The organism is Paraburkholderia sp. MM5477-R1, assembly GCF_050436385.1.
Lineage (GTDB): Bacteria > Pseudomonadota > Gammaproteobacteria > Burkholderiales > Burkholderiaceae > Paraburkholderia > Paraburkholderia tuberum.
The window spans coordinates 459912-517582 of record NZ_JBNDMC010000001.1 but is presented as its reverse complement, the minus strand read 5'-3'; the positions used below and the strand labels follow the sequence as shown (position 1 = coordinate 517582).

Below are 57671 nucleotides of genomic sequence, written 5' to 3'. Positions count from 1 at the left end.
GGAAGTGCCCCCTCAGCGTTTCCGGAAGCGGCGGCCCCGTCACGGTGCCGGTCGGCTCGGCCTCCAATCCGCGAGCGCAGGCCGACAAACTGTAGGTCCCCCGCCGCTGCGAACGGCAGGTGGTCGGTGGTGAACGGACACTCACGAACCGGCCGCGAACGGCCGGTTGTGGCCGAAGTGGTCGCTTGGAATCGTTACAATGGTCCAGATTCACCCCCACCTTAACAGCATCGAGTGCGAGACATGCTGACTTCCTTTTTCTGGAGTGGCGACATCATCCGCAGTCGACGCGTGAGTGACATCGTGCTATCAGGCTCGGTTGACGTGCCCGTGCCCCCTGCGCGCCTGCTCGCAGATTGGGAAAGAGAGACATCGTCGCGCCTGGTCCTGGAGCCCGGGGACGTCGAGGCAATGCCTTTGGCGCGAGCGCAGGCGCGCTGGCCGGACTACACGCGCTGTGTGCAGGCAGTGTCCGATTGGACGTGCGCGCTTGGACTTCCTAAGGTGCTCGCCTCCAGTGACGTAGCCCTCATGGCCTGCCGCGGCGCGAAGTACCACCATGACGGTGCGCAATATGGCGGTGCGGCCTTTTGCAATCTCTTCCTGAGCGAGGACAGGGGTCTGGACTTGCATTTTCCCTCTACGGGCCATCGCATTCCCCTAACCCGGGGAACGGCTGTGATATTCGATACTGGTCAGCCTCATGGCGTCATTCAACGCAGCAGCAGCGGTTTTAACGTGGCCGACTTCGCGCCGGACCAGGATTGCATCCAAATATTTCTGACCTGGGAGCTTCCCATCGAAGATGCCCATGTTGGGCACGCCCTCAAGGTTGCCTTCGACATCGCGCCTTCAACCTCGTTGCAACTGGACGCAGAGGAAGTCTGGCTGAACGGCGCACGGGCCATTGTGTGCCCAGATTCTGGTCGTTGGTGCCAGGTTGACTAATCGTCTGCGTGACACCGCGGTGTTGCCATGACAGGCTCAGGTTCAGCGCGATAGCCGCGTGCAGCGTGCGCCGTTTGCGCTAGGGTCAACGATTTCAGGCTTCGCTATCAGACCCGTCACGCAGCGGCACAAAGCCGCAAAGTCAGGCTCCATCTTAAAAGCTTGGCACAATGACCGCTGTTGGCAGCCTGGCGCCTATGCTTGATCGGCGGCGCACGACCCAGATGGAATGGAACACCGCCCTCCCTTCGGGGAGGTGGGCATGATTGAGGGCCTCGGCACACGCTACCGTTCCTGACTTGGTGGTGAGGCAATTTTGCGCCCGTACAAGTCTTCGCCAATCAATCTGTTCGCTTCTCTCAGCAGCTTTTCAAGAGCGTCATACTCGGGACCGACGTCCATCTTCCGTGCCGCAAGGTCCATGCAATTTGACCTTAGCTGCGTGGTCAAATCGCGTAGCGCAGCAATCACTTCGTCGTCACACGCAGACTCTTCCAACGCCTTGCGGCCGATCAAATATGCCTCGCGATACGCCGCAGCACGAACCATCTCTCGTACGCGCTGTGACTTTAAGCTCATGGGTAATCTCTCCTCTGTCGGTTCAAGTCAGCAATTTTCAGCAATTTCGACGGCGACGTCGACCGACCGCACATGGCCGACTCTTGCCGAACTGCTATCCGGCAGAGCGCGACCCACAGCAGTCGACCGGATTTCTCCAAAGCAGCCGTTCGAACCGGGACCAACGATCTGGCTCGGTCCCGATCCGCGGGTCCTGCTGTGACTGCTAGCGAGTCCGAGCGTTGCATTGCATCGCCGCAAGGTGTTGCTGTTAACCGTTTCTGCTAATAGTTCACCGTTTGTGGCGAGAACGGGTGTCCCGTGCGAGGTAAGGCCAGGAGGCCAGATTGACAATTCTGTCACCACTAGCGTTGCAGTTAGGAATGAGCGACAGGATGTCCGTATGCGGTCCACGAACGACGCCACTCAGAGGTGCTCTGAAGCGTAAATTGTGTGGCAGGGAGAAGGGTCAGCGGAGATTGGCGGGCATCTTCCACGGCAACAGCGCGTCGTAGTCGTCGACGGTCTTCGCCAGTGGCAGACGTTGGAACAGCCAGGTGAGGTAGCAGTACGGGTCGATGCCGTTGGCTTTTGCCGACTCGATCAGCGAATAAAGATTCGCACTCGCATGTGCGCCAGCAACTGTATCGGCAAACAGGAAGCTTTTGCGTGCGACGACAAACGGGCGAATGGAATTTTCGCAGGGATTGTTCGATATGGGCCAGTTGCCGTTCTCGACGTAACGGATCAGCTTGGGCCACTGCCCATGCAGATAGGTCAGCGCCTTGCCGAGTAAACTTTGCGGCACGACGCCGGGCGACTGTTCGAGCATCAGCTTTTCGATGGTATCGAGTACGCGCGCACTGTATCGTCGTCGCAATTGCTGTCGTCGTTCAGCCGGCCACGTTTCACTGCGCGCCTCCGCTGCGAACAGCTTGCCGATCAGTTTGATGAAGCGTGTGGCGAGCAGATCGGGGGAGCGGGCCGCCTTGGGCACGTTATCTTCGGCCTTGACCAGATACCGTCTCGCATGAGCCCAGCATCCGAGATGCACGAGCTGATACTGTTGCGCGATGCCGTTGTAGGGCTCGTATCCGTCGGTCATCAGAACCGCACCCTTGCGAATGCCGGCGAACAGTTTGTCGGCCAGCTTCGCGCCGCGACCAGCCGTATAGGCGAAACAGCGGATAGGCGTTCCCGATCCGGTCATTTGCGCCCAGAGATAGCTTTTCGTTTGCGGCTTGCGCCCTTCTTCCTTCAGGACCTGGAACGTCGTCTCGTCGCAGTAGATCACGTCAGCATCGAGCAACGCGTCGCGCATCAGATTGATAACGGGCTGCGTCGCGTGACCGACGCGGACCATGCTCGCGGCGAGCGTGTTCGACGAGATGTCGCCACCGAAGCGTCGCAGCAGACCAGCCTGGCGATAGATCGGCATGCCGAACTGATACTTGCCGGTGGCGACCCACGCGAGTGCCGATTCCGTCAGCAGCCCACGCGGGATGATGCGCGCCGGCGCCGGCGTAACCTTGATGCCGAGGTCGCAGCACGGACAGGCATATTTGACGCGCTGGTGCTGGATGACTCGAACCTGCTCGGGGATCACGTCGAGCTGCTCGCTCGTTTCGACGCCGATCTCGACGAGCGCGTGTCCGTCGTGGTTGCAGAAGCGTTCGGCTTCGGGAAGTTCGTGCCGAACGACTTCGCGCGGCAGACTGGGATCGAGCGGTTTGCGATGACCGCGCTTCTTGCGCGTGTGCGCTGCGATCGTGGTTTCGCGAGTATCTTCCTGCGCGGGTGTTGCGTTCGTGCCGAGCACTTCGGCTTCATTGAACAGACCGGGCTGATCCGATGCGCGGGCTTCGCTCTTCGCGCCGAACAGCTCGCGCCGGTAAGCGCGCAGTCGTTCCTCGGCCAGGTCGCGCTCCGCAGTCACGAGACGCAGTGCGCTGCGTAACCCGTCACGCTCTGACTGAAGGGCGTCGTGCTCCTCACGTATCGCGAGGAGCGCCCTGAGTTCGTCAGCGTCGATGGTCACGTTGATCGGCATGCCACTTAGACCGGCACGCCGATGCCGTGTTCAACTCACGCGAGCATAGTGGCGTTTCGGATGCCGCTGAAGAGCAGCAATGTCGGCACCTTCGAGAAGCCAGTGCAGCAGATCGACGGTCAACGTCACGACTTCGGTTTTGCTGTCAGGCCAGACGAAGCGATCATTGGCCTCGAGTCTCTTGAGCATCAGCCAGAAACCGTTGTGCTGCCAACCCAGGATCTTGACGCGATCGCATCGCCGGTTGGTAAAAACGTAGAGCGAGGAATCCATCGGATTCAGGCGCATCGCCTGTTCGACGAGAATCGACAGACTGTTCATTCCGTACCGGAAGTCGACGGGATCGCGGTGCAGGTATACCGTCAGCTTTTCGTCGAACCGGAACACGGCATCCTCCCGAACATCTGGACCACGGTGCTCAGCTCGTCGATGCTCGCTGCACTGAGATCGAGCTCCACGCCGTTCGACAGACATACATGCAGTGAGAGCGTCATCGGCGGTGCCGGAGATACGGGTGGTGGCGGCAGTGCCGGTGGTAGTGGCACGACAGGAATAAATGCAGAGGAGGATTCTGCCGGCGCGGGCCGCTTACGTGAATCCGGCATATCGATGGCTTTGCCATCCATTACTTCGACTGCGGGTGGTGATGGGGCGCGCTCGTCGGCGTCGTCCTTCAGCGATGCCAATGAGATGCCTTTCTCACGCTCCATCAGGTACTTCGTAGTCCATTTGCGCAGCAGGTTGGCGTTGATCCCATGCTCCTGTGCCAGACGGGCTACCGACACGCCCGGGCGCAATGCAGCCTCGACCAGCGCGCGCTTACCGTTTTCGTCATAGCGACGGCGCCCGTCGCGGCTTAGACGAACTACTCTTAACTCTGAGTCATTGCCAGCCATTGGTGTCCACCTCCACGTAGGTGGACACCAATGCTCCTCGCTCATGCCGCCAGCCGATAGACGTCGAAGATGGACCGCTTACGGATGTCCATTGATTTTGGTAGCGTTCGGCGTGTCCTCGAATTTGGCTAGTGCGGCTGTCGAGGCGCGCGATTAGCGCATCGGCCTGAGGCAGCAAGCGCAAATACCGGAGGTCATTTTTTTGATCTCGGACCGCGGACATCTCAGCGCGCAGACCAAAAACGCCAGGCAGTTTGGCACTTTGGATGTTTCTTAGGCGGCCTCCACCACTGTTCGCATTGATGGCGGTGAGAGTGTTATCGTGCTGCGCTTTGTCAGTCGTTCCGGGCAGTGAGTTCGTGCTCCGGGGGCAAAGCGACGCTAGCGGAAAAAACGGACAGCCTCAGCGCTTCAATGGACACCGCTAGCAACATTCGCGATCTGCAACAGCAACTGCACTTGGTGACGGATAATAGCGGCTACATCATTTTGAGCACAATTTTTGGAATTTCCCCATGGAAATTAAAGTCAATTTTCTCGATAAGCTGCGTCTTGAAGCCAAGTTCGATGACTTCACGGTAGTGGCCGACCAGCCTATCCGTTATAAGGGCGATGGCTCGGCGCCTGGTCCGTTCGATTATTTTCTGGCCTCATCGGCTTTGTGTGCAGCTTACTTTGTGAAGTTGTACTGCGTAAATCGCAATATTCCTACCGAAAATATCCGCCTGTCGCAGAATAATATCGTTGATCCGGAAAACCGGTACCAACAGATTTTCAAGATTCAGGTTGAGTTGCCGTCGGATATCTCGGAAGTGGACCGCCGAGGTATTTTGCGCTTCATCGACCGTTGTACGGTGAAAAAAGTGGTGCAAGCCGGGCCCGAGTTTGTGATTGAAGAGGTAGAAAACCTGGATGCCGATGCTCAGTCGTTGCTGACGTTGAAGTCGGCTTCTGATGCCAGCACCTATATTGCGGGCAAGGATTTGCCGTTGGAGCAAACCATCGCCAATATGTCGGGCGTTCTGGCGGGCTTGGGCATGAAGATAGAGATCGCTTCGTGGCGCAATATCGTTCCAAATGTGTGGTCGCTTCATATTCGCGATGCGCACTCGCCGATGTGTTTTACCAATGGCAAGGGAGCGACCAAAGAAAGCGCGTTGGCGTCAGCGTTGGGAGAGTTTATCGAGCGACTGAATTGCAACCATTTCTATGGCGGTGCATTTTGGGGCGAAGACATCGCCAATGCGGAGTTTGTGCATTACCCGAATGAGCGCTGGTTCAAGCCTGGCCCTAAGGATTTGCTGCCGGCTGAAATTCTGGATGAGTACTGCCTCGAAATTTATAATCCCGATGGCGAGTTGTATGGCTCGCGTCTATACGACACCAACTCCGGCAATGTGGAGCGCGGCATCTGTTCGCTGCCGTTTGTGCGGCAGTCGGACGGCGAAGTGGTGTATTTTCCGTCCAACCTGATCGAGAACCTGTTCGTCAGCAATGGCATGAGTGCCGGTAATACGCTGGCCGAAGCACAGGTGCAATGTCTGTCCGAAATTTTCGAACGGGCGGTAAAGCGCGAAATTCTGGAAGGCGAAATCGCTTTGCCTGATGTGCCGCACGAAGTGCTGGCGAAATACCCTGGCATTCTGGCCGGAATTCATGGATTGGAAGAGCAGGGCTTTCCGGTGCTGGTAAAGGATGCGTCGCTGGGTGGGACCTACCCGGTGATGTGCGTCACCTTGATGAACCCGCGCACAGGCGGTGTCTTTGCCTCGTTCGGCGCGCACCCGAGCTTCGAGGTGGCGCTGGAACGGAGTCTGACGGAATTACTGCAGGGGCGTAGTTTTGAAGGCCTGAACGATTTACCTCAGCCCACCTTTGTCAGTAACGCCGTGACTGAACCAAACAATTTTGTTGAGCACTTCATTGATTCCAGCGGTGTGGTGTCGTGGCGCTTTTTCAGCGCCAAAGCGAATTACGAGTTTGTTGAGTGGGATTTTTCTGGCCAGGGTGAAAACTCCAATGCCGAGGAAGCAGCAACCTTGTTCGGCATTCTCGAAGACATGGGCAAAGAGGTGTACACGGCGGTGTATGACCAACTGGGTGCCGTAGCCTGTCGGATTTTGGTGCCCGATTATTCGGAAGTTTACCCGGTAGAGGATTTGATCTGGGATAACACAAACAAGGCGCTATTGTTCCGCGCGGATATTTTGAACTTGCATCGACTGGACAATGCCTCCCTGGCAGCACTGCTTGAGCGGTTGGAGAACAGTGAGCTGGACGAGCACTCCGATATTGCCACTTTGATCGGCATCGAATTTGACGAGAATACGGACTGGGGGCAGCTAACAGTTCTCGAGTTGAAACTGTTGATTCATCTCGCTTTGAAGCAATTTGAGGAAGGGCAGGAGCTGGTCGGAGCTTTTCTGCAGTACAACGACAACACGGTCGAGCGCGGATTGTTTTACCAGGCCTTGAATGTGGTCCTGGAGGTGATGCTTGATGACGACCTTGAACTGGACGACTACGTGGTCAACTTCCGTCGAATGTTTGGCAACGCCCGCATGGACGCGGTACTTGGGACAGTGGACGGCAGCGTGCGCTTCTTTGGGCTAACGCCAACGAGTATGAAGCTGGAGGGTCTCGACAGGCACCACCGCCTGATCGACAGCTACAAAAAATTGCATAAGGCGCGGGCCAATGCGGCGGCTACTGCGAAGTAGGGTTGTGAGTCATGGCTGGACGCGATGATACCGCTCATCCCCCGCTCAAAAAACACCCCGTTCGATACCTGAGCGACCATCTGTGCCGGCGTGCATCAATGTTGATGCCGCCGACGTTGATGGCCGGATACAAAGGCAGATCGAGGGCCTTCGGTAGTCCCCCGTTTTTAACGGCGCTCAGAAGTAGAGCTTTCCGCTTCGGGCAACGATGTAATGTCGCTATTTCGGGCGGGCAGTATGACCGACCATAGTCCGCTATCTCACCCGCCCCGCTGATGAGATGTTGGGCGCCGCCCACCTTGTCACGACCGGAGCGGATATGTTTGTAGTCGCTATTTCTGCCGTTCAGGTTCACACGTTCTAAATCTTGCGCCGAGTCCACTGATGTTCGGTGGATCGGAACCTGTGCATGTTGGATCGTTTCGTAGAACCCATACGACGATTCGCGCGAACGCGTCGCCGATGTTCGCCGTGCCGAGGCGTGTACGTGCCCTCCCAAGGTGTCCCTGACGGGTGGTCACCTGATATGCAGAGCGCCGGCCGGGTTGATCGGCGGATCGTCCACGATCCGTGGCGCGGCATCGACTGGCTGCTTGTGCCGCCGATATCTTGCATTGGAGCGCGCTTGTCCGCACGAATGCTGAAGACGTTGGCGAACGTCCGCGCGTCGCCCGCCATGCAATGGCCGCCGCCCGCCTGGAGGTAACTCAGGCGATGACCTTCTGCTCCGCGGCAGCCTGCTCGCGCATGCGACGGGCTTCGTCGCGCAGGAACTGCTGGTAGTCGTCCAGATCGCCGTCGAAGGGCTCGACGCCACCCTTGGTGACGAGCCAGAACTCGTCACATACCGCGCGCAGCAGGGACCGGTCGTGACTGACCAGCAACACTGTGCCTTCGAATTCGTTGAGTGCCATGCCTAGCGCTTCGCGTGTGGCCAGGTCGAGGTGGTTGGTAGGCTCGTCGAGCAGCAACAGGTTGGGGCGCTGCCACACGATCATGCACAACACGAGCCGCGCCTTTTCGCCGCCGCTCATCGTGCCGACCGCCTGATGGCCCATGTCACCACTGAAGTTGAAGGTGCCGAGGAAGGTGCGAAGCGATTGTTCGATGCCACTCTGGCCGGGGGCACGCAGGTGCGCTGGCGTGTCCCTGGCAAGGCGGATCATGTGTTCCAACGGTGTGTCGAGAGGACGCAGCACGTCCAGCTCCTGCTGTGCAAAGTAGCCGATGTTCAGGCCTTTGCCTTCGCTGATTTCGCCGGCAATCGGCGCCAGTGCGTGCGCCACCGTCTTCACCAGCGTGGACTTGCCTTGGCCCTTGCCAGCACCCCCGTCGACGGAGTAGGATTAAATCCTGTCAGCTTGGAGAGCGCCATGCGTACCACACAGCAGTTCAGCATTACCCTGCCCAACGAGATGGCCGAGCTCATCCGCACCAAGGTCGCCAGCGGCGAATACGCTTCTGAAAGCGAGGTGATCCGCGACGGGTTACGCACCCTCGCGGCCCGCGACAGGGCCATCGAGGCCTGGTTGCGTGATGAGGTGGTGCCTGCGGCCGAAGCGTTGCGCGCGGAGCCCGCGCGCGCGCTCACGCCCGAGCAGGTGCGCGCTCACCTGGCGAAGAAGCGCTCGGGCGCCGCATGAACTACCGGGTGCAGTTTGCCCCGGAAGCGCGGGACCAGCTTGAGGACATCGAACGGTTTATCTGTGAAGCGGGTTCGCCCATCACGGCGGCCCGATACGTCGACGCCATCGTGAGTTTCTGCCTGCGCCTGCAGACGTTCCCTGAGCGCGGCGTGCCGCGCAATGATCTGTTGCCTGGCCTGCGCGTGACCCACTACCGGCAGCGCGCAGTGATTGCTTACCTTGTGGACCCCGAGGTGGTGTCAATCGTTGGCGTGTTCTACGGCGGACAGGCGTGGGAACCGTCTTTTGTGGACCCGACGGAACACGATCACTGATGACGCGCACGCACCGTGGTCGCTGACGCGGGCGGTCGGCGCGCAATGATCGACTCAGTCGATGAGCACCGCAGAAAATTGAGAAGCACGATCAAATGGATTAATCTCGTCAGCCTGACCAGCAAACTGTTCTGAACCCGACGGATGCAGCTCGACATTTTCAACGACAGCCGCGACGTGATGCTGCGCAACGATGTCCTGTCCGCGTTGCAGCAGTACGATGCCGCGGGCGGGCGGCGCGCGCTGCAGGCCCTTGCGAACGAATATCCAGACGACGACGCCGTGATGTATTTCGGGGCGATCGTCAATGCCCTCGAGGGCCGATCGACGGTACCGTTTGATCGTCACGATGCCGCCCTGCAGGCTCGGCAGGCCCTATCTCAAGAAGTCCAGCCCGCAGTCGCGCGCGCGTTCCCGGGGCAGGGCGGGGCGACCTGGCTCGCACCGCTCTGGGCAGAACTGGCCGGACGCGCCGCTGCGCTGCCTTTCCGAGCGGACCACGCGGATGCACACGCGGCGCCGCTCTTCCTGCTTGCTGCGAGGTGGGCCGAGGCCTCTGATTCGATATCTCGCATCGCGTCGTGGCGACGGATTCCAGCGCCGCTGTGCTGGATGACGGAGGCGCGCTACCGGCTCGATGGCCTGGACGCGGCGTGGCCGTTGCTGATCGAACTTGCATGGCTTTCGCCCTCCCGGTTTGACCAGCTTTTGAGCCGGCTTGACGACGCGTGCGTCAACAGGTTGCGGCGCGCCTTCGATACGTCGTTCGACGGCGCTGGCGACATTGACGATCTCACGTGGTTTCCGGCGTGGGTACTCACGGAAAAGGCCGGCCTCGCGCCGGTGTTCAAACGGGCAGAGCCTTCGCGACAGAATGCGCCCGAGCGGGCGGCGAAGGTGGTGCTCGGGTTACTCAGCCTGGAGCGTCAGGGCCGGCATCACGAACTGCTGGAAACCCGGCGCGAACTGCAGGCGCTCAACGGGGCGCTGTACGCTGCCTACATGAAGACGCGCTGAGAAGATTCACAGAACATGTCGCGAACCGCTTCTCACAAATGGGTGTTCGCCGCGCGATTCCGGCGTGGCGCCTTCGGCTGGAAGTCCGCCTTGCCAATCCAGCGTCTGAAGGAGGCGCTGACCGAAATCCGCCAGATCGCCCGTGCCGATCCTGTTCTCGCAGCCGACGGCGCTGTCGCCCTGCTCGAAAAGCTTTCGCCGGCGCTCGAGCAGGTAGACAGTTCTTCCGGGGCGATCGGTACCGCCGTGAATCGCGCCATCGATGCGCTGGTGAAGATCGAAGCATCGCCAGTGTCGGAAACGACTAGACGAGATGCAGATGCGCTGGGAAGCTGCGTGCAGCGGAAATTCGCATCGGCTTCGATCTGGACGGACGCTATGTTGGCTGCTCTACAAAACGGAGTTAAAGGAGGTAAGTGGCATAGTCTGATCGACAAGGTGTTTCGCCTGGAAACGCTCGCGCTGGGGTGGAATCAGGTCAAGAAGAACGCCGGGGTGGCGGGAGTTGATCGCATGAGCGTGAAGCGATTCGCGCAAGCGCGGGACCGATGCCTCGCTGAACTGGCGCATGCATTGCAGGATGGTAGCTATTGCCCGCAGCCGGTGCGACGCGTCTACATACCGAAAGGTAAAGGACGCCGCCCGCTCGGTATACCCGCTGTGAAGGACCGCGTCGTTCAAGCGGCCCTGAAGCTGGTGATCGAGCCGATCTTTGAGCATGAGTTCGAGCCAAGAAGCTACGGCTTCCGCCCGGGCCTTGGCTGCAAGGATGCGCTGCGCGAAGTGGACCGGCATGTGAAAGCGGGCTACTGTTGGGTGGTCGATGCCGACCTGCAAAGTTATTTTGACTCGATTCCGCACCTTCCCCTTCTTGCGAGAGTGGCCGGGCGGATTGCGGACGGCCGGGTGCTGAAACTCATCCAGTCCTTTCTCAAGCAAGGGGACGGCGACCGCCGTTTCCTACCCCTATCCTGTCGGCCTTAACCGGCATTTGGCGAGGCCGGGTTCTACGTCAGCAATGTGACGGCTTGCAGACGGACGGTCGGGGAAAAGGCTGACGCGAGTATCTGAGCAGTCGTCGTTGTGCTCGCCGCCGGGGCCGCAGATCGAGAATCGCTGTTGTCACAACCGCAAACGTCGGCCAGGACGAGTGACGCCAGACGTGCGGTCTTCAAGCATTTGTCTTTCGTAGTCGATCGGCTCGGCCGGTCGGTACATCGGTCCGGTGACCTTTATTGAAGACATTGCCAATCTGTCTCGGGTCCATGTAGGCGGGGGATGGATCCTCGGACCTCAAAAGTGAAGCCCGCACTTGCGCCATCCGGCGCATAGTCGCTAGCATTCGGATATGCATAAATTGAAGGAAAGCCTTAAGAAAGGGACCAGCGACACCGTAAAAGAATACGGGGGGCACAGGGGTTCAAACGAGGCTGAGGCCACGAAGATATTGGCGGCGCATGCGACCTGCGAAAAGTGGTGCTGCGTCAAAGAAACGGCGAAGTACGATCCCACTAGCTGGCCAAAACTCAAAAGCAGGATAGGCGCAGTTTCGCTGGCGGCAGCGCCGGTGGCTTTTTCGGCGGTCACGGTTAAGGCTGGCGACTATCGAAACGACTCGAGTAACTCGAGTATGAAATAGGGGTAGTGGCGGGCAAGCGAGAGATCTGCCGTGGCCGTACTCGGAAATCCACCAGGAGTGCAGGCGCAACGCATCGGCTCGCTCGCCGAGCTTCCGTGTTCGACCGTTGCCTGAGGCTCAATGCGGAGAATTCGACTCCGCACAGCAGCCGTTCATCGCTTATATTCACGTCGCGCGGCTGGCGCCCTCGACCGGCTTCGCTGGAGAAAGAAGATGGGCCGTGCACGCACCGTGCCGCAAAATGGCAGCAAGGGTGGCGCCTATTGCGAGACCGAAGACGACCTCATCCCGCCGGGAATGCGTCTTCTGTTAAACAGCTTCGCGCCAAAGCAGATCAAGGAGATTCTGAGCGATCAGGAGGCTACCACCTGGGAAAAAGCCGCGCTGGGCCTGCTCGCAGACGAGGATAAGGACACGACAGTCAGATTCCGAAAAATTCCGTCTGTCGAGATCAACGGCGCCTACGTCCTATCCGGGACGAGAAAGGGTCACAACTTGATGCCCCGCGACGTCCGACTCCTGGCCGAGGAACTCCACGTCGCGGGACCGAACGTCGACATCTCCCAGCGCACTCCCCCGGCCGAGTTGAGCGCACCTCATACTGGTGTTCACAACGTGCACCGTCTCTATCTGTCGGCGGCGTTCAGCTTGCTCCTTGGCAAGGGAGCGAACACCGGCGTGGCCGCACTAATTGTGTCCTCACAGGGGCAGATCCTGGCTTGGGGAAAGAAAAACGGTGCGCACCCGTTGCTGCACGCGGAAACCAGTGCCCTGCTGATGTACGGCAAGCGCTTGCCGGCAGGCGCACGCATCTACTCAACGCTCAAGCCCTGCAAAATGTGCCGTGCCGCGATCGAGCATTTCTCCACGGAAAATAGCTTCCTGACCTACTACGGCCAGGACGATCCGACTGCAGCGGCGATGGGTCGTGTAGACGGCACGAAGTACGTGCACATGGCAAATACCACCACCGTCGGCGAACGCCCAATTTGGGAATCAAATAGCACCGGAATGAAAAAATCGATCTCATTCAACCTTAATGAAAGATTCGATACGGCGCTGGCAAGAACCGGAACCTGGGCATCATTGACTTCATTAAGGGCGACCGACCGAAGAACCAGCTAGACATGGCGGCCGGCTATCTGGAAGTCAAGCAGAGAAAGTACACCGATCCGAAGCGATCCAACCCGACGCTCTCGGATCGGTACAACGCGAACGTCGAAAAGTGCCTGGACCACATCACCGCAGTCATGGCGCAGTTGGGGATCCCAGTGCTGCCCAGGAAATAGCGCTCAGGGCAAGAAGCCAGATGGGTCGACCGTTCAAAGGTCGAAGTGGCGGGACGATTGTTGTTCCTGGTCAATGCCGATGCCAGGGGATGGCGGCAGGTTCGCCGCGAAAGATTGACGCCCACCATCGTTCCTCGCATCGAGACCAGTCCAAAATGAATTGTTGTAGCAGCGGAAAAAAAACGATATTGGTCGTCCCGCCCCGTTTCCGCTTTAATACGGTGCATTGAAGCGCCGTGGTTCATGGACCGAGGCGTCGCCGACAGGGGGTAGCAAATACCTCGCGCCGCGCTACGAGTCGGGGCAGGCTGCGCATGTCGAGATCCGCAGACCATCCAGGCGTTGTCTTTTCCGTCTGAGCACGCAGCGCGGCAAGGCCGATCGAGTGGCCCCCGGGTCTAAAACACTGAGGACGGTCTCGTGACGGCGCCCAGGCACTTCGCTACCCTGCGATGCACGACGAAAGAGCATCGATGTCAACCTTGAACGGAGCAATGGCGGCACTATGTCGAAGCTGAAACTAACGCTGGGCTGCTGGGATTACGACCGCACTCGCCCTCTGATGGATGGCACAGTCGCAATAGAAGGCGTGGATTTAAACTACCTGAATATGCCGGTGGAAGAGACGTTCTTTCGCATGTTGCGGCATCGCGAATTCGACGTTGCTGAAATGTCGCTGTCTTCGTACACGGTATCGTTGGGCAAGGATCGTCCCTTCGTCGCCATTCCGGTTTTTCCGTCGCGATATTTCCGTCATTCGTGCATTTACGTCAATGCCAATTCTGGTATCCGCGAAGCCAAAGATCTAATCGGTAAGCGCGTCGGAACGCCTGAATTTCAAATGACCGCGCCGGTCTGGATTCGCGGCACGCTGGCCGAATATTACGGCGTTCCGGTCGACAGCGTAACCTACGTGACTGGCGGCGAGGAAGAGCCGGGCCGCCCCGAAAAGATCAAGCTCGATCTGCCGTCTAACATCAAGATTGAGTCTATCGGCGCCACCCAGACCCTTTCGCGAATGCTGCTCGAAGGTGAGATCGACGCGTTGCACACCGCCCGGACGCCGTCTACGTTCCTGACGCATCCGGACCGCGTCAAGCGGTTGTTTCCCGACTACGGCGAGCTCGAGCGCGACTACTTTCGCAAGACGGGTATTTTCCCCATCATGCATACGATCGTCATCCGCCGCGAAATCTACGAAGCCAACCGTTGGCTTGCTCAATCGCTCTTCAAGGCTTTTGCGCAGGCCCAACGGACGGCGTACGAGAACCTGCGAGAAACCGCAGCGCTCAAGGTCATGCATCCGTGGTTGATGGCAACGCTTGAACAGGTGGAACAGGAAATGGGCTCGGATTTCTGGTCGTACGGCTTTGAGAACAACCGCAATACGCTGGAGACCTTTCTGCGCTACCACCACGAGTGTGGGCTGTCCAAGCAGCGCTATGCTCCGGAGGACCTTTTCGCGCCAGAGACCTTGGAAGCCTTTAAGATCTGACGATTCGTCAGGCGACGTGGGACAACCCGGGCGTCGCCTGCAACGTACTGGCTAGCATGTCCCGCATCAAGGCCACCAACGCCGCCTCGTGGCGGCGTTGCGGTTGAGCGATAGCTTTGACCAGATGGAGGTTGCGCATCAGCGGCGGGTCGACGATGTGTCGCGCGACGAGCTTTCCTTGCTGAAGTTCTTCCCGTATGACTGCCGGCGGCAAGATGGCTGCGCCGAGGCCGAGCGCGACGAGGCGTTTGATGGCCGCCACCGATTGCACCTCGAACACGATGTCCGGCGTCATGCCGATCGCTTGTGCGGCGATTTCCAGCGTCCGGCGTACGGAGTCCCGGGGACCGGTCAGGATAAGCGGCCACCCAAGCAAATCCTCTACGGAGATCTGACGTTCCGCGGTAGCCTGGTCAGGCGCGACGACAAACAGCAGTTCCTCCGAAAGCAGATGAATGTAGTTCAATCCGGTTTGTTCGTCGGCGTCGAATGCAAGGGCAAGGTCGAGCTCACCTTTTTCCACTGCGTCGACGAGCGCATAGCTCAGGTTTTCGGTGAAGCTGACCGACAGGTCAGGGATGCACTCCTTTGTTTTGACGATCAGGTCGGGGCCCATCACCGACATCACGCTCGGGGTCAGGCCTACACTGAGGTGCTCGCGGGTTTTGCCAGCCAACGCTGCCACATCGTATCGTGCCGACTCCACCAACCCCAGGATCTCTCGCGCGCGCTCGACAAGCAGCCGGCCGGCCTCGGAAGCTGCGACGCCCCGCGAATGCCGTATCAGCAACTCCACACCCAATTCGGTTTCGAGTTGCCGTATCTGCATGCCGAGCGCGGGCTGGGCGACATGCAACAGCTCCGCCGCGCGAGTGATGTTGCCCGCTTCAACGACTCTGATGAGGTAGTTCAACTGACGTAGGTTCATGTTGCGACTCCAACGCTGTGCACATCGAGAGCGAACGCCCAGAAAGGAATCCGCACGGGCATTGTGGCCGGCTTCGAGATGCGGCGAGCGTCCAGGAACGAGAGACCCATAGGAACCTCGCGCGATCGGCACTGAAAAGCACCCGCGAAGGTGAAGAACCGGAAGGGAGCATAATTTAACCTTCTCAGGTCTATGGAGCAATACTAACTGCGATGAACTAGTGTCCTGAGTTAAAAATTCATTGAATGATGCCGATCACGTACTAAAGTGTCCTGTGTAGCACTTGATACGCGGAGGCAACGATGAGTGGACGGTCCAAAGGGGAACTCGTGCTGAGCAATTCGGAGCGCGAAGACCTGCAAGCGCTGACGATGCGACGCAAGACCGCGCAGGCCCTGGCATTGCGGGCGCGCATCGTGTTGGCCTGTGCCGATGGCATGGACAACAAGACAGTTGCGGCGAAACAGCGGGTCACACAGCAAACGGTTTCGAAGTGGCGGGCGCGATTCGTGAGCCATCGTGTGGACGGCCTGCTTGATGCACCACGGCCCGGCGCACCGAGGACGATTGATGACGCGCGCGTCGATGCGGTCATCGCGAAGACGCTCGAGTCCGTGCCTGTCGGAGCGACTCACTGGAGCACGCGCACGATGGCTCGCGAAATGAAATTGTCGCAGACAGCGGTCACACGAATCTGGCGTGCTTTTGGCTTGCAACCGCATCGGCAGGAGACGTTCAAGCTCTCCAGCGATCCGATGTTCGTCGACAAGGTGCGGGATATCGTCGGGCTTTACCTGGACCCGCCGCTCAAGGCCATGGTGCTGTGCGTGGACGAGAAGAGCCAGATTCAGGCGCTCGATCGCACGCAACCCATGTTGCCGTTGGCACCCGGCATCCCTGAGCGACGTACCCACGATTACATGCGCCACGGTACGACCACCCTGTTCGCGGCGCTGGACATCGCTACTGGTGAAGTAATCGGCGAGGTACATCGGCGCCATCGCAGCAGCGAATTTGTGCGCTTTCTGCGCACCATCGAAGCCAGCGTGCCGTCTTACCTGGAGGTGCATCTGGTAATGGACAACTATGGCACGCACAAAACGCCCTCGATCAAAGCCTGGTTCGCTCGTCATCCTCGCTTCCATGTTCACTTCACACCCACCTCGGCGTCGTGGCTTAACCAGGTCGAACGATGGTTTGCCGCGCTCACTGAAAAATACCTTCGACGCGGTACGCATCGGTCGACACGTCAACTCGAAGACGCGATCCGTCATTATCTGGATGTCTATAACGCGAACCCCAAACCGTTTGTCTGGAGCAAGTCGGCCGATGAGATCCTGGCCAGCCTCGAACGGTTTTGTGTGCGCGTCCGCAAGGCTGCGGCAGGAGCATCATGAATATCAATACCGACGCAATTGATGAAGTTTCCCTCGCGCTCCTCTACCTGACCCTGCATGACCGATACCGTGCATGGAAGGGCTTCGACTGGGATGTGCTGAACCGGCTCCATGAACGAGGCCTCATCGAAGACCCAGTCAACAAGACGAAGTCCGTGATCTTTACGGAAGAAGGACTGCGCGAGTCCGAGCGACTTTTTAATCAGCACTTTGTCATTCCGGAAAGAACAGAGAATTGATTCAACGAACTTCTAACTCAGGACACTAGGTTCACATATCTACTTCGATGCCGGCCGGTAGCATGTACGCCATGGGTTCATTGCTCAATAATGGAAGTATCTCGAATGGCCACGGTCAACCCACCGTCAGTGATATGTGTCCCGGTCGCCAGTGGCATGAAACAGTCACCGGTCAAGACTTGCCCAGTTTCGCTCGCCACCTTTCCTACGCATTCACGTTCCAGTTTCCAAACGTATTCGTTTATGGGCATCATCCACGAGCTCACGAATAGCTGGGCTTTCCTGAGTTGAGTGCGCAAGCACCAGTTTGATCATTATCCGCATGAACTCTTGACGTTCATCTGATGTCAACGGAGCCAACAAGCGAACTTGAGACGCCTCGGCCCGCTCTATTAGACTATCAATGCGTTCTCGACCGGCTTCTGTAATGGAAATACTACTGACTCGGCGATCTTCAGTGCTTGCTTCCTTCGTTATCAGGTCTTCAGACTTGAGACGCTCTAGCACACGCATAATGCTTGTACGGTCTATATCGGTTGCCTGGCATAAGGATATTTGGTCGATGCCCGGCCTATCCGCGATCACCTGAAGAGCGCCGAATTGAATCGACGTCATGTTGTAGCAACTTGTTTCTTCTGCAAACAGACGCACCGCCACCTGCTGAAGTCGGCGAATGAGTGCTCCCGGCTTTGTAAAGGGGTTGAACATAGATAAATTTAAATGGCTGATGAATGATCTCAACGGAGCGACGCAGGCGTCATTTTCAATGGCACTGTCAGTACTCAGACCAAGTACGCTGCCTTGAGCAACTCCCACTCTCGGTGTTCTTCGCGACCAGTAAGCATGAAAATCGAGGCATCTCCCTTGCGCGCGGAACGCGAACCCCTCGTATTTTACGATAACGTGAAATCTTTCTTTCAGTCGATCTAATCGCGACGTCGCCCTTTGGATGACGCCGCGGCAACTCACAACACAGCCCACACGGGTTTGTCAGTTCGGCTCGAAGGCGCGGCGTGGCGCGTTACGCGATCAAATCCATAAGATTCGCCTTGGCAAGACCAAGGCGCGGTGTGGCGCCAGCTCACCGCCCAACTGCCTTCAACCATTCGATCTGCTGATTCCAGCGTTCTAAGGTCATCTCGCGATCCCGCTCATCGAGCGTGAACGTGATGCCCGCGTCGAGGCGCGCGTAAGGCACGCGCTGCGCCTCACCCGACGCGACAACCGCCTCGAAGCAGGCGAGCCCGACGCCCTGCGCTCCAGTCGACGCGATCGGCATTGCATCGAGCTGCACCTGAAAAAACGCACCGTCGAGTACGAAGGTCAGCGCCGGGCGTCCGCCTGCGGCGAGCGCGCGTGCCGCCCTCGCTTGCGCCCACAGCGCGAAGCGCAACGAACGGGGACATGGCGCGTACAGTTCACCGATGCCAAGCAGCGACGTCCCGAGACGCCCATCCTCGTGGCATGTGACGAGCGACGCCGCGAAGCCTGTCCGGGCTGCGAGCGCACGGCCGTCGAACCAGTCCAGCAGCGCTGGTGGCCATGCATCGAACTGCAGCCGATCGGCGCTGTGAGTCGCCGCGTTGGCATCGCTCATCGTGTTCATTCCTTCGTTGGTGTCCTGTCGCTGAGGTGAGAAAAGTTGCGGGCGAAAAAACAGCCCGGCCAACGAAAGAGGCCGCCGAATGGCGGACTAGCGTGGTAAGTATGCGCCGCTGTTAGCAGGGGACTACCTGCTGAATGAGCTTTGTCAGCGGGTGACGCACGCGCGGCTGGATTCTCGCCGGAAGTCGAACGGCTTGCGTAGCAACTTCTTGCACATGTTGTGCCGACAGATTATGGCACGAGTCGGTTCATACGCTCGCAGTCATTTCACGGTCCCGGTCGGCGTCATGCATGCGTTCCGGAGAGCGCATCGCTAGTACGCGCCGCAGCGCGGAGTCCGAATCCTCCTGATCTCGGCCGTACTGCGCCTCGGCGTCCCGGGGCACCGCCGGGCGATCCGAGCAATCGCCGATCGCGCGATAGAGCATCATTTTGCCCGTCTCTACGACGCAGGACGACTGCCCGTTCGAGGTGTTCGAGAGCACGCGCGTGCTTCAAAACGGTGGCGCGTTAGCGATCCCATTCGCAGGCGAATTAAATGGCTTACGCCTTTGCGAATGCATGCATCGGGGAACGGCAGCCAAATTCATAAAGCCGATCGTAATTTTGATGAGCGCGATGTAGGCGATGTCGGCGACCGAGACCACGTCGGGCTAAGTCGAAATGATGACTCGATGGAGATTGGGGAAGGCTGCCGCCGTATCAATGCATCGGTTCCTCCGCGTACGTATCAGCGCCGAGGTGCCGGCCGTTTGCAGTTGCCGGCTTGACGCACAGGCTCGGGCGTACCGGGTTAGCACCGATGGGGTTTTCCTGATGATCATCGCAATTGACACTATGCTGACGAATATCTAGCATCTATCAGCATGCTGATTAATTACGCCGTAGACCAATTATCAGGAGACCCGATGACAGTTAGCTCTAGTTCAGAGACGAACATGATCCCTGCTTCGCTGCGGGAAAAGATGGTCGATACGGATCTCGTCCCGTTGTGGGAAAGCCCCACGGCGCACAAACTGGATGTTCAGCGCGAGCAGGCTCACATCTGGCCTTGGAGTGCAACTCGATCGATCCTGACTGAGACGGCGCAGATTTCGTCGCCGAAGGTTGTGGAGCGACGCGTCCTCTCGATGGTCAATCCGTTCTCCAAAACGCCCGAAGACGAAGCAACGACCGGCACCATTAGTGCAACGCTGCAAACGCTACTCGCCGGTGAAGTGGCTCGCCCGCATCGCCATTCGATGAATGCGCTGCGGTTCGTGATGGAAGGCCACGGCGCATCCACTATCGTCGACGGCAAGGACTGTCCGATGGAACCAGGCGACCTGGTGTTGACGCCGGCATGGACGTGGCACTCGCATCACCATAATGGTCAAGGCGCAACGATCTGGATGGACGTCCTGGACGTTGACCTCCAGTTGTACTTGGGCACTGATGAATTTCAGCCAGGCCCGATCGTCGATCAGACTCCGGAAGTCGCGGACTCATCGTTCGCCGTGGCCGGCATCGTGCCCGATCTGGATGCCACGGAGCGTCCATATTCGCCGGTCTTCCGTTATGAGTGGAAAGATGCAGTGACGGCCCTCAACGCGGCTCCGATAGGAGAGGACGGCTCTCGCCGAGTTCGTTACGTCAATCCGCTCAATGGCCAGGCCGTGATGGCGACGCTCGATTGCTATCTCACGGGTCTGATTGCGGGCCTGGAGACGCGGGAATTCAGGACGACGGCGAACACGGTGTGCTGTGTGGTCGCTGGCCAAGGCATTAGCCAGATTGGTGACCGTCAAATCAAGTGGGGCGAGAAAGACATTTTCACGATCCCGCAAAACACGTGGGTCACCCACACCTCGGTCGAGGGCGCACAGATTTTCATGGTCACCGACCGTGAAATCTATCGGAAACTCGGTCTTCTCAAGGAATCCTTCAAGGATTAAATCGCGGCCCCGCCCGAGCGCCAGCGCGAGGGCATACCGGCTTATTTCTTCTATGTTCAACCCGTTCACAAAGCCTGGGGCACTCATTCGTCGACTTCAGCAAGTCGCGGTACGTCTGTTTGCAGAGGAGACGAAGCCCCACAACATGACGTCGATCCAATTGGGTGCGCTTCAGATTATCGCTGATATGCCCGGTATCGACCAAATCTCGCTATCACAGGCAACCGACGTAGATCGCACCAGCATCATGCGTGTGATCGAGCGTCTTAAATCGGAAGGCCTTGTAACGAAAGAGGCGAATGCCGAGGATCGGCGAGTCAGCAGTATTTCCATTACGGATGCTGGTCGAGAGCGGATCGACCAATTGATTGAAGGAGCAGATGCTTCGCAGGCATGCCTGCTGGCCCCGCTGACGCCGAATGAACGTCAGGAATTCATGCGGATGATGATGAAGCTCGTACTCGCACATTCAGCAACCGGAAATCCCGCTGTTCGGGATCTTGCGATTGAAGCGAAGCAACTGTATCTGAAAGCAGGGCTTTGAATGAGTACTTCGAAATCACACGTCGTCGTAGTGGGCGCAGGCCAGGCGGGCGCCGGCGTTGCAATGGCATTGCGCAACAATGGATTTGATGGCGCGATAACGCTGATCGGCGATGAAGCGCATCCGCCCTACGAGCGACCACCCCTGTCGAAAGACGTTCTCCAAGGCCGGACAGCAGTCGAAAAGACGTGGATTCAGCCTATTTCCGCTTTCAATGAAAAGGAAATTGAAGTCCGCCTCGACATCCGGGTAACCGCGATTGACGCCGAACGTCGGGCGCTGACTTTGTCGGACCGAAGCCAGATCAGTTACGACAAACTCGTTCTAGCCACGGGTGCGCGGCCCCGCATGCTGACGCTCCCGGGCACAAACAATGAGCGGATTCACGTCCTGCGCACCATCGACGACGCCCTACGCCTATCCGAACAGATGCGCACGGCTAAAAGCATTGCGGTCGTTGGAGGCGGTTTCATTGGACTGGAAGTTGCGGCCTCAGCCCGGGCAATGGGTGTCGCCGTCACCGTTCTGGAAGCCGCGCCCCGTCTGATGGAACGTTCGCTTCCGGAATCCGTCGCGACGTTCCTGGCTGATGTTCACAAGGAAAACGGCGTCGCTATCGTGACCCACGCACGCTTGCGTGGATTTGAACAGTCTGAAGGCGGAGTGCGAGTACTGCTCGACGCCGATGAGTTTCTGGACGTCGATTGCGTAGTTATGGGTGTCGGCGCAATTCCCAATACGGAAATTGCTGAAGGCTGTGGGCTCGTAGTTCAAGACGGTATCGTGGTCGATGAATACGGTCGCACCAGCCACCCGGATATTTACGCTGCGGGCGACGTCACCCGGCACTTCAATCCGCTGCTTGATCGTCATATCCGGCTCGAGTCGTGGCAAAACGCACAAAATCAGGCGATCGCTGTGGCGAAGGCTATCGCGGGCGAGCCCGAGGCATATGCCGAAGTTGCATGGCTGTGGAGCGATCAATACCACCTGAATATCCAAACGGCCGGCAATCCGGGCGACTGGAACGATTTTGTCTGGCGCGGAAAACCGGAAGACGGCAAGTTCACTGTGCTCGCGCTCGCGGACCGAAGAATCATTGGAGCGATCTGCATCAATAACGGGCGGGATATGCGATACGCCCGTCAGATGATCACCAATCGCGTGATCGTCGATCGAGAGAAATTGGCCGATCCGGCCACGACACTCCAGTCCTTATCACGTTAAGCGAATCAATATGAGTGACATCACCAATGAGTTGGTAGCCCGTTCCGAGGAAATCGAGGAAGGAGGCATGCAGGGTTTCACCGTGCAAGGGCGTCAGATCGCCATCTATCGCGTTGACGGTCAACTCTACGCAACGGACAACATCTGTACGCACGGTCACGCGCTGATGACCGACGGTTATCTCGAAGACCGCGTAATCGAATGTCCGCTGCACGGCGGACGTTTTGACGTTGCCACCGGAGAAGGCCTGGGCGCCCCGATTACCTGCGCTCTGGCATGCCACATGGTGGAGGAGTCCGATGGCCAAATCCGCATTACTCTGAACGGAGACAACGCATGAGCGCGACGACTGGATTTGAATTGCCGACCAGGCGGGGGCTGTTCTTTGGTGGTGAGTGGCACGCGCCGCTCGGTGGTTCTGAAATGACGGTGAATCCGGCCACGCAGGAAAGCCTTGGCCCGGTCGCGGTCGCTAACAAGGAAGACGTCGATCTGGCGGTCAAGGCGGCACATGAAGCATTCAAGTCGTGGCGTCTGGTCAAGCCGATCGAGCGCGCCCGGCTGCTGCGCGAACTGGCTGCAAAGGTCAGGGATCGCGCTGACGAATTCGCATGGCTCGACTCGCTCAATTGCGGCAACCCGATCAAGGAAATGGCGCGCGATGCAGTGATCGCTGCGGCACAGATCGAGTACTTCGCCGGGCTTGTGCACGAAACGAAGGGCGACACGGTACCGATGGGCGACGGCGTACTGAACTACACGCTGCGTGAGCCGCTCGGCGTCGTCGCGCGCATCGTGGCTTATAACCATCCGCTGATGTTCCTCGCCAGCAAGTTGGCACCCGTGGTGGCAGCAGGCAACACCGTGATCTTGAAGCCACCTGCTCAGGCGCCGCTGTCGGGCTACCTGCTGGCCGAACTCGTTTCCGAAGTGTTCCCTCCGGGCGTCATCAATATCATCAGCGGCGACCGTGAGTGCGGTGAAGCGCTGGTCGCGCACCCGCTGGTTCGCAAGGCGGCTCTCATCGGCTCAACCGCCACCGGCGCCGCGATCCTCAAGGGCGCGGCCGACAAAATCATGCCGGTGACGCTTGAACTCGGCGGTAAGAACCCGCTCGTGATTTGCGGCGACGCAGATCTCGACAAGGCAATCCAGGGCGCAGTGTCCGGCATGAACTTCCTGTGGGCCGGTCAATCGTGCGGCTCGACGTCGCGTCTGTTCGTTCATCGCAGTGTCTACGAACGCGTGTTGTCGTCGATGAAGCGTCTGATCGCCGAGCAGCACAAGTGCGGCATGCCCACGGACCCGGAAACGACAATGGGCTGCCTGATCTCGAAGCCGCAATTCGACAAGGTCATGGGCTTCATCGAGTCGGCCAGGGCAGAAGGTGCACGTCTGATCTGCGGTGGCGGCCCCCCGGATGATCCCGCGCTCGCAAAGGGCTGGTTCGTGGAGCCGACGGTGTTCGCCGACGTGACGCCTGAAATGCGTCTATTCCGCGAAGAAGTATTTGGGCCAGTGCTGGCAGTGATTCCATGGGATGACGAAGAAACGCTGCTCGAACAGATCAACTCGGTTGAATACGGCCTGACGGCTTCGATCTGGACGAAGGATCTGGCGCGGGCGCACCGTCTGGCCGGCCGCGTTGAATCCGGATTCGTCTGGATCAATTACGTTAGCTCGCACTTCATCGGTGCCGAATTCGGCGGCTACAAGAAATCCGGTATGGGCAGGGAAGAAGGGTTGTCGGAACTCCTGTCCTATACCCAGACCAAGAACGTGCACGTTTCGCTGACCTGATGAGCGACTTCATGATCGAAAAAGTTGATGATCTTTACGCCCAGCATGCCGAAATCATTTGTGATGACCGGCTCGAACAATGGCCGGAATTGTATGCCGACGAATGCGTCTACAAAATCATTTCGCGCGTCAACTACGAGCGTTCGCTGCCGGTCGGTGTGATCTTCGCCGAGAGCAAGGGAGCACTGATCGATCGGGTCACGGCCATTCGCAACACGATGGTGTTTTCCCCGCGCTACTTGACGCACCTGATTGGTAGCGTACGAATCGTCGGCGAAAAGGAGGGCGTGCTGGATACCCGCAGCCAGTTCGCGGTGTACCAGACCCTGGTGGACGGCACTCCCGAATTGCAACTGCTGGGCCGCACGTTTGACCAGATCGACGCGAGCGGCGAGGCCTTGAAATTCAAGAGCCGCTTTGTTGTATTCGATAACGAACTGGTGCCCGGTTCGGTTGTGTACCCGGTGTAAGGAGAATTCAAATGAGTAACTCCCGCCAATGGCCTACTGAGGACTGCACGCGCGTCCCGAATTGGGTCTACTCCGATCCCGAGAACTATCAGGAAGAACTCGAAAAGATCTTCTACGGTCCGTTCTGGAGCTTCATCGGCCTCGAATGCGAGATTCCTGACGCCGGCGACATCAAGCGTTCCACGGTCGGCGAGCGCTCGGTGCTGATGACGCGTGACCAGGAGGGTGGTGTCAACGTCGTGCTCAACAGTTGCGCTCACCGAGCCGCAGAAGTCGTTCAGAAGAAATTCGACAACGACACTGCCCTCATGTGCCCGTATCACCAATGGACGTATGACCTGAAGGGAAACCTCACGGGCGTTCCTTTCCGTCGCGGACAAAAGGGCGCCGGCGGCTATCCGAAAGAGTTCGATCTGAAGCAACACGGCCTGCGCAAACTGCGTGTCGAGATCGTCAACGGTGCGGTGTTTGCCACCTTCGATGAGCGGGCACTGCCGCTGAAGGAATACCTGGGCGAAGACGTCTACGCGCGCTTGACCCGTGTGTTCGATGGCCGGAAACTCAAGGTCATTGGCTATCAGCGTCAGCGCATCAAGGCGAACTGGAAACTTTATCCGGAGAACCTGAAAGACTCGTATCACGCGACGCTCCTGCACGTATTTCTCATCAGCTTCGGTCTCTATCGCATGGATCAGGATGGCCTCCTGCTCCACGACGAACGCACGCGTGCGAACAACGTCGTTGCATCGACGGCGACGGCGCGTGACAAGTTGACCGGTCAGCAAGAGATGATTTCGTTCAAGGACGGCTATCAACTGAACGATATGCGTCCCGTGACGCCGGTCAAAGAGTTCGACGACGACATCACGATCCAGAACCTCACGATGTTCCCCGCGCTAACCGTGCAGCAGCAACAGAATCTCCTTCAAACACGCAACGTGCTGCCGATGGGCCCCAACGAGTTCGAACTCGCATGGACGTTCTTCGGCTACGAAGACGACACGGAAGAGATGACGCTTCGCCGCACGCGGCTGGCGAACCTTACGGGCTCCGCTGGCTATATCTCGGTGGATGACACGGAGGTCTTCGAGTTTTCGCGTAACGGCATGCTTCCCAACAACGACCGCGACTGCGTACTGGAGATGGGTGGCTACACCACCGAGACGCCGACGAAGGGCGATATGGTCTCCGAAGCAGCGATCCGTGGCTTCTATGAGTTCTATCGCAAGATCATGTACTCGGCGTAAGACCTCGTTTGGTCAATGCGAATCGGGTAAATGCCGATCAGTGTCACGTTGACACCTGGCAGTGGTGACGCAACAATCGTTATCCTAAGTAAAGGAGTGAAGTCTTGAAGATGCTGCGTACAGTTTCGGCGTTAGCTTTTTCCGTCGTGGCATTCGCTTCTCAGCAAGCGATGTCCGAACAAGCTCCGATCAAGATCGGGTTTGAAGCGGAGTTGTCGGGTCCGCAAGCGACGTTGGGTGAAGATCAATACGCCGGCTTCATGTTGCGCGTTCTGATGAACGGCGGAAAACTGGGCGGCGTTCCCGTTCAGGTTATCCGGGAGGATAGCCAGCTCAAGCCCGAGGTGGCAGCACAGGTCACGCAAAAACTGATCGAAAAGGACAACGTGCCCATTATCACGGGCCTGACGTTTTCGCCGATGGCAGCTGCGGCAGTGAGGGTCGCCACGCCGCACAAGGTCTTTGTCGTCATCTCGAACGGAACGACGAACCCGATGGCAGGCGCGGAGTGCTCGCCGTACCAGTTCGTCACCTCGTGGCAACCGGAACTGCTGAGCGCGACGCTCGCCAAGTATGCGAACGACAAGGGCTATAAGCGCATCAGCCTGATGGCGCCGAACTACGTTTCGGGAAAGAATTTCCTGGCGACGTTCAAGCATGTCTTCAAGGGTCAAGTGCCGGACGAGATCTACACGCCGCTCTCGCAGCAGGATTTCTCGGCTGAAATCCTTCAGGTATCAGCGTCGAAACCCGATGCGGTATTCGTTTTCTACCCAGGCGGATTGGGCATCAACTTCGTGCGTCAGTATCAACAAGCCGGTTTGGGCAAGACGACTCCGCTGCTCGCACTGGGCGCTGTCGATGGCAACAACCTGACGGCTCTGAAGGATGCAGCGTTAGGCGCGGTGACGAGCGGTGCATGGTCGCCGGATCTCGATAACGCAGCGAACAGGGAATTCGTCGCTGCCTTCGAGAAGCAGTATCACCGGGAACCGACGATGTTCGCTGCGCAAAGCTATGACGCAGCACAGCTGATCGACTCGGCCATTGCCAAGGTCAAGGGCAATATGGACGACAAGGAAGCGTTGGGCGCCGCACTGAAGCAGGCGAAGTTCGCGACCATTCGCGGCCACTTCTCGTTCGCGAAAAACCACTTCCCGAATGAAGATTACGACGTCCTGGAAGCCGTTAAGGACGGTAAGGGTGGTGTCACCCTCAAGTTGATCGCCGCGCCGATGCACGATCCGTCCGATCCTTTTGTCAGCGCTTGCGCGCTGAAGTAAGCCTCGACAGGTCAGCCTCCTTATCGGCTGACCTTCACCTGGAAATTTGGGAATCTACAATGTCTGATACGCCTACGCAGGAACGGAAAGATAATCCGCAGGATCTCCGTACCTATCTCGAAAAACTTGAACGGGCCGGCAAGTTGTTCCGAATCAGCCGTCCGATCTGCAAGGAGACGGAACTGATGCCACTGGTGAAGTGGCAGTTCCGGGGTCTGCCGGAATCGGAGCGACGCGGCTTTCTGTTCGAACACGTTGTCGATGCCAAGGGCAACAAGGTCAATGGCGGCGCCGCAGTAGGTATCTACGCGTCGTCGAAAGAAGTCTACGCCCTGGGTATGGGCTGCGACGTCAAGGACGTCAAACAACGCTGGCAGGAAGCACAGGCCGCACCGATCGCACCGCGAATCGTCGAATACGGTCCCGTGCAGGAAGAAGTGCACATGGGCGACGATCTGCTGGCGCATGGCGGTCTGGACGAGTTCGCAATTCCGATCTCTACGCCTGGCTTCGACGTCGGTCCCTACACGACGGCCTCGAATTGGGTCACAAAGGACCCGGAGACCGGCTGGCTGAACGTCGGCAACTACCGTGGCCAGATCAAGGGACCGGATCGCATGGGTGTGCTGCTCGGTCACCTGAATCACGGTTCGATCCACTGGCACGCCTACCGGAAGCTGGGCAAGGTCATGCCCGCCGCATTAGTTATCGGCGGCCCGCCTGCACTGACTTACGCGGCAGGCACCCGGTTGCCGTATGGCGTAGAGGAATACGCGGTCGCCGGTAGCCTGATCGGTGAGCCGCTCGATCTCGTGCGCTGCAAGACCGTCGATTTGCAGGTTCCGGCTAACGCCGAACTCGTCATCGAGGGCTACTTCCTCACGGACTGCATGGAGCCTGAGGCGCCGTTTGGCGAATACACCGGCTACATGGGCGAGCGCGAGTACAACGCGGTGTTCCAGGTGACGGCAATCACGCACCGCAGTAATCCGGTGTTTACGAACATCACGAGCCAGATGCCTCCTAGCGAGAGCAGCATGCTCAAGAAGGTCGGTCAGGACAATACGTATCTGTTCCACCTTCGCAATCACTGTGGCATCCCGCAGGTCGTGGACGTCGCCTTCCACCAGATCGCGCTGGATTACTGGTGTGTCGTCAAGATGAAGCCATGTGATCCTGCGGTGGCATGGCAAGCGCTCTATGCACTGCCGGGGCGCCACAATCACGTGGGCAAATTCGCAATCGCGGTTGACGAGGACATCGATCCGAACGACCTCGAATCCGTAATTTGGGCGATGTGCTATCGCACGCAGCCGCATAAGGACTTCGTGACCTTGCCTGAGCGATGCATGGGTCTCGATCCGTCTGCGGAACGTCGGTATGCGACCCGTGACGGTCATTCGAACGAGCTGCTCTACGGTTCGATGATGCTTGTCAACGCGATGCGCAAGAAGAACATGGCGCCGGTTTCGCTGCCCGCGCGTCCGTTCATGGAAAACGCGAAGGCAATCTGGGAAGAACTCGGATTGCCTTCGCTGACGCCGCGAATGCCCTGGTTCGGCTATGAGCTTGGCCTGCGCTCGGAACGTGATCGTGAAGAAGCACAGTGGGCCGTCGAGGGTAATTATCACAAGGTGGGTGAACGCGCGTTGGCCAAGCGTCTGCCGATCGGTGACGATGGTCGGCCCGATGAAAACGCCATTAAGGAAATGGAGTGAAACGGCGCATTATTATCGGAATCTCGGGAGCGTCGGGCGCCATTTACGGCATCCGCGCTTTGGAGGCTCTGCGCGAGAGCCCGGACGTCGAAAGCCATCTGGTTATGTCTCCTTCGGCGTCCCGTACCATCGCCGAAGAGACCAACTGGACGGTAAAGGATGTGAAGGCCCTCGCCAGTGTTGTCTACAACTACGCTGACATCGGGGATGCCATCGCCAGCGGTTCATTTCGCACCGCTGGGATGTTGGTCGCACCGTGCTCTATCAAGAGTCTATCAAGCATCGCCAACTGCTTTGGAGACAACCTGTTGACGCGCGCGGCTGATGTCTGCCTGAAGGAGCGGCGACCGCTCGTTCTGATGGTTCGGGAGACGCCTCTGCATGCTGGGCATATCGACATCATGCAAAGGGCTGCGAATAGCGGCGCGATCATAATGCCGCCCGTGCCTGCGTTCTACTCTCGTCCAGCAACGATAGACGAGATGGTGAATCACACCGTTGGTCGGGCGCTCGACCTGTTCGACATCGATACCGGTCTGGTCAAACGATGGACAGGAAAATCTCAGAGCACGCAGTGACAACCCGGTTGCACACGAAACAAAAAAATTGATTCAATCAATGATGTGGAGACATGATGGTCGATCATCTAGGGCACGGCTCCAAGCCGAGAGTAGCAGGAGCAGCACAGACGTTCATTTTGATGGTCATAAGTTGTCTGCCGGTCCTGGGTGGGGTTCTGATTGCGCCGTCGCTTCCACGAATGGTGGAGAACTTTCAATATGTAGCGCATGTAGGGATGTGGGTGCGTTTCACCATGACAACGCCTGCGCTCATGATTGCTTTGCTTGGACCCGCTGCAGGATGGCTGGTAGAGAAGTTTGGGCGGCGTCCAATGATCGGCGTTACCCTTTTCTTCTATACGCTATTCGGCACAGCACCGCTGTACTTGGCCGATCTTCACTGGATTGTCGGCAGTCGTATTGCTCTCGGCGTGACCGAAGCGATGGCGATCACGATATGCACGGCTCTGATGTGCGACTACTACACGGGTGCCGCCCGCGAGCGCGTGTTCGCTTATCAAACGGCAATCAGTTCACTGGCCGCGTCGGCATTTTTTGTCTTCGGTGGTCTGCTTGGGAACCACGGCTGGCGCACTCCATTTTGGCTTTACATATGCGGTGTGATTCTGATCCCGATGGCACTCGCGCTTCTTTGGGAACCCGCGAGGCGACAGGAGGAGGCGCAGCCCGCCTGGAACACGGATTTCAAGTGGACTGGGATGCTGCCGAGTTATGCGCTGCTCTTTTTCGCAGCGATCTCCATGTTCGTCGCTGCTGTTGAACTCAGTTTCGTGCTCAAAAGCATCGGGACGGCAACGCCGGGCCAGATCGGCATGATCATGGGTGTCTCGCACCTCGCATTGGTTATCGGTGCGCTGTGTACGCGGTTCACCCGTCCGTTGGGCTCGAAGTTCTGCCTGGTCGCCAGCTTTTCGTTCATGGCCGTTGGCCTGATCGGAATCTCGGAGGCGCCGGTTATCGGTCTAGGATGGACGTTGGTAGCCGTTGTACTCCACTCTGCGGGCTGTGGGGTCGCAATTCCGTCCATCGCCGATATCGTGATGTCTAAACTTCCGGTCGAACGCCGCGCGAAGGGATCGGGCGGATACGTCTCCTGCGTGTTCTTCGGTGAATTCGCAGCCCCGATTATCGTGGCTATTATCAGCGCCAACACGGGGAGCAACCTGGTCGGAATCCGCGCCGTAGGCATCATTATCCTCAAGATTGCGATCGGTCTTTTCCTGTCCTTCAAGCCGCGGAAATCGGTGACCCGAGCGACACCAGGATAAGTGTCGGGTGTGGGCTCCCAGGGGCGCACACCGTTGGTCCATTTGATAGTCGGAGAGCCGAACAGGGCAGCCCCATGTCGCCATCACTTGTGCTTTTGCAGTTACTCAACGGGTTACAGTTCGGCGTGTTACTTTTCCTGCTATCCGCCGGCCTGACACTCGTGCTGGGCATCATGAACTTCGTGAACCTGATGCACGGTTCGCTCTACATGCTCGGCGCGTATTTCGCGGCTGTTACGTTCAACGCTACCGGGTCCTTTGTCGAGGCTGCGGCGGCGGGTGTTTTCGGAACACTGGTCGTCGGTGTCATGCTCGAAACGGCGATCTTCCGCAAGCTGTACCTCCGCGATCACATGACGCATGTACTAGCCACGTTCGGCCTGATCCTGTTCTTTAACGAGCTCGTTAGCATCATCTGGGGATCAGGATCGATTGCCACGCAGGTTCCGGACTCGCTCGGCGGTGCAATTCGGATATTCGGAATTCCTTATCCGACGTATCGGTTCGCGATCCTCGTCGTTGGTCTTTTCGTGGCCGTCGGGCTATACATTTTCATTCATCGAACTCGCATCGGTATCCTGATTCGCGCGGGGGCATCCAACGCCACGATGATCGCAGCCTTGGGTATCAACATCCGGAGGTTGAACTGCGCAGTCGTCGCGATCGGTGCTGGCCTGGCCGGGCTCGCGGGCTTCATGAATGGCCCGTTATCGTCTGTTCAACCAGGAATGGGTGGTCCAATCCTGATCTTGACGCTGGTGGTCATCGTGACGGGCGGTATCGGTTCCATACGCGGGGCTTTTTACGGCGCGCTGATCGTCGGGCTGGTCGATACAGGAGGACGCGTGTTCCTGCCCGCTCTGCTTCGGGGTGTGATGCCGCACGCGAGTGCTCAGGTTGTCGGGGCGTCGCTGGCTTCCATTCTGATTTATCTCGTGATGGCGGCAGTCCTCGCATTGCGCCCGCAAGGTCTATTTCCGGTTAAGCATGGGTAAGAGAATCATTGTCACGCCACGGACGGCGGTCACCATCATCCTGTTGGCGGCATTCGCCCTCATTCCGTTGCTTTCGGGCGTGCTCGGGCAAAGTTATTACACGACGTTCGCCACGCGCATTCTGATCATGGCGATGGCCGCGAGCGGACTGAACCTGGCGCTCGGCTATGGCGGGATGATCAGTCTGGGTCATGCGCTGTACATGGGGATCGGGGCCTACGCTGTCGGCATCTGTGCATTTCACGGTATCGGTAGTGGCTGGACGCAATTGATGGTTGGATTGATCGTCGGTGGCGTGGTGGCCACCATCGTGGGATTGATCAGCCTGCGCACGTCAGGCATGGCGTTCATCATGATTACGCTGGCGTTCGCGCAAATGCTTTATTTCCTGATCATGACGCTAACGGACTACGGCGGAGACGACGGCTTGACGATCGAACATCGCAGTGCGTTTGGCGGACTGGACCTTGGGGGGAATACGGTACTTTATTACGTTGTGTTCGTCGCGTTCATCGCGATTCTTTTTTTCATGAACCGGATGATGAACGCCCGCTTCGGTCAGGCGGTACAGGGTTGCCGCTCGAACGAACGGCGGATGAAAGCATTGGGATTTGCGACGATTCAATACCGTCTGGCCGCGTACGTTTTGTCGGCATTGATCTGCGTCCTCGCCGGTTTCTTTCTGGCGAATCTGGTGCAGATTGCAGCGCCCTCATACGTCACCTGGACGGTTTCGGGCGAACTGATGGCCATGGTGGTCTTGGGCGGTCAGGCGACCATTATTGGGCCGTTCGTGGGGACTATCGTCATGTTGACGTTCGAGGAGGTATTTTCCAGCTCGAAGTTCGGTTTGCCGCATGACGTCGAACAGCTGCTCAATAACCACTGGATGGCGCTGCTCGGCGCGTTTATCGTGATTGTGACGATGACGGTTAAGCGCGGCATCTTTGGATCGATTCCCAACACCTGGGGGCGTGGATGAGCCCCTTGCTCGAGGTGAAAAATCTGGTCAAGCGCTTTCGCGGATTCGTCGCCACGAACAACGCAACGCTTGACGTGCTAGAGGGTGAGATCCATGCCCTGATCGGCCCGAACGGTGCGGGGAAATCGACGCTCATCAACCAATTGTCGGGCGAACTTGTGCCGGACGAAGGGCGCATTGTTTTCCGCGGGCAGGATGTGACGGCCGCGCCCACCCATCGCCGGGCGCAGATGGGGCTCGTGCGCTCCTATCAGATCACTTCCGTGTTCAACGATATGACGGCGCTCGAGAATGTCATGCTGGCGGTTCAGGGCCGTACGGGGCGGAATTTCGGAGTTTGGACGCCGACGCGCCGAGATCGAGATCTCATTGGCGAGGCGAGCGAAGCCCTCTTGCAGGTGGGATTGGAGACCGAAATGAACACGCCGGTTTCCGAAATGGCGCACGGCGCGCGGCGCCAGCTTGAATTGGCAATGGCACTTGCACTCAAGCCGCGCCTTATGCTTCTGGACGAGCCGCTTGCAGGTATGAGCCAAGTTGAATCGGAAGCAATGGTGGCGCTGCTGAAACGCTTTAAGAGCGACATCAGCATGCTGTTGATCGAGCATGACATGGATGCGGTGTTTGAACTCGCAGATCGCGTGACGGTTTTGGTTTCCGGGCAACCGATCGAGACCGGCACTCCGGATCAAATCAGGTGCAGCCAGACGGTGCAGGAAGCGTATCTGGGCGAACCGTCGGAGCTCATGTGATGCTGCAAATAAAGAATATCGCGGCGAGTTACGGCACGAGTCAGGTACTTTGGGATATATCGCTAGGGATCGCGGCTGGCGAGGTCGTGACACTGATTGGCCGTAATGGCATGGGGAAGTCCACCACCATCAAAACACTGATGGGACAACTGCCGATCAAGGGCGGGTCGATCTTATTTGATGGTCGAGAGATCTCGGGCATGGCGGATTACCGCATTGCTCAGGCGGGCATCGGATTGGTGCCGGAGGGACGCGGAATTTTTCCCAATCTGACCGTCAAGGAAAACCTGATCTGTGCGGCGACAAACCGTAGACAGGTGAATAACCCTTGGGTCCTGCATCGCGTGTACGAAAGGTTCCCCCGCCTGAAGGAGCGCGAAACGAATTTGGGCTCGAATCTCTCGGGCGGCGAGCAGCAGATGCTGGCAATCGGACGGGCACTCATGACGAACCCTCGTCTGCTTATTCTCGATGAGGCGACGGAAGGTCTGGCTCCGTTAATCCGGCGAGAAATCTGGCAATGCCTGGGCATGTTGAAGGACGAGGGTCAGGCAATGCTCGTGGTCGACAAGAATTTGGCGCCGCTGTCGAAATTGGCTGATCGTCACTATGTGATCGAAAAGGGACGCGTGGTCTGGACTGGAGATTCGGCTGCACTTGAGGCAGACGGTGACTGCGTTAGACAGTACGTTGGCTTGTAATTGGACTCAAGTTTTTTCTTGAGCAAACTCAGGAGTGGAAATGAGAATTACGGTTGAAGACATCGTTGGTGTGCTTGGGATTGTACCGACGCCTGCAACGCCGGACGCAGGCCGGTGGGATACGAAGAACAGCGTCAATCTCGACGAAACCGAGAAGATGATCAAACTGGTGACGGCGGCCGGCGTTGATATCTTGATGGCAAACGGCACGTTCGGCGAGGGGGCAACGCTGACGCGTGCGGAACATCTCGACTTCACGAAGTGCATCATCGAAACGAACGGCAAATCCCGGCCGTTTTTCGCTGGTGTTACGACGATGAATACACGTGACACTATCGCTCGTGGCCGTGAACTGATCGAGTTGGGCGCCGATGGCCTGTTTGTCGGCCGCCCGATGTGGCTGTCCGTCGATCAGAAGGACATCGTTCGCTACTACCAGGACATCGCTGAAGCGCTGCCTGGCGTTCCGCTCGTCGTGTACGACAACCCGATCGCGTTCAAGGCAAAGATCAGCCCCGAGGCCTACAAGGCTCTGGCGGAAATTCCGGAAGTTGTCGCGGCCAAGCACGTCGGTGGTCCCACGCTCGAACCCGACATGATCGCCGTCGGCGACAAGATGCGTATCTTGCCGCTGGCGCCGGAATGGTATCCGGTGGCGATCAAGCATCCCGAGCTCGCACGCGCGTGCTGGACGGGTGGCATTGCCTGTGCGCCGAGCCCCATCGTGGCAAACTCGCGTGCCGTTCTGGCAGGCAACTGGGAACGGGCGAAGGAAATCACCGCTAAATTGAAATGGGCGGAAGCACCGATGTTCCCGGGCGGCGACCTCGCGCGCTTCATGGACTACAGCATCCAGATCGGCCATCTGCGGTTCAAGGCGGCAGGCCTGATCGATCCGGGGCCATCGCGTCCTCCGTACCTCGAAATACCCCAGGAATATGTGGCGGGCGCAGTCGAGTGCGGTGAACGCTGGGCGCAGTTGGAAAGGGAGTTTCAGGCACAGCAGTGATAGAAGAGCCTCGTCAAATCGGGGCTTTTCCTGGCGCGTTATTCCGTGTAACAACTTTGATGCGTAGGGTCGCCAAGTAGTCCACGAGCAGTGGTCTTCCAAGCGCTCTTTAATCGAATCTACCGATATCAGATATTCATAACCAATATTTACGATCCGATTCGGTTTTAGTAATTAGGTCTGCAGAGTGATGGTGGAGGTGTGGGCGAGGTCCGGATTAATAATTGCGGGTAAACCGGGCGTTACGTTCGCACAAATCCTCCTGATAATTCGACTGGACGCGAAACGAAGAAACGCGTCTTCATAATAAAATTGGAGATTCCTATGAAGGTGAAGAAACTCGCTATCGGGGCGGCAATGCTGCTCTCCGTTACGGGAGCCTATGCAGAAAGTAGTGTCACGCTCTACGGCATCATGGATACGGGCATCGAGTTCTATAACCACGCCAAGACTGGTGGTTCGGTCTATGGCATGCCGGCACTGACGGGTGAATTGCCTTCGCGTTGGGGGCTGAAGGGTGTGGAGGATCTGGGCGGTGGCCTGAAGGCTGTGTTCAACCTCGAAAGCGGTTTCGCGCCGGGGACGGGCGGTCTGAACTACGGTGGGCGTCTGTTCGGTCGTCAGGCCAACGTCGGTCTTAGCAACCGGTTCGGCACAGTGCTGTTTGGACGTCAAAGCAACATGACGTATTACTCGGTCGTAAACGCCGATATCCTGGGACCGGCGCTGATCGGCCTGGCCAGTTTTGACCCCTACCTGGCGAACGCACGTAGCGACAATGCGATTGGCTACATGGGCAAGTTCGGCAGCGTGACGATCGGCGCGACGTATAGCTTCGGTCGCGATTCGGCGACGGTGCCGGGCCCGGGTGGAACAGGCTGCGCTGGCCAGGTTCCGGGCAATTTCCAGGCCTGTAAGCAGGTCACCGCTATGGTGATGTATGACACCGCGAACTACGGCGCATCGGTGTCTTTCGATCAGATGCGCGGTGGGGCATCAACGGACTTCGGCCCGCTTGTGAGTAGCTCGGACAAAGACACGCACATCCAGGCTACGGCGTACTACAATTTCAGCCACGGGAAGTTCGCAGGTGGTTGGATACATCACAACGTGGACGTCGGTCGGTCGTACCACACGGATCTGTACTTCCTGAACGGTACCTATTTGCCTACGCCGTTCCTGGCACTCGATCTCGTCGGCGCGCATTTTAATGTGAGCAACCCGTCGAATATCGGCGGCGTGATCGAGAACGGTTCGATCGTCCCGGGTAGCGTAGCGCCGGCGACGTCGAATTCGACCATGATTACGGCTCGTGCAACGTACTTCCTGTCGAAGCGTACCTCGGTGTACGGTATGCTCGGGTATATGATCAACAGCCGAAATGGTGCAGTGGCGCTTACGGGTGGCGGTACGGTCCAAACGGGCGCGAACCAGACGGGTGGCATGGTCGGCATCCAGCACAAGTTCTAACGCTCTAAGCGGGCAATAAAAAGAAAAAAAGCCTCCAGAGCGAACCGCACCTCAAACTTGGACACCGATCCAACCTTTGGGGTGTTTTCTGAACCGCTTTGGGTTTCCTGGTCAGGTTGAGGTGTTAGTGTCTGGCCTTTCATGAGTCTTCGGCCGCAGGCCGAAGACTATATTGCCAGGCGGGAAACTCGCCCGGTGTTAAATCGTTGAGGGACAAGTCAGCTCGGGTCTCATTGGAGTCCCGCCGCTATGCCTCGATCTCGCGTTTTGCTTCAGCCATAGATCCGAACCAGTGCAGGTTGAGGTAATCGTCCCGGAATGAGCCGTTGAACGTCCCGATGAAGTTGTTATCCGCCGGCTTGCCCAAACGGCTGAAGTCGATCTGTAACTTGTAGTGGTACGCGAGCATATTCAGCAGGCGACGAGAGAACTCGCTGCCGTTATTGGCAAACAGGAAACGTAGCGCACGACGTAGCGCCGCCAGCCGGTTCAGTACCGAGACAACGTCGTCTGCACGCAGACGATGTCCAACCTCAATGGCGAGCGCCTCACGGTTGAAGACGTCCACGACGTCAAAGCGCGGACGCGTCCCATTGCTTGAGTGCAGCCACGTTCTGCTCCACCGAATACCGTTCGCGTTTAATCGCCAATCCTCCCGTGTCATTGCGAAAATTGCTCCGGAACTGGTCCTGCTCGGGATCGTGCCGTTGGCGGCCGATCGGTTCGCACAGAGTCTGGCAGGATTCGAGTTTTAAGCCACTTTGACGGCAGAACGCCGGGAATCTTCCAACGCTTAATATAACTTGGCTATGATATAGCTGTTTCTAACGCCGGATTGAGTGAAGATGAAAGACCTTGTATCGAAAGACGCTGAAGCCCCTGTGCGGGAAAGTGATAATAGCCTTGCGTGGTCAGATGCGCGGCTACTCGGGTTCACACCGATGGACGATGTCCATGAAGAATTCTACAGAGTCGCGCTAGGGCTCGTGGCTTGCACCGATGCGAGCGCCCTCGCCGCTATCGTGGAGTTCGAGAAACACGCCGTTAGCCATTTCGAGCAGGAAGACGAATGGATGCGCACGACGAACTTTCCGCCGCGCGACTGCCACATCGAAGAGCACGAAGCCGTGCTGAAGTCGGTGCGGGACGTCAAAGCAGCGGTCGAAGCAGGGCAGGCCGGTTGCGCGCTGGTGCATGACATCGGCTTGCATCTGTACAGCTGGTTTCCAGGGCACGCCGACTACATGGACTCGGCGCTTGCGGCGTGGATGACGAAGCAGACGATGGGTGGAAAGCCTGTTGTCTTGAGACGGACGATTTGAGCTTTGTTCAGTTACGTTTTGAATAGCGCTAATCAAAACCCAAGTCGCAGTAGTGCCTTCCGGAAACCGGGCCCCTTAAGTAAGAGCTGACCACGCGCGGTATTTTAGATGGGGTCGGCCGGAATCTGTGAAGCTTTGCCGAATTACCTTTAAGCGCCTGAGTTGGCCGTCAAATCGAAGTTGATCGTCGGAGCGAGTAGCGGCATCTTCCACTGGCGGTCGCAGAGATAGGTCGACGCAGTTGATGAAGTCCCTGCGGCATGGCGCTACCATCTCGAGCACGCTGGCGTCGACCCGATAGCACTACGCCCGCAATTCTTTGATTCGCGCGGCATCTACTGCACCTTGGCAGGAGATGGTTCGTTGCAGTGAGCTGGCTCTACTACATGACCTCACGCTGCTTGTGCCGAACGTTCTCGGCATGACGTCCCGGCGGGCCGCTACCTTTGCGATAGGGTTCTGGTGCAAACAGTGAATGTGATCGGTTAGAGTGCTGCTTCCTCGATCTCATGATTCGATAATGAGCAAGCTTAAAAACATGGGCGATCTGTTCTCAGGCCGTCACTTCAACCGCGATGTGTTCATTCAGTGCGTGCGCTGGTATCTACGCTACAAGCTCAGCCTGCGTGATCTCGTCGAGATGATGGCCGAGCGCGGCCTGTCGCTCGCCCACACAACGATCCTGCGTTGGGTGAAGCGTTACACGCCGGAGTTTGTCAAGCGCTGGAACCGTTTCGGCACGCCTGCGGGAACGTCGTGGCGCGTCGACGAAACGTACCTGAGAGTCCGCGGTAAATGGGTCTATCTTTATCGGGCAGTAGATCGGGCGGGTCAGACGGTTGACTTCCTGCTCAGGGGGAAACGCGATGTGAACGCGGCCAAAGCCTTTTTCAACAAGGCAATCAAACATCTGGGGCGGCCGCCGCAAACCATTACACTCGATGGCTATGCCGCCTCACACCGTGCTGTGCGCGAGATGAAGGCCGACGGCCTGATGCCAGATGGCACGAAGGTTCGATATTCGAAATATCTCAACAATCTGATCGAACAGGACCATCGCCACATCAAGTCCCGGACCAATGCCAATTCAATCTCGCAAAGCTCGGCCTCAAAGATGCCACTGTACCCACCGTATGGAATGCGGTCCTGTCTTATCGATAAGGTATCCTTTTTATCGAGACCTTTTCGTCCAGACAGCCTATTTGCACCAGAACCTTCGAAGCTACCGAATACGACGAGCGCACCGGCTATCCGACCAACAATAACTATGCGGAGTATGTGGTACCGGTGCATGCAGATCAGCCGGAAATCGATGTTCTGCTCCTCGACTACCCGGATCTCCATTTGAACGACTTCGGCGCTCGAGGTATCGGAGAAATCGGCACGACTGGCTTGGCTTCAGCGGTCGCTAACGCGGTTCATCACGCCACCGGTGTGCGGGTGCGAGACCTCCCGATAACGCTAGAGAAGATCGCTGGTCGACTGAACTCCTTTGCTTGAATGAAGTCGGCAGGAGCCGTTTCGAGTACCGCCCTCGTGGAAGTGTTCAGATTCTTCAACCGTCCCTGGCGAGAGCAATCAGGACCGAAGCGCTGGCGCGATGAAAATCATAATCAAAGCGATGGATCAAAAACTCGAAGGGCCGGCAGGCAGCCTTCTGCAGGCGTTTCGCCACTTACCGCCTGGACCAGGAAACAGAATAACAGCGTGGAGACCAACAAAAAATTCCTCGACGTGAGCTGCTCACTGCGGCCCGGCGCTTCGAACTGCTGGCCTTTCCTGAAGATGAGCGTGAGGCAACACTGCGGCGATCATGAGCGGCTCGGCGTGGCAGTGCTCATGATCTATCTGCGTTATCCCGCAGCGTGGAGTGTACTGGCTGCTCACTGAGCCGCTGACCGACTATCACGACGCACCGGAAATCTCGCGCCCGGTCGCTAGTTAGGGGGGAACAAAATTAGTTGCAAAACAGGAACAAATTTCCTTGAACCGACGGGTGCTCCCATCCGACTCTCCGTCGCGTGTGAAGTTTACATAATTAAGATGATCACTTTTCGTGAACTTTTTAGTTAAAATTGTGCGCTCCGGATCCGATTCTGTTTTTCTTGTTGAGCCAACCTACCGCGGGCGGAGCCTGAACAGCGCGGCGCTGCCCGCCAGCACGCGGCAGCGCCCGTCGCAGGCTAACGGACATGCCGGGCAGGGCGCGCATTCGTGGTGACTTTCCCGGATGCGGTCAAGCGGGAACGGCTGCTTCCTCGGTGACTGATTCAGACGGGCAGTTCCTGGCCGGAGATGCCTGAACTGCCACGACAGAATTCTTTAACTTCCCACGCAGGGTCCAGCGATTCGCGCATTGAGCGCCCGGGTTTCGATGTTCCGGTTGGCGCACCTTACTCCTGTAAAAGCTCACCATTTGCAAAGATTAACAATTGCAGATTCGCAACTAACCGTCTGTGGCAACTGCTCACACCACAAAAGCAAACCCGGCTTGCAGCGAAAGGGGCGATTCTGAAGATCGAACCAGGCGCCTTGTGACCGGCGATCACAGCGCCGGACCGGCGCTGAATCGTCACGTCGCTGGCTATCGCGCTGCATTGCTGTCGGTCAGAATGCACCGAAGATCCGGTCGAGCGCCGCCAGGATGGCTTCACGTTCATCCGAAAGAGAACCGATGCGTTTGCCGAGCGCGTTCAGAGGAACTGCACTCATGCCGGGCGTATCAAGGAAACATTTTTCGCCGTTAACCTCGAAAACCGGCAGCAGATCGGATGGTTTGCCCGAAAAAGCGAGATGCTCGACAGGTCGCAGAGGGATCACAATGCGCGTCGGCAAAATCCCAACGTGCGCGCTCTGTATGTCGAGCAGGTACGGCGCGAGTCTCCGCGTCTCTTTGTCGGGGTTGACGTAGAGATCGAACCGCGCCATTAGAACGTCCTGAATTTCGCTAGCGGAAGCCCGTCGCGATCGACCATCGCACTGTAGGCGGCGACCAATTCGGCGTTGTCATCGGCCCAACGGCGAGCCTCCGCCTCCTGAATTTCTTCCCGCACACCGCGCTCGCTCGCTCGCGAAAGGTTAATCCCCAGCTCCTTGGCCCGATCCAGGACTTCAGGCGGCAATGTGACGTTTGTGGACTTGCGCGGTCGAACTTCGAGTGCCTTACCCATGTGCCCATCCACGTTGCATTTTATGTGCATTATGGTCCACACAAGCGACCCGCGGCAAGTCTGCTTGATTCGGACTAGCTGCGTCCTGTTTCCATCAACACCCCAGATCCGTCTGATCCATTTTGGATGCGGGATCAACCCGTGACCTTCGTCGCTCCGCCAGCACGGCCGAGTTGGTCCACGACGTCATTTTTCGAAGCACGGTTCAGGTCAGCAAATTGAGTCGTGTTCCTATTGAGCCGGGTAGTCAGACCTTTGGCGCTTATAGAGACGTACCATCAACAGCGGATCCTTGATGTTTTAAATGCACCACGAAATGGTGATAAATTATGTTATGTCAAATTGTCGGGGCGATTGACAAAAACTGACAGCCGTGTCGGCGCTGGCAACCAGACAAGGAGAATATAAGACGGCGCTGCACTGGCCATTGCGAGCGGCGAGTGCGAACTAAACCAGAAGCGACGCCCTGGTCATCTCCCTCGAGGAGCAAAGCGTCGAGGCGAGGCTAGCCGACCACCATCATGATCTAGGAGAGTCCGACCGACGGCATCACAAAGAGGCGTTCGTCCCACACCACGGGTTGCGGCTCGGTCACGGCAATCCGCGTCGCGTCGGGGTGTGCGGGATTGACCAGCACGTTGAACTCTGCACGGACCACGACGGAAGGTACGATCAGGAGCGCGGTACGCGACTCGGTCAGCCAGGCGTCGCCGAACACCCTTGCCACCTGCAGTGCTGGCGCATCCCATCCCCCCGGCAACGATTCGGCCGAATGGCGTTCGACGCGAATATCGTCGGGAACCGCTGCTTCAACCCATCCGTGTGTCTTCGGTACCTTGCCGATGCGCGCATGAACAAGAACCTCGAGCATCGCACCGGCGAAGGTCGACGCGGCGTAGATGACCGGTCGCCCCGGGCTATTGAAGCGGCCGCCCACCAGCATCGCGCCGGTGCCACTCCAGACCGTGTGTCGAGTGTCGGCGATTCGAAACAACTTCACGCCGGCAACCCGTAAAACAGTTTCCAGAGCAGCTCTTCGACCCGGCGCGCGCCGAGCTCGGTCAGCGCAACATCGAGCGGCGCCCGCCCTTCGAGCTCCGGGTGCGGCGTCGACAGGAATTCCCGCGCGTCCTCTTCGTCGTTCCAGACGTAGGCCGTCGTCGCGACGATCCTGGCCAGCCGCTCAGTCTTTTCCGATTCGTCTGGCGTCAGCCGATCGCGACGCCGCTTATAGGTCGCTTCGGGGATGATGCGGGCAAGTAGCGCACGCCGGGCGTCGGCACCCTGCGTCGCATGTTCGACGCCCGCGCGCAGCGCGGACTTGGGCAGGCCGTCGCGGACAAGTGCCTCGAGTTCCGCGAGCGTGTGCGGGACCTGCCGCAGTTCCATGACCGCGGCCACTGCTTCAGGCGTGATCAGTGACATGCGACTCCCGACTAAAGTATCAGTTGATGCCTAATGATAGCGCAATTGATACCGTCCGCAAACCCATCTTCGATCTAGCGGGCTCCAGCGGGGAGACTGCCGACGCGGTCACCTCGACATCGTCCGTGCCTGCGAGAATCGCCCACATAGCATGACGGCACGTTACGGCCTACAGAAATCTTTCATACACGAAACGCTCAAGCAACTTAGCATCCGCTCGCGACACGATGTCGCACCGGGCACACGGATAAACCATTTATAGTGCACTGCACAAGCCCGTGTGATTGGCAGGTGCGATCTGACGGTCGTGTTATAGTGCACTGCACAATCTCCGTCCGATCGGCAAGTGCGATCTGGCGACCGCGTCCGGCGTTGCCGGGTTGCGGACAGACATGCCGCTGAAGGTGAATCGCCACGCCTGTCAGCTACGCCCAGTTTCTGTCTACATCATCAAAATGAGGTCCCTGTGAAATACCTTCCCCGCATCGCCGCGTCTGGAGCACTCCTGGTCGTCGCTCTCGGTATCGTCACCTTCGCCCAGATCAAGTTCGCGCCGCAATCCGCAGACAACAACCCGGTCGCACGGATCGTCCTGAACGTCGAGTCGCAACTGAACGGCTGAGCGACTCCACCGCTGTATGTAGCCCGCGCCCCGCAGGCAAAGGCAGGCAAAGAAAACCCGCCAGGCTCCGAAGAGAACTGGCGGGTTTGAGCTACTGATTTCGGATTCACACGCCAGGCGATGGTAACGGAGTTGACGCCTGCTCAGTCTCCTCCAGCGATCAGTCAGCCTCCATGTCCACGGCATCGATCACCTTGGCAGGTCACCAATCGTCAATTCGAGACGCTTCATTGTGGCCTCGTGAGACAGGCAATCGTCCCCTTCGACGTTTCGATCATCAGAAACTTAAAGGAGCGTGTCGCCACACTGATCCAGCGCAAGCCAGCCCTCCCCGCCTTGCGCAAATTGTCACCGCGCAACCTGAAGGCATGGCCGCATCCAGAATTTGTGCAGCAGCCTCCTGCACAAATTGAAACCTCTTCGGCTTGGTAAACATAGGATTGCGAATTATGTCCCCGCCGTCCTGCTACATCGGCTCGAGCCGGCAGCCTCCCCGCGCTAGGCTTAACTGCCCCTGACCGGAGAATCTCTTGATAATCAGAGGCACCCGAACGGCGGTCGCGCGGCCAGCAATCCCTGCCCACTGCAAACCTTCAGAGCCGCAGATCGAGGAGAAATCGCGCGTGGATCCGCACCGTTTTGTGCCGTGTAGGTGCCCCGTGTGCGCGCGGTATCACGCCGCTCGCCGACCTCACCGTTCGGATTCTGCGCCGCCGCATGGACCTGCTTCAGGGTGCGGCACCAACGGCGAAGCGCCTGTGGAGATCCGCAAGACTGCGTGCCTGGCCGATCCGTTGAATGTCCCGCCCTCTTTCTCAGCCACGCCGGCAAGCCGGTGTACGTGCCCCTACGTCATCTAAATTCAGTCGGCCCTAAATCATCTGGCACCTTCGTTTCTCGTCCAGCGCCCCCCGATTGCGCTGCCGCTGCGCGATCCAGCAACGCGTTCATGCGGGCTTGCGCAGATTGCGCAAGGTCATGCGACGCTCGGATTCTGTCAATGCACCACTGATGTGCATCTTTCAGCTCTATATCGCTGCGATTACGGAACCTCAGGTCACTTTTGCTGCGGTTACGGGGCCTGAGGTGCTTTCCGTTGCGGCTACGGAACCCGACATTTGCGCTGCAGGTACGGAACCGCGTCAGTTCCACATCGATCGTTTTCATTGCCGATAACAAAATGGCGATTTCCTTGGCAGAATCCGCAAGCTCGAGTTCAATTAGGGGAATCGTGAGTAGCGATGCCGATAGTTCGGGTAACGTATGGACTGGATGCCGGTTGGAGAGTGCGAACCTCTCCGGCTCCATGCTGCACATCCCCTGATGTTTTCGATCTGCTCCATTGTCGCGGCGAAAATCTCCCTGAGAACGAGCCGTAAATGTCTCGTTCGCGAAGCCATCGCCTCGTGCGTCTGTTTCCTAGCGTCGATTGCCTGCTGGTTCGCAATCGCAAACGCACCGATGATTGCCGCGATCGAGCCGATGGCCTGCACCCATGCGGCCCAATCCGACGATGCGCCAGGCGCATGTACGATCGCAGCGCAAAGCAATGCGCCCAGCGCGATACCCAACGCGCCAATCGCCCCCTCCCGCAACCGGGGCGTGTTCAGGACTGTTTTGATCATGTCCATAAGTGCGCCGCTTTCGGGCATCTGCGAATGATTGTAGGAGATCCGAGGTCGAGACGTTTGCGACTCTAAGGGCCGGCCCAGCGCGACAATCTTCGATGGACGCACGCTGCTGTCTGACCCGAGTCGCGCTTTTCGCGCCACACGCACACGTGAACATCAAGTGTCCGAAAGCCCCTGCGTACCCATGTAACTGACACTGAGGTCGAACGGCGCGACGCCAACGAGACCCGAAGCGGTGGTTCGGAATGTTTGCCAGCCACCACGGGCCGTGTGGACATCGAGCGCCGTATTCGATTCACCATAGGTGATGGTTTTGCGTCCGAGCACGCGCTCGTCCTGCCCGACGGCCTCCAGCACGATCGATGCTCCCCGCTTCCACGCTTCGCCGTTCGGCGCGAGGACCGCACTCATTTTGCTGTTGGGGCCCGCGTAGACGCGAGCCACATTGGCTGCGCCGTTTCGCATCGCCGGAAGGTCGAGATCGTCGGCGCCAAAAAAAGTCTGCGTCGTCGAGCGGGGCTTCGGCTCGAAGCCGGCTGCGTATCCTGGCAACGAGAAGCACAGATAGCTGCGGCCGCTCTGGTAGCCGTTCGATGGAACCGTGAAGCTCGCGCGTCCCTGTGCATCGGTCCAGATGTCCGCGTGTTTGCCCGTATAGTCTTTCAGACGCACATTCGGTCCGAACGACGTGTCGCACGTGATGGCGCACGCATTCATCGTGTCGAAATTGAGCGCGGTCAGCAGACCAGGATAGCCCGTCCGGTTCAGTACGATCGCCACGTCACTCAGGTAACGCGTGACCGTTGCTCCGAAAGCGAGATTCTCGTGAATCCAGATCAGATTGTCGATCCACGGCTTGAGACCATATGCCCCCTTCCACACGTCGCCTCCGAAGTAATCCTTGCCGTAGATGAACGGGTATCCTTCTGCCGAGAGAATGAACGCATACGCGAGCAGCTTGTTCGCGACGATCGACTCGCCGGGCGACGAATCGGTGTCCGGGTTTTCTACGAAGCTGCATGAGAGGTATGGGTTCCAGCTCGTGTATCCCGCACCATTGAGTCCCGCCACGTTGCCGCTGTCGCATGCGGCCTGCAGCGCCCAATGCAGCGCAAAGTCCTCGACCAGCGAGCGGGACTGCATGGGCGCCTGAGTGACCCAACTGTTGACCCATGCCAGATTTCCGTCGAAAAACTCGGAGTACGCGAACTTCGACCCCATCGTCTTCGAGCGCATGAATTGCGAAACGAACGGCGCCCATGTGCCCTTCACATCGTCGAAGCGCATGCCGTCCGCGTCCGTGGTTCTGAAGAGCCAGTCGCCATAGTCGATTGCATCCTGAATGGTGTAGTCCTGCGGAATACAGTTCTGATATACCTTCTCGCGACCGAAAGGAAAGTCGTCGCTCGGGCCCGGCACGCCGTCTTCGGGCCGAAACGGCGGAATCGGGTCCTGGTTTCCTGTGCCGCCCCTAAAACATCCCGGCTGCATGGCTCCCCGCCCGTTCAGTGTCCGCTGGTCCGCGCCAAGATAACGGAACACGCCCGGGCCGCCGTTCTCGCCCATCAATTGATGCAACACAATGTCGAGATAGACATCCATGCCGACGGCATGACAGGTGCCGATCAGCCGGCGCAATGCATCCACGCCGCCGTAGCGAGTCGGCGTGCTGCCCTGTTGCGGCTTGGAGCCGAGGTCGCGAGTGTCGAATACGCCGTAGCCGTCGCAGCCTGCGCCGTCGCCGCCTTGCGCCTTGCTCGCTGGAGGCAGTTGCACTGCCGTGAAGCCCGCGCGGGCGAGCGTCGCCGCCTCATTCGTGATGAAGTCCCAAAGCCACGGCGCACCGGCATCGGTGCTGGGCGCGGGGACGGTCACCTTGTTGCCGCCTTCCGTGAATCGTCCCCACGCAATAAGGGCGACGCCCATCATTGCTCTCCCGGCACCGCGTCAGTGATATGAATCACGGCACGCTCCAGTCGAGAATGGTCTGTTCGGCACTCTTGGCGCCTGTCCCGCCCGTGAAGCCGATGTAGGCCAACGCAGGCGTGCCGAGCTTGAGAAATCCGATGAGGTCGATGTTCTCAAGCGTCAAGGGCCCCACTTTCGCCTGTGGATTGTCGAGTTCTTCGATGCCCAGCGTGAGCGTCTTCGCGGCGTGCGAAAACTTCAGGGTCACGCGTATCGGATGCGCGCTATTGAGTGCGATGCCGTTCGCGCCCAGATCGTAAATCCACGGTCCGCCATTTGCGCCATCGCGCCAAAGGCTCAACTTGTTGAGCACCACGTCGAAGGTGATCGCGAGACTGCGTGCGATACGCGCCCCGGTGTTGCTTGTGTCAAGTGGATCGATCGCGTAGCCGAGCCCGCTGCCGGGGCTGCCGAGCGCGTGCGGACCCGCTGCCTGGATCGTGAAGGTCAGGCCATCGGCCATGTTCATCGGGTCCACGCCGTTCATGCTGAACGTAAAACGCGTCGCCAGATCCGTGACGTCGACCGGTTGCGTGCAGAATGCGCTACCGCTCTGGAAGGTGGGGATGAATGCTTGTCCCACCCTGTCGTTGGAGTCGGCGCCGGGGTTCGGCTGAATGGGGTTGTCCGTCAGGATGATCTTCTTGTCGACACTCACGCGTGCCGTGCCGTTTAGCGTCAGTCCGCCGGTGCCTCCAAAGCCTGCGGTGTACGCATCGCGTGCGAGGTCATAGCCGCCGCCGTGGTTACGCAGTCCGTAGACGGACAGTACTGCGCCGTCGCCAGACGGCACAAATACCTTACCGCCTGCGACGGTCGGACAACAGAATTTCGGCAGCTTGAAACGCACGTCCGGGTCCTGCCGGCTGCGCCAGACCGCTTGCAGCCGCGAGAAGTTCGACTGCGTATCGAAGTTCGATGCATCGTACGCAATCAGCTCACCCTCGACACGAAACACGTTTCCATTCTTGAAAGGCGGAAAGATTCCCCACAGGATGGCGCTGGCACGATCGCGGCCATTCCATGAAAGCGACAGAAACCCGCCCGGCATGCCATTGCGCCCGGGATATTCGTTCGATGCGATGGTCATGCCGCGCGCGGTTTCGATGCCATGAACCGGTATCACATGACGCCAGTCCGAAGTGATCAGCGGAGCGACCGCGATCGCGCCCTGGTCCGCAAAGCCCCCGCCCAACGGCTGCCCCGCCGGACGCAGCGCATAGCGATAGGTTCGCGTGACATCATTTTCGCCCCAGACATACACCAGCGTGTGATTGTTGTCGCCATGCCAGACGACCGGCGAGCCGTGAATGTGATGGGTGACGTCGTCTGCGTCCGGTTCGGGAATGACGTTCTGGGCCACGCCCCGCGTGCCGCGGGCATAGTTGAAGGAGGCGAGAAAGTACTGCAGGACCACACGGTCCGCAGCGGGTTGTTCCTGACGTGCGGCGGCGTCGCCAATGAGCTCGTCGGAGTCGATCAGATAGAAGTACCCGTCCTTGCCGCCGCCGACGATGCGCTCGTCCGGAAGCAACGCGGGCGCCGACGCGCCGAGATCGTCGTCCTTATCCACCACTTCGTCGCCACCCGAAGCGTCGCGGTAATCGAGGTCGTTGAAGGCGTTGTACCAGCCGACCACCTCCAGACGGCCGTCGACGACGCGCAGCTTGAGAAAGCTTTCGCCCATATTCGGCGTGCCAGGTACGCCCTTGGGCTGGTTCGAATCGCCGTTGCCAGTGCCGGCGTACACATTATGCTGCGCGTCGGCGAGCAACCCCTGCCCGGCCTGCCAGATACCACCTTGCGCACCGTTGGGCGTGGTGCACAGGAGATCGATGCGAGTGAAATCAGTCTCGTTGTACGCGAAGATCCAGCCATGCCAGGGATCGTTGTCTCCGCGCGAGCCGAACGCGATAAAGATCACGCCGTTATCGAGCAGCAACGCGGGGCGCTGTAGCAGCGTCATGGCGTTGAAACGAACGCGCGGATCGTGCGACTGAATCCCCGTCGCGTCCGTGATGGCGACCATCGCCAGCGGGCCGCCCTTGCTGCCCATTTTCGTCGTGACCTGCACCGTACCGTTCCTGACCGACATGCGCGTTTCCTTGAAATCGGGCGTGGCCGCAGCCCGCGCCGAGGACGCATAGCCCGTTCCTGAAACCGAACCCCCTATGACCGCTGAACGTTTGGTCTGCAACGTAGTGAGGTCGAGCGCACAAAGGATGTACTCGAACGCGGCGGCGCGCTCGTCCCCGGACGTATTGAGCGTATTGGCCTTCGTCTCGTCTACGGTGAAAAGCACGAGGAACAGCTCGTTACGCGCAAGATCGATCACGGGCGTGCTCAGGATGCCGATGGTCGGCGGCTTCTCGCCTTGTGCATTGACGATGTCGTTATATTGAGCACCGAACCATGTGTGCGTTTCAACGGCGGGCTTATTGTCAACATGGGTTTGCGCGAGAATTGCGCCCGATTCCGCGTCGAGCGCCAGGACGCAGTTTTCCATGGTCGCCACGAAGATCGTGTCGCAAACCTGACCATTCGGAAACCTCAATTGCGCCACGTAAAGCGGCTGGGCGTAGATGGAGCCCAGCCCGATCGGAATATTTCGCACCAGTCCGAATGAGTTGACGTTGACATTTCCCGGGGTAAGGATGTCCTCTGCGGCGTTCACGCCCGAGCGGCCAGAATCATTACGCTGCGTGAGAACGTTCATATCGACCATCCTAAAGAGTCGTGGGCGCGCGATAACGCACGGCAAGGCTAAACGGGCAGGTAAAGTCGGCGCGTGAATCGTTTGCCTGGATGGTCCAGCGGTAAAAGCCCTTCTCTGTCGCCGTTGCGGTGAGCACAGCGCCCGTGTCGGCCTGCCTGAAAAGCCGGGAAGCGACCGCTGCACCGGACGGTCCGTATAACGAAAGCATAAGCGTCGTGTCCGGCGTCCAGCCATCGGCATGAAAGCTCAGCACGCCGTCGATCGTCGTATCGTGCTCGCAGTAAGTGCGTGTGATGTCGCTCATCTTGCCTGCAGCGGCGCACGGAATATCGAGGTCCGCCGCGCCTTCGAAGACCTGATGCGAATCCTGCGGCGCCGGTGCGCTCCGTGACCCGATGGACGGGACCGAATAGCAGACGTATCCCTGCCCGTTGTTGCCGGAAGGAATGGTTACATCCACGCGCCCTCGTCCATCGGTCGTGATGTCGGGCTCATGGCCAGCGTAGTCATGTAGTGTCGTGTTAGGTCGGAAGTTCGTGACGACGCCCGTCAGGTGCTGCGCCTGCGTCTTGCTGCGGTTCAGTCCTACGAGCAGACCGGGGCCACCCGTGCGCTCGAACATGAACACGTCCTGGCTTTTCCATCGCTGTTCGGTCGGACCTGCGGCGATGTTCTGGTGAATCCACATGAGGTTGACGAGCGCCGGGCGCAGAATGTCGCCGAGGCATCCGGGCGCGGTACTGTAGTCCTTGAAGAACACACACGGCTGTCCCTCGGAGGTCAGGATATACGCATACGCAAGCGGCTTGTCTTCGGGCTGGATATTGCGCGGAACGAGGTCGCGGCGCGATTCGGTGTCGTGATTCTCGACGAACGTCACCGCGCGAAAAGGATTCACGCCTGCGAGCCCGGCGTGATCGAGCGTCGACATGTCAAAGTTCGCATCGTTCGACATCGCCAGCAGTTTGAAGTAGAGCGGGAAGTCGAACGCGCTGCAGCGATTGCGCATCCAGTCGTTGGATGTGATCCAGTCGTTGATCTTGTCCCGGTCGCCGTCCCAATACTCGCCCACGGCGAATTTACCCGCTGCGATGTTGCCATTCAAGAGCGCTTGCAGATAGAGCACGGATATCCCTTGTACGTGGTCCAGCCGATAGGCTTGGGCGTCGACCGCTCGGGTCTGCCATTCCACCGCCGCGACGAGGCCTTGTGAGACGTAACCCTCAGGCTTGCCGTTGATATGTGCGAGATCAGGGCCGAAGTACACGTTCGAGCTCATCTGCAGTTCCCAGATGCCATCCGGAACCCCGGGGTCTTGCGGAATCTCGGGAACGAAGCTCTTGGGAACGGGACTGTCGGGATAGCGAGAATGAAAGCATTGCCTGTTTTTAGGGAAGCGCCCGCCTGAGCTGTTGCCGAACGCGTCGCGATATTCGAACGTCATCTCATCGGGGCCCGCGCCGCCTTTGCGATGATTGAGTTGCAGATCAAGCACGACATTGAGCCCATTGGCTCGCAATATCGCGGCGAGCCGAGTCAATTGTTCGCGCGTGCCATAGCGGGTGTGGACCGCACCCTTTTGATCTTTCGAGCCGATGTCGTAGTCGTCGAATACGCTATAACCGAGCGCTGCCTCCTGGCTGCCTTGGGCAGCCTTCGTAGCTGGTGGCAACCAGACCGAAGTGATGCCCACCTGCGCGAGGTCCATCGCGCTCTCGGCTAAGTGATCCCACCACCACGGCGAGTCATGCGGATCGTGCGGGTCTGAGGGCGCTGCGACTGCAACGTACTTCCCGCGCTTATAAAACCCTTGCAGGAGGATTTGCGGATCCATTACGCGTCCCTGTGCTTTGACAGGAGCATCGACCGTCGCGAGGAAATTTTTCGCACAACAACGCCAACGGCTCTTGAAAGCGCCCTGGCGCCGTACATTCCTACGAACGCGAGCAGGCCACTCGACACCGCGAGGAAGACAGTTTCGTCGCGTGGTGAGTATGCGAAAAAGTTATCGAATGAGAAGATCAGGGGCGCGAACCACAATGCCCAACGTTTGCCGCGCAAAACTAATGGCACCATCAAGACAATCAGAAAAATGTACGCAAGGTCCGGGATATCGATTGAATGATGCAGGCACGCAGCGCCGAGCAGGCTCGCTGCCCCGTCGCATGCTCCGAATGCGATGGACCACGCGAAACGCTCGTGCAAGTGCCACACGACAAATCCAACACCCAGACCGACCAACAGACTGTCTCCACCCAGCCGAAAAGCTTCGAGCATCATCGCACTCGTGGCATTCATCATGCACCTCAGAAGGTGAGCTTCGATTAGAAGAGAAGTAAAGCTCACCATTGGTGCGCATGACATGTGGTTTGAGCTATGCTTCGTGTCCCGCGTAAGGGGATACCGCCTCGAGGCAGACTTCAAGTTAATGACGTTTTGCGTTCAATGTCAATCTCGCCTGTGGTGCCGCCCACATGAAAATGTCGCGAATCTTCATGAAATAAATGTCCGCAGAGGACTCTGGTGCAAATAGGCGGCAAAGTCGATTAGTTAATATAGTTACGGATGTTTTTTTAGGTGACCGGACTGCATTCCAAGTCCGCTTGATGGAGCGCATCAGTTCGCGTTCGACCGTGCAAGCCAGATCGCGCATTGCGGCGCGCGCGTCGGAGGACAACGCGCGGCGCGGTGTCTTTCGCGCACAACGTGCCGATCGCGAGACCGATGGATGAACTCAGTTGCACTCCGGCATGGATCGGCCCTGTGACGAGCGGGTTGTCGAAAAAGCGCGGATCCTTGCGAGCATCCTCGACCACCAGCAAGTCTTCTTCCAGCAGTGCATGCGCGCAAAAGGCGATATCACGCGGGGTCTCGCGGACGTCCAGTCCGACTCGCGACCTGAACCACTGCTGATGCTCGTCGATCAGCGAGACAAGCGCTATTGGAACGTTCAACATCTGCGCGAGCATACGAGTAAGTCGATCGAGTATTTTCTCCGTAGGGGGTGTCGAGAATCCCTAGTTGGCGCAATACGCGCAGCCGGAGCGACTTGCATTGATTGGCTTTCAAATGTGAGCAACCTATTTTAACGGCGGTCGTTGCGCAAGTTCCGGCGGCGGATCCGAACCATCGTGCGTTTTTTCGGTATCCGAATGGGTTGCGACATGCGCGTGTTTGGAAAGCGAGCTTCCAATTTCGTAACACGACCGTTTTCCGGTTGCCCCGAACGCAGGGACTTGCTATGAAGCATTGACGAGTCGCGCAGGACATGATCGCTACAGCGATTCGCGAACAGTTTGAGCAGGGACGCAAGGTGCTGATTCTCACCGAGCGCACGGATTATCCCGAGAACCTGCAGCAGACCCTGGCCGATACAGTCGAGTTGCTTGAAATTGGCTAATAGAGTGCGACACCTGGCCACTTCAACAACCCACTCGCTGACTCAGGGCCAGTTCTCGATTGCGTACTTCCTGCAATCCGCAGCTTCAAAGTGCGCCGTTGGCCAATTTGCCGCGTGCCGTCCGAATTTCGGTAGTTCATCGGTGGACAGATCAGCGAGGCAGCTATGCCAGGCAGCGGCGTCGAGCGATTCCAGATCGCCGCGGCATTGGGGATGGCGCTTTTCGCTGATCATGGCCTCTGCCATCGCGCTTGCAGCCCTTTCCGGTTCTTTGAGTTCAGTCTCGATCTTCGCGATCTGTTTGAAGGCCTTGCTCGAAAATTCCCCATCCAGCGCGATTGCCCTGCGCAATTCATCCAGCGCTTCCGTATGTTTTCCCTCCAGTTCCAGCGCTTCGCCCAAATTGGCATACGCCTCCGCGTAGCGAGGGTCGTATCGAATCGCCGTTTCGAACTCGCGCTGGGCCAACTCGGCCGGCCGAGTGTTTAGTCGCAACGATGAATCTGTCGGTATGTATTCGCGGTTTGCGTATTTGAGGTACTCGCGTCCGAGCGCATTGTGTCCCGCGGCGAAACGATCTCGCTGGACTGTCACGCGCCGATATTTTTCGAGAGCTTCATTATCGCAGCCCATGTTCTCAAGAGCGATACCCCAATTGTAGTAAGCCCAATAGAACTTTCGACGTAGCACCGCCGCCCGCCGCGCATGCTCGATCTCTGTCAGGTAATCGAGATTGTTTTCCGCAATTTTCGACAGGCCGAGATGTGCCCATGCCGCAAGCTTTTCCTGGTCTTTGGGCGATCCGCCTTTCAGAACCATGTCAAACTCGTTTGCGGCATCCGTGTATTGACAGGATGTCCCTTTATCGCACTCTTTTTGCGCGTGGTCGAACACTGCCGAAGCGAGTATGTAGGGACTGTAGATCTGCATCGCCGCCCTCGCTCCTCGGGAAATTACCTCATCGACGTCACCGCTCTCACTGTAAGCATCAAATAGATAGACTTCGCCGCCGGGGCGAAAAACCCGTCCGAAAATCCGCAGCGCGTTTCCGTCCCGGACGATTTCCGCGGTAATGCGACCGTCACGCCGCAAAATGTCCTTGATCGCGCTCACCACGTCCTGCACCGACATTCCCGTTCCCGGAACCTCTAGATGCAGATCCTTGGTTCCTTCTTCCTCAAGCGTCTCGTGGATCTCCGTGGGCATGACAGAAGACGCGGAATTGATCATTGAAAGCATGTCTTCGCTAAACCTGCTTTGACTCGTGGACGCGGTGAACCCACTTTCGGCAAGATCGCTCGGCGTTGCGATCGGCTCAACTATCGTGATCGAGCGCAATCCAGAGCTCGCATAGACCAGGCCAACGCCTACCGCTCCGATAACACCAATCGCAATGAATCCTTTCTCCAGGTAGCCTAGGCCGAGATAGCTGGACTGCACGGCGCGTTTGAAGATACTGCCAGCCTTCGCGATGAACCGGCACCCCCGTTTGAAAACCTCTGGAAGTTTCATCCCTGCACCCTTCAGTTCGCGTGATCCGACTCAAGCAGTCGCCCGTGCTTTCGCGCAGCGATTCCGGTGAAAACTCAGACCCATGGCATCCACAAGGTGACTCGAAATCACTGTCGGTCGAATTGAGCCAGCCAGACTTCCACGCCTTGAAAATCGCGTGTCATAACTTACACACCTGATGGACCGCTATCCTCGACAGTCCTTTTCTTTTTTCTCATCGCACATCTAAAGTGCGTGATGCGGAGGTCGGCTTCGATCTAGAACGTTTATTAACGTTCTTGCATTCAACTGTCCCCTGCTCTCCCACTCGCTGATCTATCCACTGACCATCTTTGTTCGCCCGAGGACAGGTGTCGTCGAGAGTGCATCCTCGCGTCGATTGAGTGCTGCCAACTGCCGGTTCGCGGCCCTCCGTTTTCCGTGGGCGATCGATCGCGTCGGCACCCTTTTGTGCCCTGGCAGGACGAGCATCGAGCGATGCGAAGGGTTTTACCCCGACCGCGGCGATCCGTGAAGCGCCGATTTCGAGTTCCCGGTGAGGCAAACGCCGGGCGACCCGGATTTGATTTTTGAAGTTTTTTCTTCGGGAATGTCGCGAAGTATAGGAAAGCGCACGTCGATTCCAAGGGGATTTTGCGTCGCTTCGCGAGCATCATCCACGATTGCGAGCTAGCCAGTCGGAGAGGCTTCGGAGTTATGCGCGACCAACGATAGTGGCATCACTGGCTCCCGGGTTTCGGAATTCGCCTTCGTTTTGTCGGATATTCGCCATGCACCGGCGAATATCGTTGACTACACTAGCTTTGCCGTACCACTTTAACGTGCGGCCGACTCACGAAGTCACAGCTGCGCAGATTTTCGTGCCATCCTTCCGCACGTGTCTGCCGACACCGAGCGAAGATCGATCGCTTGGTGCTGCGTTTCCTTACTCATCAATTCGGCCCTCGTCCGAGATCTCTCGCCGCCAGATTGGGGAACAGCCGACCGCACGACGGTCGTCCTCCTCTCATCACCTGGTTATTCTCAGGCGGCGGCAGCCAAGTCTCACTGTGGCCATCGTTGATTCCATGTGTCTGGTCATGCACCTTATCGTGCAGGTGAGGCGCCCCATAGGCACGGTAGTATCAAGCGATTTGCCTTCATTCTGGCCAATACTCTGATCTCAGCTGTTGTATTGAAGGAGTCGCGAACGGCAGAAACATTGTCCGAAACGTATGGCGGTTGCCATGCAAGGCGGCGGAGCTCGTTCATCGCAGCGCAAAGCGGTTCTTGCTGGTCAGCATGATTTAACTTTCAATTCGGAAGAACACGTAGACGCGTTTGCTCGCCCATCCAGCTAAAGACCTTATTCCCGGAAAGAGTCGGGATTAGTTTTTTCCGATTAACGCGGAGAACAGCAATGTCACAGTCGGTTCGGATTCCCATCACAAACATCAACATGGACGGCGACTATACGGGAGCCATAACTGTAGGCACTGGCAGTGCGGCCAGGACACTGAATGTGATCCTCGACACGGGGAGCAGCGCTCTTGCCGTCAACGGCGACAAGTATTCTCCTCAACTGGGCAATGGAACGACGGCGACCAACCTCGCTCAGTTCGATGCGTACGGCGACGGAAGCAACTGGTTGGGATCGGTTCTTAAAGACACGGTCAAGATCGGCAATGTGACGGGGTCGAGCGTCGCCGTTGCAGTGACTTACCAGGAGTCGGCCAACATGTTCCGTGAGGCGGACGGAATTTTGGGGCTCGCCTATCAGGCGCTCGATGATGCCTACTCGCTACCCGAAAGCACCTGGCCAAAGAAATATTCGAAATCTCAGGTGGAGCACGGTACGCGATCTTCGGTTATTCCATGCCTGATGCAGTTGGCCAATGAGGGAGTGCTTCAGGAAAAGATGGCCTTTCTTACGCGTCGCTCGTTTTGCAAGGCAGGCGTCGATCCAGATAACGATCCTCTGAACCAGGGAGTATTGATACTTGGTGGAGGAGAAGAAGCGACCGATCTCTACAGCGGCGACTTCCAGATTGCTGCCGTCCTCGCGGACGCGTGGTATAGCACCAATTTATTGTCGGTAGGTGTCGGAACCGAACAATTCCCTATTTCGGCACGCCCCCAACCGGGTATGCCATCCAACTCGATCGTCGATAGCGGCACAAATACGCTTGTGCTCGGCCCGACGATCATCAATGGAATCCTTTCTCGACTTCAGGTCAATCAGCAGGAGTTGCTCAAGACATCGATGAGTGGTCAGCCAGTTTCCGTGACGAGTCTCGACCTCTCGCAGTGGCCGCCCATTTCGTTCACGCTCCAGGGAATCAGTGGCGGCCAGAATGTAGCGCTCTCGGTGCCTCCACAGATTTATTGGCAAATTGACGCACCAGCTGTGGGACAGGCGATGGCAGCCATATCGCCGGTGCGGCAGGACGGTGGCGCAATTCTAGGTCTGCCGCTCATGAATGGTTACTTCACGATCTTTGACGGCACAGCCGGACTGGGCGTAATCAAATTTGCTGCAGCCAAATAGCTCAAATAGCTGATGGACCAAGCGCGTGCCATCACGCATGCGCTGTATCGATCATTGTATTAACGGGTCTTCGCGGAAAAGTGTGATGAAAAATCGCCATTTTTCAGATTCGAGGCAGCATACAAGTGAGGATCTTCAGGCGCAGATACTCCTCATCTCGCAATCCGTATCCGCGTCGGTGGATGACCCGAATCTTGTTGTTGAGGCCCTCAACGAAGCCGAGCGGCACCTTGTTTTCTGGCTTGCAATAGGAAGCAATCCCGTCCCAATGACGCTCGACCATCGCCGCAAACTTCTCGTAGGGCTTCAATCGCTGCCATTTCAGGCTGGATTTCCAGTTCTCGAAGAAGCGACGCGCCCAGCCTTCGCGCTCGTAGTCCCACAACTGCCCGAACGACTCCTTGAGCAGGTACGCGGTATTCAGACGTCGGTTCGCTGCGAGAAGCGTCTTCAAGGAGTCTCTGCCTTCCAGCGACAGGTTCTCGCGATGACTGAGCAGAACGTACTTCTGCCCTTTGATGTAGCGCCGCTGCTCGCCTTGCAGGCGAGCGTATTCGCTCTTGCGCACTTCATCCAGGGCTTCGTTGAGCTGCTTTATGACGTGGAATTTGTCGTACAGGATGGCCGCATGCGGCACGCGTTCCTGCGCGACGTTG

Annotated in this window: 52 protein-coding genes and 3 pseudogenes (1 of these 55 only partly in view); 34 read left to right on the top strand and 21 right to left on the bottom strand. The window is 58.1% G+C overall.

Features of this window, described 5'->3' with window-relative positions; translation table 11 throughout:
• Positions 1-243 precede the first annotated feature (243 nt).
• Positions 244-948 carry a hypothetical protein gene (locus tag OKW35_RS02510; protein ID WP_090812300.1) on the top strand — a complete coding sequence of 235 codons (705 nt, stop codon included), beginning with the start codon at positions 244-246 and terminating at the stop codon, positions 946-948.
• A 285-nt stretch (positions 949-1233) separates the two neighbouring features.
• Here OKW35_RS02510 and OKW35_RS02505 read toward each other — a convergent pair whose 3' ends face one another.
• The 4 genes from OKW35_RS02505 to OKW35_RS02490 all read right to left on the bottom strand — a co-directional run bounded on the left by OKW35_RS02505 (position 1234) and on the right by OKW35_RS02490 (position 4452).
• A complete protein-coding gene (locus OKW35_RS02505; RefSeq protein WP_090812301.1) occupies positions 1234-1527 on the bottom strand; it encodes a hypothetical protein in 294 nt (97 codons plus the stop codon).
• A 448-nt stretch (positions 1528-1975) separates the two neighbouring features.
• Positions 1976-3556, bottom strand: a complete 1581-nt coding sequence (tnpC, locus tag OKW35_RS02500) for an IS66 family transposase (protein ID WP_429551152.1) — start codon at positions 3554-3556, stop codon at positions 1976-1978.
• A 30-nt stretch (positions 3557-3586) separates the two neighbouring features.
• Entirely contained in the window at positions 3587-3943 is a 357-nt protein-coding gene (gene tnpB / locus OKW35_RS02495; RefSeq protein WP_167368694.1) for an IS66 family insertion sequence element accessory protein TnpB, read from the bottom strand.
• Positions 3919-4452 carry a transposase gene (locus tag OKW35_RS02490; RefSeq protein ID WP_429551151.1) on the bottom strand — a complete coding sequence of 178 codons (534 nt, stop codon included), beginning with the start codon at positions 4450-4452 and terminating at the stop codon, positions 3919-3921. Before OKW35_RS02490 ends, tnpB begins: the two co-directional genes overlap by 25 nt.
• A 515-nt stretch (positions 4453-4967) precedes the next feature.
• Here OKW35_RS02490 and OKW35_RS02485 point away from each other — a divergent pair.
• Positions 4968-7172 carry an OsmC domain/YcaO domain-containing protein gene (locus OKW35_RS02485; protein ID WP_090812303.1) on the top strand — a complete coding sequence of 735 codons (2205 nt, stop codon included), beginning with the start codon at positions 4968-4970 and terminating at the stop codon, positions 7170-7172.
• Between the two features lie 707 nt (positions 7173-7879).
• On the opposite strand, the pseudogene OKW35_RS02480 reads toward OKW35_RS02485, so the two are convergent.
• A pseudogene (locus OKW35_RS02480) lies at positions 7880-8488 on the bottom strand (ATP-binding cassette domain-containing protein); the annotation flags it as partial.
• A gap of 57 nt (positions 8489-8545) precedes the next feature.
• Between OKW35_RS02480 and OKW35_RS02475 the strand changes: the two are divergent.
• From OKW35_RS02475 to OKW35_RS02445, 7 genes are all read left to right on the top strand, one after another.
• A complete protein-coding gene (locus tag OKW35_RS02475; protein ID WP_088176933.1) occupies positions 8546-8815 on the top strand; it encodes a type II toxin-antitoxin system ParD family antitoxin in 270 nt (89 codons plus the stop codon).
• Positions 8812-9132, top strand: coding sequence for a type II toxin-antitoxin system RelE/ParE family toxin (locus tag OKW35_RS02470; protein WP_090812305.1), 321 nt, complete (start codon positions 8812-8814; stop codon positions 9130-9132). Before OKW35_RS02475 ends, OKW35_RS02470 begins: the two co-directional genes overlap by 4 nt.
• 144 nt (positions 9133-9276) lie before the next feature.
• Positions 9277-10149, top strand: a complete 873-nt coding sequence (locus OKW35_RS02465; protein ID WP_429551150.1) for a hypothetical protein — start codon at positions 9277-9279, stop codon at positions 10147-10149.
• A gap of 15 nt (positions 10150-10164) precedes the next feature.
• Positions 10165-11133, top strand: coding sequence for a reverse transcriptase domain-containing protein (locus tag OKW35_RS02460; RefSeq protein WP_244145130.1), 969 nt, complete (start codon positions 10165-10167; stop codon positions 11131-11133).
• A gap of 868 nt (positions 11134-12001) precedes the next feature.
• Positions 12002-12913, top strand: coding sequence for a Bd3614 family nucleic acid deaminase (locus OKW35_RS02455; protein WP_167368839.1), 912 nt, complete (start codon positions 12002-12004; stop codon positions 12911-12913).
• 2 nt (positions 12914-12915) lie between these two features.
• Positions 12916-13077: a GTPase-activating protein gene (locus OKW35_RS02450; protein WP_143037338.1), complete on the top strand. Its 162-nt coding sequence runs from the start codon at positions 12916-12918 to the stop codon at positions 13075-13077.
• Positions 13078-13582: 505 nt separating this feature from the next.
• Complete coding sequence (locus OKW35_RS02445) at positions 13583-14572, top strand: 4,5-dihydroxyphthalate decarboxylase (protein ID WP_090812308.1); 990 nt, start codon at positions 13583-13585, stop codon at positions 14570-14572.
• Positions 14573-14579: 7 nt separating this feature from the next.
• On the opposite strand, the gene OKW35_RS02440 is transcribed toward OKW35_RS02445, so the two are convergent.
• Positions 14580-15500 (bottom strand): LysR family transcriptional regulator, encoded by a 921-nt coding sequence (locus tag OKW35_RS02440; protein ID WP_090812309.1) that lies wholly within the window; start codon positions 15498-15500, stop codon positions 14580-14582.
• A gap of 302 nt (positions 15501-15802) precedes the next feature.
• Here OKW35_RS02440 and OKW35_RS02435 point away from each other — a divergent pair, with 302 nt between their 5' ends.
• The gene (locus tag OKW35_RS02435) at positions 15803-16897 is read left to right on the top strand and encodes an IS630 family transposase (protein ID WP_429551149.1); all 1095 of its coding nucleotides are present in this window, start codon (positions 15803-15805) and stop codon (positions 16895-16897) included.
• A complete protein-coding gene (locus tag OKW35_RS02430; RefSeq protein WP_090812276.1) occupies positions 16894-17136 on the top strand; it encodes a DUF6429 family protein in 243 nt (80 codons plus the stop codon). Before OKW35_RS02435 ends, OKW35_RS02430 begins: the two co-directional genes overlap by 4 nt.
• Before the next feature lie 213 nt (positions 17137-17349).
• On the opposite strand, the gene OKW35_RS02425 is transcribed toward OKW35_RS02430, so the two are convergent.
• Complete coding sequence (locus OKW35_RS02425) at positions 17350-17952, bottom strand: MarR family winged helix-turn-helix transcriptional regulator (protein ID WP_143037339.1); 603 nt, start codon at positions 17950-17952, stop codon at positions 17350-17352.
• A 265-nt stretch (positions 17953-18217) separates the two neighbouring features.
• Positions 18218-18733 (bottom strand): hypothetical protein, encoded by a 516-nt coding sequence (locus OKW35_RS02420; protein WP_090812613.1) that lies wholly within the window; start codon positions 18731-18733, stop codon positions 18218-18220.
• A gap of 916 nt (positions 18734-19649) precedes the next feature.
• On the opposite strand from OKW35_RS02420, the gene OKW35_RS02415 reads away from it, so the two are divergent.
• The 17 genes from OKW35_RS02415 to OKW35_RS02335 all read left to right on the top strand — a co-directional run bounded on the left by OKW35_RS02415 (position 19650) and on the right by OKW35_RS02335 (position 36722).
• Positions 19650-20675, top strand: coding sequence for a cupin domain-containing protein (locus tag OKW35_RS02415; protein WP_167368840.1), 1026 nt, complete (start codon positions 19650-19652; stop codon positions 20673-20675).
• A 145-nt stretch (positions 20676-20820) separates the two neighbouring features.
• Positions 20821-21219 (top strand): MarR family winged helix-turn-helix transcriptional regulator, encoded by a 399-nt coding sequence (locus OKW35_RS02410; RefSeq protein ID WP_429401521.1) that lies wholly within the window; start codon positions 20821-20823, stop codon positions 21217-21219.
• A complete protein-coding gene (locus OKW35_RS02405; RefSeq protein WP_090812316.1) occupies positions 21220-22446 on the top strand; it encodes an NAD(P)/FAD-dependent oxidoreductase in 1227 nt (408 codons plus the stop codon).
• Between the two features lie 10 nt (positions 22447-22456).
• Positions 22457-22786, top strand: a complete 330-nt coding sequence (locus OKW35_RS02400; RefSeq protein ID WP_090812317.1) for a non-heme iron oxygenase ferredoxin subunit — start codon at positions 22457-22459, stop codon at positions 22784-22786.
• A complete protein-coding gene (locus tag OKW35_RS02395) occupies positions 22783-24246 on the top strand; it encodes an aldehyde dehydrogenase family protein (RefSeq protein WP_090812318.1) in 1464 nt (487 codons plus the stop codon). Before OKW35_RS02400 ends, OKW35_RS02395 begins: the two co-directional genes overlap by 4 nt.
• A gap of 11 nt (positions 24247-24257) precedes the next feature.
• On the top strand, positions 24258-24716 hold the full coding sequence (locus OKW35_RS02390) for an aromatic-ring-hydroxylating dioxygenase subunit beta (RefSeq protein WP_167368842.1): 459 nt from the start codon (positions 24258-24260) through the stop codon (positions 24714-24716).
• Between the two features lie 11 nt (positions 24717-24727).
• Positions 24728-25963, top strand: coding sequence for an aromatic ring-hydroxylating oxygenase subunit alpha (locus tag OKW35_RS02385; protein ID WP_090812320.1), 1236 nt, complete (start codon positions 24728-24730; stop codon positions 25961-25963).
• Between the two features lie 110 nt (positions 25964-26073).
• Positions 26074-27246, top strand: a complete 1173-nt coding sequence (locus tag OKW35_RS02380; protein WP_090812614.1) for an ABC transporter substrate-binding protein — start codon at positions 26074-26076, stop codon at positions 27244-27246.
• Positions 27247-27305: 59 nt separating this feature from the next.
• The gene (locus tag OKW35_RS02375; protein ID WP_429551148.1) at positions 27306-28964 is read left to right on the top strand and encodes a UbiD family decarboxylase; all 1659 of its coding nucleotides are present in this window, start codon (positions 27306-27308) and stop codon (positions 28962-28964) included.
• Positions 28961-29542 carry a UbiX family flavin prenyltransferase gene (locus OKW35_RS02370; protein WP_090812322.1) on the top strand — a complete coding sequence of 194 codons (582 nt, stop codon included), beginning with the start codon at positions 28961-28963 and terminating at the stop codon, positions 29540-29542. Before OKW35_RS02375 ends, OKW35_RS02370 begins: the two co-directional genes overlap by 4 nt.
• A gap of 53 nt (positions 29543-29595) precedes the next feature.
• Entirely contained in the window at positions 29596-30813 is a 1218-nt protein-coding gene (locus OKW35_RS02365; RefSeq protein ID WP_429551147.1) for an MFS transporter, read from the top strand.
• A 74-nt stretch (positions 30814-30887) separates the two neighbouring features.
• Entirely contained in the window at positions 30888-31808 is a 921-nt protein-coding gene (locus OKW35_RS02360; RefSeq protein ID WP_090812324.1) for a branched-chain amino acid ABC transporter permease, read from the top strand.
• Positions 31801-32790, top strand: a complete 990-nt coding sequence (locus OKW35_RS02355; RefSeq protein ID WP_429551146.1) for a branched-chain amino acid ABC transporter permease — start codon at positions 31801-31803, stop codon at positions 32788-32790. The genes OKW35_RS02360 and OKW35_RS02355 overlap by 8 nt, the downstream gene beginning before the upstream one ends.
• Positions 32787-33542, top strand: coding sequence for an ABC transporter ATP-binding protein (locus OKW35_RS02350; RefSeq protein WP_090812326.1), 756 nt, complete (start codon positions 32787-32789; stop codon positions 33540-33542). The genes OKW35_RS02355 and OKW35_RS02350 overlap by 4 nt, the downstream gene beginning before the upstream one ends.
• A complete protein-coding gene (locus OKW35_RS02345; protein WP_090812327.1) occupies positions 33542-34243 on the top strand; it encodes an ABC transporter ATP-binding protein in 702 nt (233 codons plus the stop codon). The genes OKW35_RS02350 and OKW35_RS02345 overlap by 1 nt, the downstream gene beginning before the upstream one ends.
• 40 nt (positions 34244-34283) lie before the next feature.
• Complete coding sequence (locus OKW35_RS02340; protein WP_208524353.1) at positions 34284-35252, top strand: dihydrodipicolinate synthase family protein; 969 nt, start codon at positions 34284-34286, stop codon at positions 35250-35252.
• 324 nt (positions 35253-35576) lie between these two features.
• Positions 35577-36722, top strand: a complete 1146-nt coding sequence (locus OKW35_RS02335; RefSeq protein ID WP_090812329.1) for a porin — start codon at positions 35577-35579, stop codon at positions 36720-36722.
• 139 nt (positions 36723-36861) lie between these two features.
• Here OKW35_RS02335 and OKW35_RS02330 read toward each other — a convergent pair.
• A pseudogene (locus tag OKW35_RS02330) lies at positions 36862-37296 on the bottom strand (integrase core domain-containing protein); the annotation flags it as partial.
• 271 nt (positions 37297-37567) lie between these two features.
• Here OKW35_RS02330 and OKW35_RS02325 point away from each other — a divergent pair.
• The 3 genes and pseudogenes from OKW35_RS02325 (at position 37568) to OKW35_RS02315 (ending at position 39934) form a co-directional block, all read left to right on the top strand.
• On the top strand, positions 37568-38044 hold the full coding sequence (locus tag OKW35_RS02325) for a bacteriohemerythrin (RefSeq protein ID WP_090812330.1): 477 nt from the start codon (positions 37568-37570) through the stop codon (positions 38042-38044).
• Positions 38045-38564: 520 nt separating this feature from the next.
• Positions 38565-39205 (top strand): annotated as a pseudogene (locus OKW35_RS02320) (IS6 family transposase).
• A gap of 375 nt (positions 39206-39580) precedes the next feature.
• Positions 39581-39934 carry a hypothetical protein gene (locus OKW35_RS02315; RefSeq protein WP_429551145.1) on the top strand — a complete coding sequence of 118 codons (354 nt, stop codon included), beginning with the start codon at positions 39581-39583 and terminating at the stop codon, positions 39932-39934.
• A gap of 717 nt (positions 39935-40651) precedes the next feature.
• On the opposite strand, the gene OKW35_RS02310 is transcribed toward OKW35_RS02315, so the two are convergent.
• The 4 genes from OKW35_RS02310 to OKW35_RS02295 all read right to left on the bottom strand — a co-directional run bounded on the left by OKW35_RS02310 (position 40652) and on the right by OKW35_RS02295 (position 42639).
• Positions 40652-40972: a CcdB family protein gene (locus tag OKW35_RS02310; protein WP_184050358.1), complete on the bottom strand. Its 321-nt coding sequence runs from the start codon at positions 40970-40972 to the stop codon at positions 40652-40654.
• Positions 40972-41214: a type II toxin-antitoxin system CcdA family antitoxin gene (locus OKW35_RS02305; RefSeq protein ID WP_244145174.1), complete on the bottom strand. Its 243-nt coding sequence runs from the start codon at positions 41212-41214 to the stop codon at positions 40972-40974. Before OKW35_RS02305 ends, OKW35_RS02310 begins: the two co-directional genes overlap by 1 nt.
• 526 nt (positions 41215-41740) lie before the next feature.
• Positions 41741-42214 (bottom strand): RES family NAD+ phosphorylase, encoded by a 474-nt coding sequence (locus OKW35_RS02300; protein WP_429551144.1) that lies wholly within the window; start codon positions 42212-42214, stop codon positions 41741-41743.
• Positions 42211-42639: an antitoxin Xre/MbcA/ParS toxin-binding domain-containing protein gene (locus OKW35_RS02295; protein WP_046565320.1), complete on the bottom strand. Its 429-nt coding sequence runs from the start codon at positions 42637-42639 to the stop codon at positions 42211-42213. Before OKW35_RS02295 ends, OKW35_RS02300 begins: the two co-directional genes overlap by 4 nt.
• 466 nt (positions 42640-43105) lie before the next feature.
• Between OKW35_RS02295 and OKW35_RS02290 the strand changes: the two genes are divergently transcribed.
• A complete protein-coding gene (locus OKW35_RS02290; protein ID WP_158608233.1) occupies positions 43106-43261 on the top strand; it encodes a hypothetical protein in 156 nt (51 codons plus the stop codon).
• Positions 43262-44481: 1220 nt separating this feature from the next.
• On the opposite strand, the gene OKW35_RS02285 is transcribed toward OKW35_RS02290, so the two are convergent.
• The 6 genes from OKW35_RS02285 to OKW35_RS02260 all read right to left on the bottom strand — a co-directional run bounded on the left by OKW35_RS02285 (position 44482) and on the right by OKW35_RS02260 (position 52545).
• The gene (locus tag OKW35_RS02285; protein ID WP_429551143.1) at positions 44482-44892 is read right to left on the bottom strand and encodes a hypothetical protein; all 411 of its coding nucleotides are present in this window, start codon (positions 44890-44892) and stop codon (positions 44482-44484) included.
• Between the two features lie 156 nt (positions 44893-45048).
• The gene (locus OKW35_RS02280) at positions 45049-46821 is read right to left on the bottom strand and encodes a hypothetical protein (RefSeq protein ID WP_429551142.1); all 1773 of its coding nucleotides are present in this window, start codon (positions 46819-46821) and stop codon (positions 45049-45051) included.
• Between the two features lie 31 nt (positions 46822-46852).
• Complete coding sequence (locus tag OKW35_RS02275) at positions 46853-49576, bottom strand: lectin-like domain-containing protein (protein WP_429551141.1); 2724 nt, start codon at positions 49574-49576, stop codon at positions 46853-46855.
• A 10-nt stretch (positions 49577-49586) separates the two neighbouring features.
• Complete coding sequence (locus tag OKW35_RS02270) at positions 49587-51410, bottom strand: alpha-amylase family glycosyl hydrolase (protein WP_429551140.1); 1824 nt, start codon at positions 51408-51410, stop codon at positions 49587-49589.
• A complete protein-coding gene (locus OKW35_RS02265) occupies positions 51410-51856 on the bottom strand; it encodes a hypothetical protein (protein WP_429551139.1) in 447 nt (148 codons plus the stop codon). The genes OKW35_RS02270 and OKW35_RS02265 overlap by 1 nt, the downstream gene beginning before the upstream one ends.
• A 293-nt stretch (positions 51857-52149) precedes the next feature.
• Entirely contained in the window at positions 52150-52545 is a 396-nt protein-coding gene (locus OKW35_RS02260) for a hypothetical protein (protein WP_429551138.1), read from the bottom strand.
• 299 nt (positions 52546-52844) lie between these two features.
• Between OKW35_RS02260 and OKW35_RS02255 the strand changes: the two genes are divergently transcribed.
• Positions 52845-52976, top strand: a complete 132-nt coding sequence (locus OKW35_RS02255; RefSeq protein ID WP_429355074.1) for a hypothetical protein — start codon at positions 52845-52847, stop codon at positions 52974-52976.
• 42 nt (positions 52977-53018) lie between these two features.
• Here the strand turns inward: OKW35_RS02255 and OKW35_RS02250 are convergent, their stop codons facing one another.
• On the bottom strand, positions 53019-54488 hold the full coding sequence (locus OKW35_RS02250) for a tetratricopeptide repeat protein (RefSeq protein WP_429551137.1): 1470 nt from the start codon (positions 54486-54488) through the stop codon (positions 53019-53021).
• 1399 nt (positions 54489-55887) lie between these two features.
• On the opposite strand from OKW35_RS02250, the gene OKW35_RS02245 reads away from it, so the two are divergent.
• On the top strand, positions 55888-57015 hold the full coding sequence (locus OKW35_RS02245) for a pepsin-like aspartic protease (protein ID WP_429551136.1): 1128 nt from the start codon (positions 55888-55890) through the stop codon (positions 57013-57015).
• A gap of 103 nt (positions 57016-57118) precedes the next feature.
• Here the strand turns inward: OKW35_RS02245 and OKW35_RS02240 are convergent, their stop codons facing one another.
• Positions 57119-57671, bottom strand: the 3' portion of a protein-coding gene (locus tag OKW35_RS02240) for an ISL3 family transposase (protein WP_429551135.1). 491 nt of this gene lie beyond the right edge of the window; only the last 553 of its 1044 coding nucleotides appear in the window; the start codon falls outside the window, past its right edge; it ends in the stop codon at positions 57119-57121.

Bases quoted from the DNA above. Each gene is read 5' to 3' on its own strand.
- OKW35_RS02380 (WP_090812614.1), top strand. From the start codon at position 26,074: ATGCTGCGTACAGTTTCGGCGTTAGCTTTTTCCGTCGTGGCATTCGCT.
- OKW35_RS02420 (WP_090812613.1), bottom strand. From the start codon at position 18,733: ATGAGCGATGCCAACGCGGCGACTCACAGCGCCGATCGGCTGCAGTTC.
- OKW35_RS02445 (WP_090812308.1), top strand. From the start codon at position 13,583: ATGTCGAAGCTGAAACTAACGCTGGGCTGCTGGGATTACGACCGCACT.
- OKW35_RS02355 (WP_429551146.1), top strand. From the start codon at position 31,801: ATGGGTAAGAGAATCATTGTCACGCCACGGACGGCGGTCACCATCATC.
- OKW35_RS02490 (WP_429551151.1), bottom strand. From the start codon at position 4,452: ATGGCTGGCAATGACTCAGAGTTAAGAGTAGTTCGTCTAAGCCGCGAC.
- OKW35_RS02440 (WP_090812309.1), bottom strand. From the start codon at position 15,500: ATGAACCTACGTCAGTTGAACTACCTCATCAGAGTCGTTGAAGCGGGC.
- OKW35_RS02435 (WP_429551149.1), top strand. From the start codon at position 15,803: ATGAGTGGACGGTCCAAAGGGGAACTCGTGCTGAGCAATTCGGAGCGC.
- OKW35_RS02310 (WP_184050358.1), bottom strand. From the start codon at position 40,972: ATGGCGCGGTTCGATCTCTACGTCAACCCCGACAAAGAGACGCGGAGA.
- OKW35_RS02400 (WP_090812317.1), top strand. From the start codon at position 22,457: ATGAGTGACATCACCAATGAGTTGGTAGCCCGTTCCGAGGAAATCGAG.
- OKW35_RS02340 (WP_208524353.1), top strand. From the start codon at position 34,284: ATGAGAATTACGGTTGAAGACATCGTTGGTGTGCTTGGGATTGTACCG.
- OKW35_RS02280 (WP_429551142.1), bottom strand. From the start codon at position 46,821: ATGATGGGCGTCGCCCTTATTGCGTGGGGACGATTCACGGAAGGCGGC.
- OKW35_RS02465 (WP_429551150.1), top strand. From the start codon at position 9,277: ATGCAGCTCGACATTTTCAACGACAGCCGCGACGTGATGCTGCGCAAC.
- OKW35_RS02390 (WP_167368842.1), top strand. From the start codon at position 24,258: ATGATCGAAAAAGTTGATGATCTTTACGCCCAGCATGCCGAAATCATT.
- OKW35_RS02345 (WP_090812327.1), top strand. From the start codon at position 33,542: ATGCTGCAAATAAAGAATATCGCGGCGAGTTACGGCACGAGTCAGGTA.
- OKW35_RS02265 (WP_429551139.1), bottom strand. From the start codon at position 51,856: ATGATGCTCGAAGCTTTTCGGCTGGGTGGAGACAGTCTGTTGGTCGGT.
- tnpC (WP_429551152.1), bottom strand. From the start codon at position 3,556: ATGCCGATCAACGTGACCATCGACGCTGACGAACTCAGGGCGCTCCTC.
- OKW35_RS02405 (WP_090812316.1), top strand. From the start codon at position 21,220: ATGAGTACTTCGAAATCACACGTCGTCGTAGTGGGCGCAGGCCAGGCG.
- OKW35_RS02430 (WP_090812276.1), top strand. From the start codon at position 16,894: ATGAATATCAATACCGACGCAATTGATGAAGTTTCCCTCGCGCTCCTC.
- OKW35_RS02360 (WP_090812324.1), top strand. From the start codon at position 30,888: ATGTCGCCATCACTTGTGCTTTTGCAGTTACTCAACGGGTTACAGTTC.
- OKW35_RS02250 (WP_429551137.1), bottom strand. From the start codon at position 54,488: ATGAAACTTCCAGAGGTTTTCAAACGGGGGTGCCGGTTCATCGCGAAG.
- OKW35_RS02485 (WP_090812303.1), top strand. From the start codon at position 4,968: ATGGAAATTAAAGTCAATTTTCTCGATAAGCTGCGTCTTGAAGCCAAG.
- OKW35_RS02350 (WP_090812326.1), top strand. From the start codon at position 32,787: ATGAGCCCCTTGCTCGAGGTGAAAAATCTGGTCAAGCGCTTTCGCGGA.
- OKW35_RS02275 (WP_429551141.1), bottom strand. From the start codon at position 49,576: ATGAACGTTCTCACGCAGCGTAATGATTCTGGCCGCTCGGGCGTGAAC.
- OKW35_RS02295 (WP_046565320.1), bottom strand. From the start codon at position 42,639: ATGTCACTGATCACGCCTGAAGCAGTGGCCGCGGTCATGGAACTGCGG.
- OKW35_RS02260 (WP_429551138.1), bottom strand. From the start codon at position 52,545: ATGCTCGCGCAGATGTTGAACGTTCCAATAGCGCTTGTCTCGCTGATC.
- OKW35_RS02505 (WP_090812301.1), bottom strand. From the start codon at position 1,527: ATGAGCTTAAAGTCACAGCGCGTACGAGAGATGGTTCGTGCTGCGGCG.
- OKW35_RS02470 (WP_090812305.1), top strand. From the start codon at position 8,812: ATGAACTACCGGGTGCAGTTTGCCCCGGAAGCGCGGGACCAGCTTGAG.
- OKW35_RS02450 (WP_143037338.1), top strand. From the start codon at position 12,916: ATGGCGGCCGGCTATCTGGAAGTCAAGCAGAGAAAGTACACCGATCCG.
- OKW35_RS02245 (WP_429551136.1), top strand. From the start codon at position 55,888: ATGTCACAGTCGGTTCGGATTCCCATCACAAACATCAACATGGACGGC.
- OKW35_RS02395 (WP_090812318.1), top strand. From the start codon at position 22,783: ATGAGCGCGACGACTGGATTTGAATTGCCGACCAGGCGGGGGCTGTTC.
- OKW35_RS02385 (WP_090812320.1), top strand. From the start codon at position 24,728: ATGAGTAACTCCCGCCAATGGCCTACTGAGGACTGCACGCGCGTCCCG.
- OKW35_RS02270 (WP_429551140.1), bottom strand. From the start codon at position 51,410: ATGGATCCGCAAATCCTCCTGCAAGGGTTTTATAAGCGCGGGAAGTAC.
- OKW35_RS02410 (WP_429401521.1), top strand. From the start codon at position 20,821: ATGACGTCGATCCAATTGGGTGCGCTTCAGATTATCGCTGATATGCCC.
- OKW35_RS02455 (WP_167368839.1), top strand. From the start codon at position 12,002: ATGGGCCGTGCACGCACCGTGCCGCAAAATGGCAGCAAGGGTGGCGCC.
- OKW35_RS02460 (WP_244145130.1), top strand. From the start codon at position 10,165: ATGTCGCGAACCGCTTCTCACAAATGGGTGTTCGCCGCGCGATTCCGG.
- OKW35_RS02375 (WP_429551148.1), top strand. From the start codon at position 27,306: ATGTCTGATACGCCTACGCAGGAACGGAAAGATAATCCGCAGGATCTC.
- OKW35_RS02335 (WP_090812329.1), top strand. From the start codon at position 35,577: ATGAAGGTGAAGAAACTCGCTATCGGGGCGGCAATGCTGCTCTCCGTT.
- OKW35_RS02415 (WP_167368840.1), top strand. From the start codon at position 19,650: ATGACAGTTAGCTCTAGTTCAGAGACGAACATGATCCCTGCTTCGCTG.
- OKW35_RS02365 (WP_429551147.1), top strand. From the start codon at position 29,596: ATGATGGTCGATCATCTAGGGCACGGCTCCAAGCCGAGAGTAGCAGGA.
- OKW35_RS02475 (WP_088176933.1), top strand. From the start codon at position 8,546: ATGCGTACCACACAGCAGTTCAGCATTACCCTGCCCAACGAGATGGCC.
- OKW35_RS02510 (WP_090812300.1), top strand. From the start codon at position 244: ATGCTGACTTCCTTTTTCTGGAGTGGCGACATCATCCGCAGTCGACGC.
- OKW35_RS02255 (WP_429355074.1), top strand. From the start codon at position 52,845: ATGATCGCTACAGCGATTCGCGAACAGTTTGAGCAGGGACGCAAGGTG.
- OKW35_RS02285 (WP_429551143.1), bottom strand. From the start codon at position 44,892: ATGGACATGATCAAAACAGTCCTGAACACGCCCCGGTTGCGGGAGGGG.
- OKW35_RS02305 (WP_244145174.1), bottom strand. From the start codon at position 41,214: ATGGGTAAGGCACTCGAAGTTCGACCGCGCAAGTCCACAAACGTCACA.
- OKW35_RS02325 (WP_090812330.1), top strand. From the start codon at position 37,568: ATGAAAGACCTTGTATCGAAAGACGCTGAAGCCCCTGTGCGGGAAAGT.